The 52761-nt window shown below is 35.5% G+C and carries 48 protein-coding genes and 2 pseudogenes (1 of these 50 cut by a window edge); 26 read left to right on the top strand and 24 right to left on the bottom strand.

Going from position 1 to position 52761, the window contains the following annotated elements:
* On the bottom strand, positions 1–2008 hold the 5' portion of the coding sequence (locus ES724_RS09420; RefSeq protein ID WP_146932407.1) for a hybrid sensor histidine kinase/response regulator. It extends 413 nt beyond the left edge of the window; the window shows 2008 of its 2421 coding nt (coding positions 1–2008); it begins with the start codon at positions 2006–2008; its stop codon lies off the left edge, out of view.
* 332 nt (positions 2009–2340) lie between these two features.
* Between ES724_RS09420 and ES724_RS09425 the strand changes: the two genes are divergently transcribed.
* On the top strand, positions 2341–4521 hold the full coding sequence (locus tag ES724_RS09425) for a TonB-dependent receptor (RefSeq protein WP_146932409.1): 2181 nt from the start codon (positions 2341–2343) through the stop codon (positions 4519–4521).
* A 204-nt stretch (positions 4522–4725) separates the two neighbouring features.
* On the opposite strand, the gene ES724_RS09430 is transcribed toward ES724_RS09425, so the two are convergent.
* Positions 4726–5160 (bottom strand): hypothetical protein, encoded by a 435-nt coding sequence (locus tag ES724_RS09430; RefSeq protein WP_146932411.1) that lies wholly within the window; start codon positions 5158–5160, stop codon positions 4726–4728.
* Positions 5161–5424: 264 nt separating this feature from the next.
* Between ES724_RS09430 and greA the strand changes: the two genes are divergently transcribed.
* From greA to ES724_RS09445, 3 genes are all read left to right on the top strand, one after another.
* Positions 5425–5901, top strand: coding sequence for a transcription elongation factor GreA (gene greA / locus ES724_RS09435; RefSeq protein ID WP_146932413.1), 477 nt, complete (start codon positions 5425–5427; stop codon positions 5899–5901).
* A gap of 95 nt (positions 5902–5996) precedes the next feature.
* Positions 5997–6386, top strand: a complete 390-nt coding sequence (locus tag ES724_RS09440; RefSeq protein WP_146932415.1) for an HIT family protein — start codon at positions 5997–5999, stop codon at positions 6384–6386.
* Positions 6386–6796: an acyl-CoA thioesterase gene (locus tag ES724_RS09445; RefSeq protein ID WP_146932417.1), complete on the top strand. Its 411-nt coding sequence runs from the start codon at positions 6386–6388 to the stop codon at positions 6794–6796. The genes ES724_RS09440 and ES724_RS09445 overlap by 1 nt, the downstream gene beginning before the upstream one ends.
* On the opposite strand, the gene ES724_RS09450 is transcribed toward ES724_RS09445, so the two are convergent.
* Entirely contained in the window at positions 6790–7941 is a 1152-nt protein-coding gene (locus ES724_RS09450; RefSeq protein ID WP_146932419.1) for a sensor histidine kinase, read from the bottom strand. The two genes, ES724_RS09445 and ES724_RS09450, sit on opposite strands and share 7 nt — an antisense overlap.
* A gap of 109 nt (positions 7942–8050) precedes the next feature.
* On the opposite strand from ES724_RS09450, the gene ES724_RS09455 reads away from it, so the two are divergent.
* From ES724_RS09455 to aat, 3 genes are all read left to right on the top strand, one after another.
* Positions 8051–8929, top strand: coding sequence for a flavin reductase family protein (locus ES724_RS09455; protein WP_146932421.1), 879 nt, complete (start codon positions 8051–8053; stop codon positions 8927–8929).
* Position 8930: 1 nt separating this feature from the next.
* Positions 8931–9305, top strand: coding sequence for a DUF3127 domain-containing protein (locus ES724_RS09460; RefSeq protein WP_146932423.1), 375 nt, complete (start codon positions 8931–8933; stop codon positions 9303–9305).
* Positions 9306–9489: 184 nt separating this feature from the next.
* Positions 9490–10059 carry a leucyl/phenylalanyl-tRNA--protein transferase gene (gene aat / locus ES724_RS09465; protein ID WP_246136855.1) on the top strand — a complete coding sequence of 190 codons (570 nt, stop codon included), beginning with the start codon at positions 9490–9492 and terminating at the stop codon, positions 10057–10059.
* Positions 10060–10110: 51 nt separating this feature from the next.
* On the opposite strand, the gene ES724_RS09470 is transcribed toward aat, so the two are convergent.
* The 7 genes from ES724_RS09470 to ES724_RS09500 all read right to left on the bottom strand — a co-directional run bounded on the left by ES724_RS09470 (position 10111) and on the right by ES724_RS09500 (position 15147).
* Positions 10111–11052 carry an endonuclease/exonuclease/phosphatase family protein gene (locus tag ES724_RS09470; RefSeq protein ID WP_146932427.1) on the bottom strand — a complete coding sequence of 314 codons (942 nt, stop codon included), beginning with the start codon at positions 11050–11052 and terminating at the stop codon, positions 10111–10113.
* A 14-nt stretch (positions 11053–11066) separates the two neighbouring features.
* Positions 11067–11633 carry a DNA-3-methyladenine glycosylase I gene (locus ES724_RS09475; RefSeq protein ID WP_146932429.1) on the bottom strand — a complete coding sequence of 189 codons (567 nt, stop codon included), beginning with the start codon at positions 11631–11633 and terminating at the stop codon, positions 11067–11069.
* A gap of 5 nt (positions 11634–11638) precedes the next feature.
* A complete protein-coding gene (locus tag ES724_RS09480) occupies positions 11639–12355 on the bottom strand; it encodes an energy transducer TonB family protein (protein WP_146932430.1) in 717 nt (238 codons plus the stop codon).
* A gap of 37 nt (positions 12356–12392) precedes the next feature.
* Complete coding sequence (truB, locus tag ES724_RS09485; protein WP_146932431.1) at positions 12393–13094, bottom strand: tRNA pseudouridine(55) synthase TruB; 702 nt, start codon at positions 13092–13094, stop codon at positions 12393–12395.
* Complete coding sequence (locus ES724_RS09490; protein ID WP_146932432.1) at positions 13084–13878, bottom strand: undecaprenyl-diphosphate phosphatase; 795 nt, start codon at positions 13876–13878, stop codon at positions 13084–13086. The genes truB and ES724_RS09490 overlap by 11 nt, the downstream gene beginning before the upstream one ends.
* A gap of 6 nt (positions 13879–13884) precedes the next feature.
* Entirely contained in the window at positions 13885–14142 is a 258-nt protein-coding gene (locus ES724_RS09495) for a DUF3098 domain-containing protein (RefSeq protein ID WP_026836613.1), read from the bottom strand.
* Positions 14143–14268: 126 nt separating this feature from the next.
* Complete coding sequence (locus tag ES724_RS09500; protein WP_146932433.1) at positions 14269–15147, bottom strand: cell division protein FtsX; 879 nt, start codon at positions 15145–15147, stop codon at positions 14269–14271.
* A gap of 114 nt (positions 15148–15261) precedes the next feature.
* Here ES724_RS09500 and ES724_RS09505 point away from each other — a divergent pair, with 114 nt between their 5' ends.
* From ES724_RS09505 to ES724_RS09530, 6 genes are all read left to right on the top strand, one after another.
* Entirely contained in the window at positions 15262–16200 is a 939-nt protein-coding gene (locus ES724_RS09505) for a ketopantoate reductase family protein (RefSeq protein WP_146932434.1), read from the top strand.
* Between the two features lie 83 nt (positions 16201–16283).
* Complete coding sequence (leuS, locus tag ES724_RS09510; protein ID WP_146932435.1) at positions 16284–19541, top strand: leucine--tRNA ligase; 3258 nt, start codon at positions 16284–16286, stop codon at positions 19539–19541.
* A 159-nt stretch (positions 19542–19700) separates the two neighbouring features.
* Complete coding sequence (locus ES724_RS09515) at positions 19701–20315, top strand: DUF4230 domain-containing protein (protein WP_146932436.1); 615 nt, start codon at positions 19701–19703, stop codon at positions 20313–20315.
* A 670-nt stretch (positions 20316–20985) separates the two neighbouring features.
* Positions 20986–21345 carry an MmcQ/YjbR family DNA-binding protein gene (locus ES724_RS09520; protein WP_146932437.1) on the top strand — a complete coding sequence of 120 codons (360 nt, stop codon included), beginning with the start codon at positions 20986–20988 and terminating at the stop codon, positions 21343–21345.
* Between the two features lie 18 nt (positions 21346–21363).
* On the top strand, positions 21364–23133 hold the full coding sequence (locus tag ES724_RS09525) for a MutS-related protein (protein WP_146932438.1): 1770 nt from the start codon (positions 21364–21366) through the stop codon (positions 23131–23133).
* Positions 23134–23438: 305 nt separating this feature from the next.
* On the top strand, positions 23439–24818 hold the full coding sequence (locus ES724_RS09530; RefSeq protein ID WP_246136853.1) for a DUF2079 domain-containing protein: 1380 nt from the start codon (positions 23439–23441) through the stop codon (positions 24816–24818).
* Here the strand turns inward: ES724_RS09530 and ES724_RS09535 are convergent.
* From ES724_RS09535 to ES724_RS09570, 8 genes are all read right to left on the bottom strand, one after another.
* Entirely contained in the window at positions 24815–25429 is a 615-nt protein-coding gene (locus ES724_RS09535; RefSeq protein ID WP_146932439.1) for a lipid-A-disaccharide synthase N-terminal domain-containing protein, read from the bottom strand. The two genes, ES724_RS09530 and ES724_RS09535, sit on opposite strands and share 4 nt — an antisense overlap.
* Before the next feature lie 78 nt (positions 25430–25507).
* Complete coding sequence (locus tag ES724_RS09540; RefSeq protein WP_026836603.1) at positions 25508–26479, bottom strand: deoxyhypusine synthase family protein; 972 nt, start codon at positions 26477–26479, stop codon at positions 25508–25510.
* Entirely contained in the window at positions 26472–27350 is an 879-nt protein-coding gene (gene speB, locus ES724_RS09545; RefSeq protein ID WP_146932440.1) for an agmatinase, read from the bottom strand. The genes ES724_RS09540 and speB overlap by 8 nt, the downstream gene beginning before the upstream one ends.
* A gap of 81 nt (positions 27351–27431) precedes the next feature.
* Positions 27432–28835, bottom strand: a complete 1404-nt coding sequence (locus ES724_RS09550; RefSeq protein WP_146932441.1) for an arginine decarboxylase — start codon at positions 28833–28835, stop codon at positions 27432–27434.
* Between the two features lie 330 nt (positions 28836–29165).
* Positions 29166–30041: a pseudouridine synthase gene (locus ES724_RS09555; RefSeq protein WP_026836600.1), complete on the bottom strand. Its 876-nt coding sequence runs from the start codon at positions 30039–30041 to the stop codon at positions 29166–29168.
* Between the two features lie 71 nt (positions 30042–30112).
* Entirely contained in the window at positions 30113–31018 is a 906-nt protein-coding gene (locus tag ES724_RS09560; protein WP_146932443.1) for a geranylgeranylglycerol-phosphate geranylgeranyltransferase, read from the bottom strand.
* Positions 31019–31033: 15 nt separating this feature from the next.
* Positions 31034–31972 (bottom strand): mevalonate kinase family protein, encoded by a 939-nt coding sequence (locus tag ES724_RS09565; protein ID WP_146932445.1) that lies wholly within the window; start codon positions 31970–31972, stop codon positions 31034–31036.
* Positions 31973–32042: 70 nt separating this feature from the next.
* The gene (locus ES724_RS09570) at positions 32043–33134 is read right to left on the bottom strand and encodes a diphosphomevalonate/mevalonate 3,5-bisphosphate decarboxylase family protein (RefSeq protein WP_146932447.1); all 1092 of its coding nucleotides are present in this window, start codon (positions 33132–33134) and stop codon (positions 32043–32045) included.
* Between the two features lie 601 nt (positions 33135–33735).
* On the opposite strand from ES724_RS09570, the gene ES724_RS09575 reads away from it, so the two are divergent.
* Complete coding sequence (locus ES724_RS09575; RefSeq protein ID WP_146932449.1) at positions 33736–34215, top strand: TspO/MBR family protein; 480 nt, start codon at positions 33736–33738, stop codon at positions 34213–34215.
* A 7-nt stretch (positions 34216–34222) separates the two neighbouring features.
* On the opposite strand, the gene ES724_RS09580 is transcribed toward ES724_RS09575, so the two are convergent.
* On the bottom strand, positions 34223–35437 hold the full coding sequence (locus ES724_RS09580) for a BaiN/RdsA family NAD(P)/FAD-dependent oxidoreductase (protein WP_146932451.1): 1215 nt from the start codon (positions 35435–35437) through the stop codon (positions 34223–34225).
* Positions 35438–35484: 47 nt separating this feature from the next.
* Complete coding sequence (locus tag ES724_RS09585) at positions 35485–36171, bottom strand: glycerophosphodiester phosphodiesterase (RefSeq protein ID WP_146932453.1); 687 nt, start codon at positions 36169–36171, stop codon at positions 35485–35487.
* Positions 36172–36316: 145 nt separating this feature from the next.
* Between ES724_RS09585 and ES724_RS09590 the strand changes: the two genes are divergently transcribed.
* The 4 genes from ES724_RS09590 to ES724_RS09605 all read left to right on the top strand — a co-directional run bounded on the left by ES724_RS09590 (position 36317) and on the right by ES724_RS09605 (position 38911).
* Positions 36317–36838 carry a DUF421 domain-containing protein gene (locus ES724_RS09590; RefSeq protein WP_146932454.1) on the top strand — a complete coding sequence of 174 codons (522 nt, stop codon included), beginning with the start codon at positions 36317–36319 and terminating at the stop codon, positions 36836–36838.
* Positions 36839–37020: 182 nt separating this feature from the next.
* Positions 37021–37725, top strand: coding sequence for a guanitoxin biosynthesis heme-dependent pre-guanitoxin N-hydroxylase GntA (gene gntA, locus ES724_RS09595; protein ID WP_146932456.1), 705 nt, complete (start codon positions 37021–37023; stop codon positions 37723–37725).
* 3 nt (positions 37726–37728) lie between these two features.
* Positions 37729–38346: an FMN-binding negative transcriptional regulator gene (locus tag ES724_RS09600; protein WP_146932458.1), complete on the top strand. Its 618-nt coding sequence runs from the start codon at positions 37729–37731 to the stop codon at positions 38344–38346.
* The gene (locus ES724_RS09605; RefSeq protein WP_146932460.1) at positions 38333–38911 is read left to right on the top strand and encodes a DUF1989 domain-containing protein; all 579 of its coding nucleotides are present in this window, start codon (positions 38333–38335) and stop codon (positions 38909–38911) included. The genes ES724_RS09600 and ES724_RS09605 overlap by 14 nt, the downstream gene beginning before the upstream one ends.
* 247 nt (positions 38912–39158) lie before the next feature.
* Here ES724_RS09605 and ES724_RS09610 read toward each other — a convergent pair whose 3' ends face one another.
* From ES724_RS09610 to ES724_RS09625, 4 genes are all read right to left on the bottom strand, one after another.
* The gene (locus ES724_RS09610; protein WP_146932462.1) at positions 39159–39866 is read right to left on the bottom strand and encodes a TerC family protein; all 708 of its coding nucleotides are present in this window, start codon (positions 39864–39866) and stop codon (positions 39159–39161) included.
* Positions 39867–39968: 102 nt separating this feature from the next.
* Positions 39969–40463, bottom strand: a complete 495-nt coding sequence (locus ES724_RS09615; protein ID WP_146932464.1) for a nuclear transport factor 2 family protein — start codon at positions 40461–40463, stop codon at positions 39969–39971.
* Positions 40464–40723: 260 nt separating this feature from the next.
* The gene (locus tag ES724_RS09620; protein ID WP_146932466.1) at positions 40724–41212 is read right to left on the bottom strand and encodes a GyrI-like domain-containing protein; all 489 of its coding nucleotides are present in this window, start codon (positions 41210–41212) and stop codon (positions 40724–40726) included.
* A 5-nt stretch (positions 41213–41217) separates the two neighbouring features.
* Positions 41218–42141 (bottom strand): alkaline phosphatase, encoded by a 924-nt coding sequence (locus ES724_RS09625; RefSeq protein WP_146932468.1) that lies wholly within the window; start codon positions 42139–42141, stop codon positions 41218–41220.
* A gap of 874 nt (positions 42142–43015) precedes the next feature.
* Between ES724_RS09625 and ES724_RS09630 the strand changes: the two genes are divergently transcribed.
* From ES724_RS09630 to ES724_RS16765, 8 genes and pseudogenes are all read left to right on the top strand, one after another.
* Positions 43016–44110: a hypothetical protein gene (locus ES724_RS09630; RefSeq protein WP_146932470.1), complete on the top strand. Its 1095-nt coding sequence runs from the start codon at positions 43016–43018 to the stop codon at positions 44108–44110.
* 547 nt (positions 44111–44657) lie between these two features.
* The gene (locus ES724_RS09635) at positions 44658–45161 is read left to right on the top strand and encodes a hypothetical protein (protein WP_146932472.1); all 504 of its coding nucleotides are present in this window, start codon (positions 44658–44660) and stop codon (positions 45159–45161) included.
* A 4-nt stretch (positions 45162–45165) separates the two neighbouring features.
* Complete coding sequence (locus ES724_RS09640; protein WP_146932473.1) at positions 45166–45900, top strand: LVIVD repeat-containing protein; 735 nt, start codon at positions 45166–45168, stop codon at positions 45898–45900.
* A gap of 709 nt (positions 45901–46609) precedes the next feature.
* On the top strand, positions 46610–51088 hold the full coding sequence (locus ES724_RS09645) for a CheR family methyltransferase (RefSeq protein WP_246136854.1): 4479 nt from the start codon (positions 46610–46612) through the stop codon (positions 51086–51088).
* Between the two features lie 2 nt (positions 51089–51090).
* Positions 51091–51459, top strand: a complete 369-nt coding sequence (locus tag ES724_RS09650; RefSeq protein ID WP_146932475.1) for a response regulator — start codon at positions 51091–51093, stop codon at positions 51457–51459.
* A gap of 25 nt (positions 51460–51484) precedes the next feature.
* Positions 51485–51862, top strand: a complete 378-nt coding sequence (locus ES724_RS09655; protein WP_146932477.1) for a response regulator — start codon at positions 51485–51487, stop codon at positions 51860–51862.
* Positions 51863–52217: 355 nt separating this feature from the next.
* Positions 52218–52367 (top strand): annotated as a pseudogene (locus ES724_RS17030) (transposase DNA-binding-containing protein); the annotation flags it as partial.
* A gap of 147 nt (positions 52368–52514) precedes the next feature.
* Positions 52515–52761 (top strand): annotated as a pseudogene (locus ES724_RS16765) (hypothetical protein); the annotation flags it as partial.

A 52761-nucleotide genomic window follows, 5' to 3' on the forward strand; every position in this document is an offset into this window, starting at 1 on the left:
GTGGCTTATATGGTTTTAATAAATTCCCGGAGAAACCCGCATCTAAATAATCGTTGCTAGTAAGGGTAGTTCTACCCGAGGCCGCAATCACAGGAATGTGTTTTAACTTCTTTTTAGATTGAATTGCATTTAGTAATTCAAATCCATCCATGCTTGGCATTTGAATATCTGTAAGGACTAGATCGTATTTTTTTCTTCCTAATTTTTCCAGAGCCTCTTTCCCATCTTGTGCTATATCACAATGCATCCCAATAGATTTTATGAGTTCTCGGGAAAGTGCCAGTTGAGAGGATTCGTCATCTACCGCGAGAATATTTTTCCCGTATAAGTGGGTATTGCTAATTGGTGACTCAGCAATAATTTCTAAACTGTCTTTTAGTTTTATAACCGGAATTCTTACTGTAAATTCACTTCCTATTCCAGGGTTGCTTTCTAAGGAAAGTTTCCCTTTTAATAATTTAGTTATTCGTTTAGAAATAGCGAGACCAAGCCCGGTTCCTCCATATTTTTTTTCAATTTGACGATGTTCCTGAGAAAATTCTTCGAATATTTCTTTCTGTTTGTCTTTAGAAATCCCAAGACCTGTATCTTTTATTTTATAGGTTAAGATATAGCTGTCTTCTATTTGTTTTTCTAGGCTAACAGATACCGTTAAGCTTCCTTCTTCAGTAAATTTATAGGAGTTATTAATAAGGTTAGAGAGTATTTGTTTGATCCTAAAGGGATCACTTAACACATTTACATCTGCATTTTCTTCAGCTTCAACGATCAATTCTAGATTTTTAGGGTCGTCTTCAGGAATAATATTATAGAAAGTTTCTTCCAGTAATTTTTTGGCATTAAAAGGCAATTTTTCAATCTGCATTTTACCAGCCTCCAGTTTAGAGAGGTCCAAAAGATCATTAACTAAATGGAGAATGAATTCTGAACTTTTCCTAAGGTGTCCTAGATAATGTTCTTGCTTGTTGTTAAGAGGTGTTTTGCCAATTAATTCTGTATAGCCAAGCACCGTATTAAGAGGAGATCTTAGGTCGTGTGTTATAGTTGCCATGAATTGCTCCCGGCGGATCATTAAAGAATCTGTAAAGGCTTTAGCTTCCTCCAGTTGAATTCTATATCGCTGACTTCTGGAAACATCGCTAATTATTAGAAATAGAAAAAACAACACAATTAGCACACTTGTAACGCCTACAAAAAGGAGTATTCGGGAAATTTCGTTCAGCATTTCTTGAGACCTCTTAGCTCTATTAAATGTCGTAGCTCTTTCCTCTTGCTCTACAGATGCTAATAAATTTCTTAATTGGTCATTTAGGATGATATCATTGTCGAGTAATTCGTTTTCTTTCTTGTTGATTATAGCTCTGAATTTTTGATTTTCACGCTCTAATTCATTTAATACTTTTTTAACTGAGGTCACTAAAGAATCTGCACTAATACTGGAAAGTTGTTCTTGATTTTCTTCTTTGGAGAATTCTAACAATCTAATTAGAACCCTACGTTGGTGAGGTTCTAAATTTGAGAAGCGCTTATCGTAATTGTTATCTTTGAAGGATTCATCTACTTTTCCTAATTCCTGAATCACTTCAGTATAAAAACTTGTATTTCTATCTCTGGATCGCAGTTTCAATAATTCCTCCAAGTTTTGGCTCTTTCGGGATAATAAGTTGGAAATACTATCCAATTCAATTTTCATAATCGAATCTGCATAGGTTGTCTTAAGAACATTGATACTTTCTTGAATGCCATCTATTTGCCCGCTATATCTATTAAGATCTGTAGTGTCACCTGTTTGAATAAATTGGCGACCTGTACTTTCTGTTTCGTAAAGAGCGGTAGCAATTTCGCTTACCAGTATTAATTGCTGATTGTTTAGATCGTTGGACTGATTTATAGAAGAAAATTTAACCACCTGTTCATAGGTGAACCATACAGCCATAGCAGCAACGGCAGCTACCATTAGATACCCAATAATTACCTTAAAAGTTATGGAGCGCTTTGTGTTTTTCATTGGTGAATTATAGCTAAAATTACGCCAATTCTTTTATATTTTGGGATTGATGTAGGAATTCAAAAAAACCTTATTACATTTGCCGGACATCTCAAAGGGGTGCTATTATAAGATTTATTTCTGAAGAATAGCTGAGATTATACCCAACGAACCTGGGCAGGTAATGCTGCCAAGGGATACGGATACTCGAAAGAGTGTCAAGTTTGTATAGACACCCCCTTTATAGATCTTCAGGATAGATTTATTAAGGGTTTTTTTATACGCGAATTTTCGCACTAAATTTAAATCAAGAATAATCGCCCCTTTTATTCGTAACAACATTAATGTAACGAATGAAGCATTTATTTCTATTACCTACAGCTCTTTTAATAACCGTATTAGGTTATTCTCAACAAGAAAACGACACGCTAAGAAAACCCGTGGAAACACTGGATGAAGTCTTAGTACAAGCCATCAGGGTAGATGCAGATTCTCCTGTAACCCACTCAGATATTTCTAAAAAGGAACTTGAAAAGCGCAATTTAGGGCAGGATATTCCTTACCTGTTAAATTATTTACCTTCTGTGGTAACCACTTCAGATGCAGGTGCTGGAGTAGGATATACCTATATTAGAGTTAGGGGAAGCGATGCTTCTCGAGTAAATGTGACCCTCAACGGAATTCCATTTAACGATTCTGAAAGTCAGGGATCTTTTTGGGTTAATTTGCCAGATTTTGCATCTTCAGTCCAAAGCCTTCAATTGCAAAGAGGAGTAGGTACTTCTACCAATGGATCTGGAGCTTTTGGAGCGAGTTTAAATTTGCTTTCAGATGCTGTTTCTGAAGAAGCTTATGGAGAGATTTCTAATTCTGTTGGTTCTTTTGGGACCAGAAAACATAATGTAAAATTAAGCACAGGTTTGTTACAGGATCATGTAGAGATCTCCGGGAGATTATCTACAATAGTTTCAGATGGGTATGTAGATCGAGCTTCTTCAGATCTTAAATCTTACTTTTTACAAGCTGCTTATGTAGATGATAATACTTTAATAAAAGCCATCGCTTTTGGTGGGCATGAGGTGACATATCAATCTTGGTTTGGGATAAATAAAGATACTTTGAAGAGTAACCGAACTTTCAATCCTGCGGGCATGTATACAGATACCGAGGGAAATACTCAATTTTATGATAATGAAGTAGATAATTACAAGCAGGATCATTATCAGTTGCACTGGAATGAGCGGTTTAACAATTACTGGTCTACGAATCTTGGCTTAAATTATACCTACGGAAGAGGGTATTTCGAACAATATAAGGAAGATGAAGATTTTGAAGATTATAATTTTACACCCATAGAAATTGGTGGGGAAACCATTAATTCTACAAATCTTATAAGACGCAGATGGCTGGATAATGATTATTATGTGGTGAATGCAAATGCAACTTATAAGAACTCTAAATTGGAAGTAACTTCTGGAGCATTTTATAGTTTGTATGAAGGCGATCATTTTGGAGAGGTTATCTGGGCTAGATTTGCCAGTGATTCTGAAATAAGGGACAAGTATTATTTTAGTGATGCGACTAAAACTGAATTTACTGTATTCTCTAAAGCTACTTTTAAGCTAGATAATAGATGGCAACTTTTTATAGATCTTCAGGGGAGGTTTATAGATTACTCCACAGGTGGGATCACCTCAGACCTTGTAGGTATAGATGTTGATAAAAGCTTTGAATTTTTCAATCCAAAAGCGGGGATCACATATCAGTTAAATCCAAGCAATCAGTTTTATGCTTACTACGGAAGAGCAAACAGGGAACCTACCAGAAACGATTTTGAAGAAGGAATTAGTACCGCTGAAAAATTGAACGATTTTGAATTAGGCTGGAGATATGATAAACCTAATTTTAAGGTGAACTCGAATCTTTACTTGATGGATTATAAAGATCAGTTAGTGCTTTCAGGAGCCTTAAACGATGTGGGAGCTCCATTAAGAACTACCAGTGGGAACAGTTATAGATTAGGTTTAGAAATAGATGCCGACTGGCAAATATCTAGTAAATGGAGCTTGATGCCTAATATTGCTTTAAGCACAAATAAAAATCAAGATTTTGTCGCTTCTATAGATGGGGCTTTGGTAGATCTTGGAAATACCAATATTTCTTATTCCCCAGAAATTGTTGCCTCTAATATGTTCGTTTATTCACCTAAAGAGAATTTACAAATAGGCTTGCTATCTAAATTTGTAGGTGAGCAGTATTTAGGGAACATAGATAGCGAAGCTTCTAAGTTGGATAGTTTCTTTGTAAATGACCTAAATGTGGTGTATGAATTAAGAGACATTCCGGTTTTTAAATCCATCGTTTTTAATGCTTTGATAAATAATATTTTTGATGTTAAATATGTGTCTAATGGATATTTCTTTACCTATGATGACGATTTTTCTATTCCCGGAGAAATAACCACAATAGAGGGAGCAGGTTATTATCCGCAGGCTGGAATTAATTTCTTGGCTGGAGCCACCTTAAAATTTTAATCTCTCATTGAGAGATCAATTAGGTGAAACTTAACTCAAAAATTTTAAAAGTATTTTCATTCCGAAATATCGGGGCAAACCTAGAAGATTCTCATATAATAAAAAGAATTTTGTGCGGTAGGGATCAATTTTCAAGATTGATGCACAAAAAAAGTCGTCATTCTTAATTTAGAATGGCGACTTATATTTTTTATAAAAAATGCTTTAGTTAAATACCTCTAAAGTATTTCCATTTTTACTTATCCTATAGGGTTTCATGGTGTATTGGCCACTCCCGTTAGTAAGCTCCCCCGTTAGAATGTTATAACTGTTGCCATCATCACAATCACAATTAGCAATAACTCCCTCTACTCGCAAAGTTGAACATTCACTTAAAGGGTGGTTGGGATCGCTTAATTCAAAAGCAGTGAACTGAGAGTTATTAATGTTATAAACAACTACACCATTAATCCCGGTATTATAAGTAGAATAACTATTTCCGGGAAAATTTAAAGCGTTATATTCTGGTAAGTTTAAATCAAGATTCAATCTAAAACTCACATTTATTAAATTGGGATTATCTATTCTATCGTCAGCATTGGTACTGCAAGAGTTAAAGACGAATAGTAGCATTAATAAACTACAAATTTTTTGGATCATTTTAATTGGATTTTGGGCTTAAGAAATATATTGCTTTCAAAATTTAAATTTATTATATTTGTGTATATAAATCCCGTCTTATGTGGGATTTTTTGTATTTATTAGCAAGATTTTGAAATTTAAACGCATATAAAACAGGCCTAAATTAGGTTCTCCAAACCCTATTACTTTTGGAGTTTGGAATATATAAAATCACGATACAGTTATAGGTAATGAGGAGTGTGAGGTGAATTCCTGTAACTGCTATTGATAAACGAGAAAATTATGAGTAAAGTATCTTATTATACACTTGAAGGTTTAAAAAAGCTGAAAGATGAACTTAATCAATTAAGGGATGTCGAGCGTCCTAAAGCATCTGAAGCAATTGCTGAAGCTCGCGATAAGGGAGATTTGAGTGAGAATGCAGAATATGATGCAGCAAAAGAAGCACAGGGATTATTAGAAATGAGAATTGCTAAAATGGAAGAAGTGGCCTCTAATGCACGAGTTATAGATGAATCTCAGTTGGACATTTCAAAAGCTTTAGTTCACTCCTTGGTTAAAATTAAAAATAAAACCAACGGATCAGAAATGACCTATAAGTTGGTGGCTCAAAGTGAAGCCGATATTAAAACCGGTAAGATTTCTGTTGAATCACCAATTGGAAAAGGATTACTGGGAAAACAGGTGGGAGATACTGCAGAAATTAGTGTTCCTAATGGTACCATGGAATTTGAAGTACTTGAGATCTGGAGAGAATGATTTTAATTTTAAATAAAAAAACATATAACCTTTTCTGTGTCTTTTAAGAGATACCATGAAAAGGTTTTTCAATTTTAATATATACAACAATAGTTATGTCTACAATTTTTTCTAAAATCATCAGCGGGGAACTTCCCTCTTATAAGATTGCCGAAACCGATAAATTTCTTGCTTTCTTAGACATTAATCCTAATGCAAAAGGACACACTTTATGTATTCCAAAAGAGGAAGTTGATAAATTGTTTGAATTAGATGACGAAACCTATATGGAATTAATGAGTTTTTCCAAAAAGGTAGCAATGGCTCTAGAAGAAGCGGTTCCTTGTAAACGAGTGGGAATGGCAGTGATTGGGCTGGAAGTACCACATGTACATGTTCATTTAATTCCACTAAATAAAATGAAGGATATGGACTTCGGTAAAAAGTTGAATTTTTCACATGATCAATTATCGAGATTAGCAGAAGAGATCAAGGAGAATTTATAATGGATCATTCAGATTATAAACTTAGTATAGACTTAAGGATAGACTGGAGTGATCTGGACATGTATAAACATGTAAATAATCTGACATTTATCAGATTCATGCAAACAGGAAGAGCGCTTTTTTGGGAAGCAACTGGACTAACTGAAATTTATGAAGCTACGCATAGAGGGCCAATGGTGGTATCTACACATTGCGATTTTAAAAAATCTTTATATTATCCTGGAACTGCCATTGTAAAAACAAAACTGGCATTTATTAAGAATAGCAGTTTTGGTCTAGATCATATTATTTTGAATGAAGACATGGAAGTTTGTGCCGAGGGTCGTGATATTGCTGTTTGCTTCGATTTTAATTTGAATAAAACTTACACCATCCCGGATAATCTTAGGGCAATCATGAAGAATTATTGAATCTTTCTCAGGGCTATTTGGAAAGTTGATCCCTTATTAAGTTCACTTTCATAAACCTTGATCTTTCCATTATGATATTCTTCCACAATTCGTTTGGAAAGTGAAAGCCCAAGCCCCCAACCTCTCTTTTTTGTGGTAAATCCCGGATTAAAAATAGTATAGTACTTACTTTTTGGGATCCCCTTTCCGCTATCTTTTATGTAAATATAAACCCAATGTGGATCCTGCTTTATTTGTATATCAAGATTTCCTTTTCCTTTCATAGCATCAATAGCATTCCTTACCAGGTTCTCTATGGTCCAACTAAATAGAGATTCATTTAAATTTACATAAATAGGGCTGTGCGGTGTAGAAAGTTTAAAGTTGATGAGTCGGGAACTTCGGGTAAAAAGATAATTATAACTCTCCTTAATCGCAATAACAATATCGGTTTCAGAGAGTATAGGAGTAGAACCAATTTTAGAGAACCTATCGGTAATGGTTCGTAATCTTTCTATATCCTTTTCAATTTCAGAAATATAGGACTTGTTAACATTTTCTTCTTTCAGAATTTCTGTCCATCCAATTAAAGATGATAATGGTGTACCTATTTGGTGCGCGGTTTCTTTTGCCATTCCCGCCCATAATTTATTTTGCTCGCTAGATTTTGTGGTGGTGTAAAAGAAATAGACAACCCCTATAAACAGAAATATAATAAGTAATAATCCAATAGGATAATATTTGATCTTTGTGAGCAGCGGCGAATCTCCATAGTAGATCTTATGAACTTGATTTTTCCCCAAAACCATTTCTATAGGCTCATTTTCCGACTTTAATTCGCTGAAATATTCATCCAGTTTCTTTTGATTTCCCCTTGTTTCTATAGGAATATTTAATCCGTCTACAATTTCCCCCTTTTCATTTATCCAAATGGTAGGGATAGTAGTGTTGGTATTAAGAATTCTCAAAGTGAGATCGATATCAGTGTCCCCGGTGGCTTTATCTAGAAATGCCTGTGCTGCAGTCCATAATTCCATTTTATCTCGCTCATCCTGTTTTAAGCGTTCAAAAAAAATGGAGGTGTTCCATAAAATAAGCGCTACAATGAGTAGGGAGGAGATAATAATGAACCAACGTGCAAAGTTTCGTTCGTTTGTAAAATTCATGAAGCCTTATTTAGAAGGATTTAAATATAACCGTTTTCTGTTGATATTATTGTTGAAATACGGTTTTTCATTCCTAAGGCTATTCGTTACCTTTGTGAAAAATCGCTGAATGCTATCTATAGATCCTAATGAAATTAGTACAGGTAAAAGACATCAATATTTGCTGGGAGCAATAGGTCCAAGACCCATTGCATTTGCAAGTACATTGGACGAAAATGGTAAGCCAAACTTGTCACCATTCAGTTTTTTTAATGTGTTTAGTGCTAACCCGCCAATCTTGATCTTCTCTCCTGCGAGAAGGGGTCGCGATAATACTGTTAAGCATACTTATTTGAATGCAAAAGCAACCAAGGAAGTGGTGATTAATATTGTAGATTATAAGATCGTACAACAAATGTCACTTTCCAGCACAGAATACCCTGAAGGGGTTAATGAGTTTGAAAAAGCTGGTTTTACTATGCTGAAATCTGATATGGTAAAACCTTTTAGAGTTGCAGAGTCTCCTGCCCAGTTCGAGTGTAAGATCCTAGAAGTAAAGGAGCTTGGGGAAGAAGGTGGAGCAGGAAATTTAGTGATTTGTGAAGTAGTAAAAATGCATTTTGATGAAGCTATTTTAGATGCTGAAGGTTTTATAGATCAGCATAAAATAGATCAGGTAGCGAGAATGGGAGGAAATTGGTATACCAGAGCCAATATGGGTCTTTTTGAAGTGCCTAAACCATTGTCTTCTCTCGGGATAGGTGTAGATCAAATTCCGCAGGAAATTAGAAATAGTAAATTTCTAACAGGGAATGATCTTGGTAAACTTGGGAATGTAGAAGTTTTACCTTCCGCAGAAGAAATAAATGCATTTATAAATGAGGATAGTAATGCCTCGAGTTTGGTGAAATCTGGGGATCTTAAAAAGATCCATATGCAAGCACAAGAATATTTAGAGAAAGAAGATCCGGCAAAAGCCTGGAAAATATTATTAGCAAAATCAAATTAAAATGGAAGTAGAAGGAAAAATAAAAATGATTGGTGAAACCCAAACATTTGGAAGTAATGGATTTAGAAAAAGAGAGCTTGTTGTGACAACTGAAGAGCAGTATCCACAACATATCATGGTGGAGTTTGTACAAGATAAAACAGACCTATTGAATAACTACCAGGTTGGACAACCAGTAAAAATTGGAGTCAACCTAAGAGGTCGGGAATGGGTGAATCCTCAGGGAGAAACTAAATATTTTAATTCTATTCAAGGTTGGAGAATAGAGAATTTGCAAGCTGGTAGTGCTGCTCCAGGTCAAACTCCTCCACCTGCAGATCAATTTGAGCCTGCTCAAGATCTTAAAGATGAAGATTACGACGATTTACCTTTCTAAGGTCTAAGACCTCAAGAATATCATATGTTTAAAGCTTAGCATCTTAAATTAAGAAGCTAAGCTTTTCTTTTTATTTGCTAAATTGAATTAATCCAATTATTAGTACCCTAGAATTTTGAGTTCTTCAATTCCATATCAAAAATTTCCACCCGTGGAATTTGCAAACCCAGACGGGCTTCTCGCAATGGGAGGAGACCTTTCAGTGGAACGGCTTTTAGATGCATATAATCACGGTATCTTTCCCTGGTATGATTCCTCGGAGCCTATTCTTTGGTGGAGCCCAGACCCTAGAATGGTGTTGTTTCCTGAAAATTTAAAAGTTTCCAAGAGTATGCGACAGCTGATCAAAAAGGAAGCGTTTCAGGTTACCTATAATCAGGATTTTATGGCCGTAATAGAAAACTGTGCTGTAATTAAACGTGATGGGCAGAATGGGACCTGGATCACGCAGCAGATCAAAGATGCCTATTTGAAGCTTCATCATTTGGGAATAGTTCAATCTGTTGAGGTCTGGCAAAATGATGAATTGGTTGGCGGACTGTATGGTATTTACCTGAAAGAGAAAAAAGTCTTCTGCGGAGAAAGTATGTTCGCTAAAGTTAGCAATGCCTCCAAATACGGATTTATCAGGTATGTAAGAAAATTGAAAGCTGAAGGAGTTTCCCTTATAGATTGCCAGATCTATACGGAACATTTAAATAGTTTGGGAGCTACTGAAATTCCTAGGAAAGAGTTTTTGGATTATTTGAAATAAGATCTTTCAAAAAAATCAAGAACCTCGGGAATTTAAACCCCCAATGAGGAATTAAATTCCAATTTTTAAGAAAATAGGTAAATGATCTGACCCAATATTTTTTGCTGTTTCTCTTTCTAAAACCTTAAGTTCTCCCCCAATTAAACAATGATCTAAGGTGGTTCTTAATGGGTAAAAATCGGCTGGCCATGTGGTAGCTACTCCGAATCCATTTCTAGAATCTACTAGATTCGCATTAGTAAGAAGGTCTCTAAAATGCGATGAAAAAGAAGAAGTGTTTAGATCTCCTATCAGGATAAAATTCTCTGAAAAGCTATCCCGTTTTCTACCAATATCTTGTAATTGACTATTTCTTGAATCAAAAGTTCTTGGACTAATAGGAGGAACAGGATGAGTGGCTAATATGCTGAGTGGTTTATCACCAAAAACTAAATCTGCTTTGATAGATGATTTAGAGCTGTTTTCAAAATAAATAACAGAAGAACTCATTTTTATTTTGCTAAATAAAGCAATTCCAAAATTATCATTTCTTTGTTTTACTTCGTGAAATGGATAGGATTTAAAAACTTCATTTAATTGATTTTCCCAATGAGGTGTCAATTCCATTAAAACCAAAATATCAGGATCTTTCTCTTCAATTAACTCTAAAACTTCAGTGGAATTAGTGTTTGAGGATAAAAGATTTATGGAAAGAATTGTTAATTCTTGTTCAGTATTTTCAGAAACAATCGCAGGAGAAATATATAAAGGAACTACATAGATTGCATTCCAAATGAAAAGGAGAACTAGAATTATTAAGGGTGTTTTATTTCTTTGAAGCCCCACCAATACCATAAAAAGCAAAATCAATACTAATACAACTAAGTACTGAACCCGGAAATGAGACATTAGATCTATCCACCAAATATTAGGGAACAATGTTGGCAGTATAGTGAAGATCGCAACACACAAGGACAGGAAGAAAAGTAAATTTCTAACAAATTTGGTTTTCATCTAGAATTCTCTGTTTAAACTTCGTTATATCTAAAACAATCCACTTCATGGTCGTTTATCATCCCCGTAGCTTGCATGTGGGCATAAATCACTGTGGAACCCACAAATTTGAATCCTCGTTTTTTTAGATCTTTGCTTAGGGCATCACTTATTGGGGTAGTAGGAGGTGCTTTTTTATAATCTACCACAGCATTTTGAATAGGATTTCCATCTACAAATCCCCATATATAGTTGCTAAAGCTGCCAAACTCTTCCTGAATTTTTATAAATAACTGCGCATTGGTAACTGTGCTTCTAACTTTTAGCTTATTCCGAATAATTCCAGCATCTTGCAAAAGCTCCTGAATTTTTTCTTCAGAATAATTCGCAATCTTTTTATAGTTGAAATCATCAAAGGCTTTTCTGAAATTTTCTCTTTTCCGAAGAATAGTGATCCAACTTAAGCCTGCCTGAAAAGTTTCTAAAACCAAGAATTCAAAAATAGTTGCATCATCATAAACCGGAACACCCCATTCTTCGTCGTGATAGGCTTCATATAATGGATCGCCCATGCACCAACCACAACGTTTCTTGTCGCTCATACTACTTAAGGCTTAAAATTATAGGTAATTGTTCCCAATTGGGAAGAACGTCCCGGCATCGAGCTAAAATATGCCTGATTCGCGTATTCCTCAGCCTGATCTGTCAAACATTCATTATTAGTAGAAGAACTTCCTTTGTTGACACTTGTGGAAATAACCCGCCCATCTTGATTAACAGTGATATTAATCACCACTTTTCCAGATCTGTCGCAGGTGTAAATAGGATTTGGAATCTCTATAGCTGTACGACCTCTTAGGGAATATGAAATAGAACTATTATCTATTCCGCCTTTCTGAACAGATTTAATTTCTGAAGAATTATTCCCATCAGATTGTTTTTTTGGTTCTTTCTTCTTTGCTGAAGCGAGATTATAACTACCAACAGTGTTGGACGCATTCTCATCTGAAGATTCTAATTCGGCAGCGCTGTTTTTCTGAAAGATCTCGTTTAATTGATCGTTAAAATTAGCATCTCTTGCTTCTTGATTTTGGTTGAAGGCTTGATGGGTTTCAACATTCTCCCGAGCTTTCGTGGGCACCAATTCTTCTGGTTCCTTTTCTTCTTCTAAAGCTTCTTCAATTTTAAAACTATCGAGATCCACTAATAGCTCTCGTTCTTTTTGAATATTATTGGAGAGATTTAAATTAAATAAGCTCAAAAATAATACAGCAAAAAACAAAAGAGTGATGATCAAGGCTTTATGTCTGTCAAAAAAATCCATAGAGTTTAAACTTCGAAAACTTATAATTATTCTGGGATTAAGGTAGCAATTTTTCAAAAGATGCAATATCTAAAGAATCATCTACATTAAAAGTGCCAATCTTAGTTCTTCTTAAGGTGGAAAGATGTGCTCCGGAATTAAAGGCTTTTCCAAAATCATGCGCAAGGCTTCTAATATAGGTTCCTTTACTACAAGCTACTCTAAACTCGACTTTTGGCATTTCAACATTTGTGATCTCAAATGCTGAAATAGTTACTTTTCTGGATGGAATTTCCACATCTTCTCCATTTCTGGCATATTCATAAAGACGTTTTCCATTCTTTTTTAAGGCTGAAAATACTGGTGGAACTTGTGAGATCTCCCCAAGGAAGCCTTTTGTTGCCTCATTAATATCTTCTTCGGAAATATGATCGATCTCAAAAGTTTGATCAATCTCTGTTTCCAGATCATAGGATGGCGTTGTGCCTCCTAAAGTAAAGGTACCGGTGTATTCTTTTTCTTGGCCTTGAAATTCTTCTATTCGTTTGGTGAATTTCCCCGTGCAAATTATAAGTAGACCAGAAGCTAAAGGATCTAAAGTGCCTGCATGGCCAACTTTAATTTTTTTTATTTTGCAGCTTTGGCGAATAAGCCAACGCACCTTGTTTACTAATTGAAAAGAAGTCCAACCTAATGGTTTGTCAAACAACAGAATTTGTCCTTCTTTAAATTCTTCTGGAGTGAAGGGTTTAGTTTGCATATCCAAATCCTATAGCGATTATTCCAACGATCAAACAATAGATAGCAAAGTAAGAAAGCTTGCTGTTCTTTACTAATTTTATCATCCAGGTACATGCAACCAATCCTGCTAAGAAAGCAGCTATAAAGCCTATAATTAGAATTGAGGGTTCTGTAGAGCTTTCAGAGAGATCTCCACTAAGAACATCTTTTGCAATTTTTCCTAAGATCAATGGCACTACCATTAAAAAAGAAAATCTCGCTGCTTTTGCTTTGTCGTTTCCTAATAAGACCGAAGTAGAGATTGTTGCTCCAGACCTCGAAATACCTGGTAAAATTGCAATAGCTTGAGAAATTCCTATTACAAATGCATTTCTAAAGCTCACAGGTTTTTCTGTATTTTTAGCTTTATCTGCCAGCCATAATAATAGTGCAGTTATAATAAGCATAAAACCTACCAGAAGTATATTTCCTCCAAAGAGCACTTCCATTTCTTCTTCAAAAAGAAGTCCCACTACTGCTGCCGGGATCATGGAAAGGATTATTTTTAATGAAAACTGAGTTTGCTCGTTCCATTTAAATTGAAAAAGACCTTTGAAAATTTCTAAAATATCTTTTCTAAAAACCACAATGGTACTAAGAGCAGTAGCGGCATGTAATACCACTGTAAAAAGTAAAGATTCGCTAGGAATACTGTCGTCTCCAAGAATGGCTTTTCCAATTTCTAAGTGCCCACTTGAAGAAACAGGCAAAAATTCGGTAAGTCCTTGAATGATTCCAAGGATTACGGCGTCAAATTCGTTCAAAGTAAATTATTTTTTGTTGGGATTTAATAAGATGGCGTAAACTTCTATTCCAAAACCAATTAAAACTAATGCAGGTGCTAAGCGGATTCTCCGGAAGTTATAAATCTCTGGATTAAATACATTTGGATCTGTACTACCGCCGCCAGACATTAAGATAAAACCAAGGGCAATTACCGCTAAACCAATAAACATGAAGGTGTAATTCTTTTTCCCGAAAACAAAGTTGAGGTCCTGCTTATGAAATGGTTTTTTGATCTTGCTCATGTGTAATGTTTTAATTATCTAAACTTGGCCACGAATGCACTAATGTTTTATAAGTCGATTCGCTTATGCATTAATTTATCTGCTTCAAAATTAGCTAAAATCACCAACTTATTTCCAGAGATCTATTTAATAATACAGTTCGTCTGTTTTAAGATTCAAGAATCTAGAGGTTGCAAAAAAGGTACTTAACCATGAGATAAGCGATCCCATTAGAAAAATGCCAACAAACAATGCTATTAATATTTTTTTATCACTTAACAATTCCAGTTCAGGGAAGCTGTCATTCAAATAATAAAGTACTGCAGCCATACCCATTAAGGCTAAAACGGCTCCAATAATTCCCAATTTCACACTTTGTAAAATAAAAGGCCTGCGAATAAAACTTTTGGTAGCTCCAACCATTTGCATGGTCTTAATAATAAATCGCTTAGAATAAACAGCCAATCTGATAGAACTATTGATCAACAGAACAGCGATAAAAGTGAAGATTCCACTTATCACTAAAATCCAGAAACTTATTTTTTTAACGTTGTCATTTAAAAGCGAAATCAAAGGTTTATCGTAAACAACTTCATCTACATATCCCTTAGAGGTCAAGTCTTCAGCAATTTTGTCTATTTGATCTGAAGAGACATAATCTGCTTTCATATGGATATCTATGGAATTTTGTAAAGGGTTATAGCCCAAGAATTCCATGAAATTCTCACCTATTTCCTTGCTATGTTCTTCTGCAGCCTCTTCTTTAGAAACAAACACGCTAGATTTAGTGTATTCTGCCAATGCCAAGCTCTTCTTTAGCTGTTCGATCTCTACATCTTTGGCGGTGTCTTTAAGATATACTGTAAGTGCTATCTGTTCCTTGAAATGGTCGGCTACTTTCTTGGTATTAAGCACCAAAAGACCTAAAAGGCCCAATAAAAATAGCACTAACGAAATACTTATAACTACAGAAAAATAAGACGAGATCAATCGGCGTTTTTGATACCTTTCAAAAGATGTACTCATAGTGTAATTATAGATTTTGGTGTAAAAATAAGAAAGTTAACCATTCACTTTCTTTAAAACGTTCAAACTTTCTAAATTATTCTTATTAGATTAATTTAGTCGAAAATTACTACTATGAGAATATTGATATATGGTGCAGGTGGGGTAGGTGGATATTTTGGTGGAAGATTAGCGAAGGCAGGTAATTTGGTTAGTATTATAGCCCGAGGAAAACATCTGGAAGCAATCAAAAAGAATGGTTTAGAGGTAGAAAGTATCAATGGGAATTTTAAAATTATTCTAAGCAAAGTCACAGATGATTTAACTGAAGTAGAAGCGCCCGAATTAATAATCTTAGGACTGAAATCTTGGCAGATTCCTGAAGCAGCTAAAGAGTTGAAATCCATTATCAATCCAAACACGATGGTACTGCCTCTTCAAAACGGAGCAAGCAATGTGGAAAATTTGATGAAAGTGCTTCCTAAAGAAAATATTCTGGGCGGGCTCTGCCATATTGTAAGTTTTGTATCGGCTCCAGGAAGAATAAAACATGTAAGTTTCGAGCCAAAAATCACTTTTGGGGAGTTAGATAACTCTAATTCTGTAAGAGTTCAAAAATTAGAAAAAGTATTTTCAGATGCCAAGATTACTAATATAGTTTCAGAAGATATAGATCTTGAAATTTGGAAGAAGTTCTTGTTCATAACAACGATAAGCGCTTTGGGCGGACTTACAAGAGTTAGTCTTGGAGAAATGAGAGAGAGTTCTTATTTGATGGATCTTATGAGAAAGACTGCCGGTGAGATTAAAAATGTAGCCAACGCTAAAGGAATTGCCTTAAATGAAGATCATATTAAAGTGGTATTTGAAGTTATAAATAAGTTAGATCCAAAAACCACTGCTTCAACACAGCGTGATATCATGGAAGGGAAACCATCAGAATTGGAGAATTTTAATGGTTATATAGTTAAAGAAGGGAACCGATTAAATATCCCGACTCCAGTGAATCAATTTATCTATGAATGTTTGCTGCCAATGGAAAATCAAGCAAGAATGCAGGCAGAATCAAAATAAAATAGAACAGGTAAAGAAGTATAAAATTGTAAATTTGCGCACATTACAGTGAAGTATTACTGCGTAATCAGAAAAAATATAGAATGAGTTACCATTTCAATGAGATTGAGGCCAAGTGGCAAAAATATTGGGCAGAGAACCAAACTTTTAAAGCAAAGAACAAAAGCGATCTGCCAAAATTCTATGTGCTGGATATGTTTCCTTATCCTTCTGGAGCAGGCTTGCACGTTGGGCATCCTCTAGGTTATATCGCAAGTGATATCTATGCAAGATTCAAGCGCCATAAAGGCTTTAATGTATTGCATCCTCAGGGTTACGATAGTTTTGGATTACCGGCAGAGCAATATGCCATTCAAACTGGTCAGCACCCTGCTATCACTACAGAAGATAATATCAAAAGATACCGCCAGCAGCTAGATCAAATTGGGTTTTCATTCGATTGGAGCAGAGAAGTGCGCACCAGCGAACCAGATTATTACCGTTGGACGCAATGGATCTTTATTCAACTTTTTGAATCTTGGTACGATAAAAATGAAGATAAAGCTCGCAACATTTCAGACTTAAAAACTCTTTTTTCTTCGGAAGGGAATGCAACTGTAAATGCAGTTTGTGATGAGGATGTGGAAACTTTTACCGCAAATGAATGGAATGGCTATTCTTCTGAAGAAAAACAACAGATCCTTTTAAAATACAGACTTACTTATTTAGCTAAAACTGAAGTGAACTGGTGTCCGGAACTAGGAACTGTTCTGGCGAATGATGAAATTGTGAATGGGGTTTCTGAACGTGGAGGATTTCCTGTAGTTCGAAAAAAGATGACACAATGGAGCATGCGTATTTCAGCATATGCTCAACGATTATTGGATGATTCTGAAACTTTAGATTGGCCACAACCGCTTAAAGATTCTCAAACCAACTGGATTGGAAGATCTAAGGGGGCATTGGTTAAGTTCCAGATCTTAGACTCATCCCATCCCCAGCCCTTCCCAAAGGGAAGGGAGCCAAAGCCCGGATATCTCACCGGGGGAAATAACTCTCATTTGTTGCTTGAAAAAGCAAAGAAAATGAGAGATAATCCAACAGATGCTGAAAAATTTCTTTGGCAGGAATTAAAAACTAAGAAGGTAGGTTTTAAATTTAGACAGCAACATTTAATTGGAGACTTCATTGTAGACTTTGTATGTTTAACAAAGAAACTTGTTATAGAAGTTGATGGCAAAATTCATCTTCCTAAAGGAGAGCAAGATCAAGAAAGAAGTAAAATTTTAAATGATCTTGGATTTAAAGTTATTCGTTTTTCAAATGAAGAAGTAATAGGAAATATTGATTCAGTTTTAAAAGAAATTGAAAAAGAATTGATTAATTACCAAGTTCCCCCTCCGGGGGTTAGGGGGATTGATGTTTTCACAACCAGACCCGATACTATTTTTGGAGTTAGCTTCATGACGCTTGCACCCGAACATGAATTGGTTCAGGAAATAACAACATCAGAACAAAAAGAGGCGGTTAATGCCTATATAGAAAAATCGGCTAAACGAAGCGAACGTGAGCGAATGGCAGATGTAAAGACCATAAGCGGGGTGTTTACTGGAGCTTATGCACTTCACCCATTGAGCGGGGAGAAAATCCCTGTTTGGATTGGAGATTACGTGTTGGCAGGTTATGGAACCGGGGCAGTAATGTCGGTTCCTTGTGGAGATCAGCGTGATTATGATTTCGCGAAGCATTTCGGATTGCCAATCCCAAACATCTTTGAGGGAATAGATATTTCTGAGGAGGCTTACGCAGAAAAAAATGGAACCATCATTGCAAACAGTGATTTCCTTAGCGGATTAAGTTATAAGGAGGCAACTCAAAAAGCAATTGAAGCCTTGGAAGCAGTGAATGCAGGAAAAGGAAAGATCAATTACAGATTGAGAGATGCAGTATTTTCCAGACAACGCTATTGGGGTGAGCCATTTCCTGTGTATTATGTAAATGGAATGCCGCAAATGATCGAAGATGAACATTTGCCTTTAAAATTACCAGAAGTAGAAAAATATCTGCCAACCGAAGAAGGGGAGCCTCCATTAGGTCGCGCCAAAGATTGGTATTGGAATACAAAGCTAAATAAGGTGGTTTCCCCTCCTTTGGAGGGGTCCGGGGAGGATGTTTATCCTTTAGAATTGAACACGATGCCAGGTTGGGCGGGGAGTTCATGGTATTTCTTTAGATATATGGATGCCAACAATGAAGAAAGATTTACTTCTGAAGAAGCTCAAAACTATTGGGAGAATGTAGATCTATATATAGGTGGTAGCGAGCATGCTACGGGACACTTATTATATTCCAGATTTTGGACGAAATTTTTATATGACCGCGGAATGGTTTCAGTAAAAGAGCCATTTAAGAAGTTGATCAATCAAGGTATGATCCTTGGAATGAGCGCCATGGTGTATAGAATGGAAGGAGAGAACACCTTCGTTTCCAAAGGACTGATAGAGGGTAAATCGGTACAACCTATCCATGCAGATGTGGCTATGATCAACTCTTCAGATGAATTGGATATAGAAGCTTTCAAAAACTGGCGACCAGAGTTTGCAGATGCTGAATTTATCTTAGAGAACGGAAAATATATTGTTGGTAGAGAGGTAGAAAAAATGTCTAAGTCCAAATACAATGTAGTGAGTCCAGATGAGATCTGTTCTCAATATGGTGCAGATACTTTGCGTATGTATGAGATGTTCTTGGGGCCATTAGAGCAAGCAAAACCTTGGAACACAGCTGGAATCACTGGAGTTCATAGTTTCTTAAAGAAAATGTGGAAGCTGTATCATTCCTCCCCCAACCCCTCAAAAGGAGAGGAGTTTTCGTTTTATATTTCAGAAGAAAAAGCTTCAGCCGATTCTATGAAAACTCTTCATAAAACCATCAAAAAGGTCACAGAAGATATAGAAGAATTCAGCTTTAATACTTCGGTATCTACTTTTATGATCTGTGTGAATGAATTAACGGTTCAGAAATGTAATCAGCGTGAGGTGTTAGAACCTTTAGCCATATTAATTGCACCTTATGCGCCACATATTGCAGAAGAGCTTTGGAGTAAATTAGGTCATGATTCTTCTATTACAACTGCAGAATACCCTGTTTATGAGGAAAGCTATTTAGTAGAAAGCACCAAGGATTATCCTATTTCCTTTAATGGAAAAATGAGGTTCACTATGGAGTTGCCTTTAGACATGGGGAAAGATGAAATTGAGAAAACGGTGATGGCAGATGAGCGTACCCAGAAGCAATTGGACGGAAGAGCTCCTAAAAAGGTGATCGTTGTTCCAGGAAAGATCGTGAACATTGTGGGCTAAATTTAAGAGTAAAAAACCAAGAACCTCGGCGCAATCCTATGAGGTACGTCCCAAGGTTTCGGGAGAAAAACACTTTTAAAGATTCGAGGCATCCCGAGCCGAAGGGACGGGGAATTAAACCCGCATGAGGATTAAATGGCATTTAATTATATTTGATATATGGAGTATCTTTTAATTGGATTGGGAGCAGGAGCTATTTTAGCATATTTTATTTTTGCCAGGCTCAATAAAAATAAAAATAGATCGCGGGCAGATGAGCAATCTGTGATCTTGATGGATAAAATTAAGAGCGTCTGTAAGTTTATCTCTGTTGAAGGAGATTTTTCTGAGATCTATCACTATGAAAACCTTAAAGAGAAGTATGTAAGCTTGCTTTTGGGAAAGAAAAAAGCGATCATTCTTATCACCGCAAAAGCACATGTAGGTTTCGATTTAAGTAAAGTGCGGATGGAGAGCGATATTGAAAATAAGAAAATCATACTTACCAATTTCCCGAAACCAGAACTACTCACTGTAGAAACCGATTTTAAATATTACGATAAGCGCGAAGGTTGGGCGAATCCTTTTACTACTTCAGATCTTACCGATATTAGCAGAGATTCAAAAAAACACATTGTAGATAAGATCCCGCAAAGCGGATTGCTGGAAAAGGCAGCAAAGGAAGCTTTGGGGACTATTCTCTTGATGGAAAAGATAGTGGAGACCATAGGTTGGAAATTAGATTATACCGCTTTGGAAATAGCTTCAGAAGAGCCAGCGAAGATTTCAAAATAATTTTGTCACACTGAGATCGAAGTGTGCTTTGTAATTAGTAAGAGTCTTCGACATGCTACCATTGACTTGTTGCATAATTTGCTGATTTATAGATAATTAATACATCTAATTCTTTGCGTATTTTTAATACGCTTTTTGTTATCATTAAGGTGATTTCAAGAATTTGGAAAACGCTCCCTCTAGTCGGTAATGATTTGTTTTATATTTGAGATTGTTCATTTTTTTGCGTGTCCAAAAAAACGAACCAAAAAAAGGACACTTTTTTGTAGGTGTTTCTAATTATGCTACCGCATAATTAGAACCGTACTTCCCCAGCTAAATTTTCTCCAAGGCTTCGAAAATTTTACGCCGTGGAAGCACTACACTTGCAAAAAAGAAGTTTTTAATAAGATAAATCAGCTAGAAACAATCATACGTCAAAAACTTACGCTAGATAATTTTTTATCACAGGTCTCAGACTGACAATCAAATTCAATTGTATGTCATTCCGACGAAGGAGGAATCTCCTTGATGGTATTTTGTCTTTCTAATAGAGATCCCTCCTCCCGTCGGGATGACAATTGAAAATATAATTCATTTCATGCGGAGTCGAGAGATCTCTTGGAGATTGAATACCAATCATCCTTCAAACTTCGACAAGTTGAACTGAAAAATTATAATTGAAGAGCTTATGGACATCGAAACTTATAGAGATTATTGTCTTTCTAAAAAAGGAGTGACCGAGGGTTTGCCTTTTGGGCCGGATAGTCTTGTTCTTAAGTTAATGGGTAAGATCTTTACTATTGCCTCCTTAGATGAGGTTCCTTTAAGAGTTAATCTAAAATGCGACCCGGAAAGGGCTATTAGTCTTCGGGAAGAACATCCAGAAACTATTCTGCCAGGATATCACATGAATAAAAAGCACTGGAATACTATGGTCTTAGATGGCAGTCTTCAAAAAACACTTATCTTCGAGCTTGTAGATCACTCCTATAATTTGATACGTGCAGGTTTAACCAAGAAACTGAAAGAGGAGCTGGATTTACTATAATTATAGCTATTAAATTTCATGACAGCATTCGATTTTTATACCCAAGAAAAAGCAACCCAAAATAAGCGTTTAAAAGAGGCCAACAAGCAACTCAACTTGTCTAGTATGCTGCGCCTAATCCTTTTTATAGGAACTGCTTTTGGCATCTATTACTTTTATCCAGATTGGAAGATTGCTGCTTTAATTGGAGTAGTTGGATTCGGCATATTCTTATTCTTGGTTTCTCGCCATTCAGACTTGAAGTACAAGCGCAATAAAATTGATGAACTTGTAAAGCTGAATGAAACTGAGCTGGAAGTTTTGAATAGAAATTTTTCTCATTTAGCAACCGGAAAGGAATTCGAAGATCACGATCATCCTTTTAGTCAGGATATAGATCTGTTTGGAAATGGATCTTTTTTCCAGTATTTGAATAGAACTTCTTTAAAAGATGGGAAACGAAAGTTAGCCAAAATCTTAACAGAGAACACTATTCTACAAATTCCTGAAAAGCAGGAAGCTATCAAGGAATTGGCAGAAAAGGCAACATGGAGACAGGAATTCTCTGCTGTAGCAAAGTTGGTAAAAACAGAAAACAGTTCTAGCAATGTGCTAAAATGGTTAACCAATTATAAAACTTTTGTTCCGAAATTCATGTTTTGGCTTAGCTGGGTCTTCACGGCAATTTCTATATTATTAATAGCTGCATATTACATGCAAAGCATCAATGGATGGTTTGTTTTTGGATGGTTTTTAGTGGGCTGGGGGATTACCGCGATATATGTAAAGAAAATAAATGTTCTTGCGGGTAATGTTGGGAAAGTGCAGGATACCTTCCATCAATACTATCAGTTATTGGGAATGATCGAGACTGTGAGCTTTCAATCTGATATCTTAAAGGAGCAGCAATCCAATGTGACATCTGAAGAAAAAAAGGCGTCAAAAATATTGAAATCTTTTTCTAAAGCTATCGATGCTTTGGATCAGCGGAATAACGGTATATTCATAGCTATAGGGAATGGGTTTCTTTTATGGGATCTAAGACAATCATTACGTCTTGAGAAATGGATTTCGGCACATTATGAAAATGTGAAGAACTGGTTCGAGGTGATCGAATTTATAGATGCGTATAACAGCCTTGGGAATTTTGCATTTAATCATGCCCACTATAGCTTCCCAGAGATCCATAAAGATAAGTCGATTATCAAGGCACAAAAACTGGGGCATCCTTTGCTAAATCCTGAAAAGAGAGTAGATAACGATATTTATATAGAGAATGAACATTTCATGATCATTACCGGAGCTAATATGGCAGGGAAAAGCACGTTTTTGAGAACTGTATCCCTGCACATTGTGATGGCTAATATTGGTCTTCCTGTTTGTGCCGATAAAAGTGAGTATACGCCAATCAAACTTATTACGAGTATGAGAACTACAGACTCGCTTAGTGATGATGAGTCTTATTTCTTTTCTGAACTGAAGCGTTTGCAGTATATCGTAAATGAAATTCAGGAAGATAAATACTTTATAATATTAGATGAAATTTTGAAGGGAACAAACAGTACCGATAAAGCGATAGGCTCTAAAAAGTTCATTCAGAAATTGGTAAAATCCAAGTCGACAGGAATTATTGCTACACATGATCTAAGCTTGTGCGAAGTTTCAGATGAATTGAAACAGGTGGAGAATCATTATTTTGATGCAGAGATCGTAAACGATGAGTTGTTTTTCGACTATAAATTTAAAGAAGGAATCTGCCAGAATATGAATGCTTCTTTCTTATTGAAAAAAATGAACATCGTAGACTAGCGCCTCATTGAGGCTTTTATAATGTATTGAAAATGATGTTTTGGGTTGTCATATCGAGCGGAGTCGAGATATCGAAGCATCTCGACTCCGCTCGATGTGACGGTTTGTTTTATAACTGAAATAGCTGTCTTCGACAAGCTCAGACTGACAGTGTTATTTATAAGTTTTATAATCGAAATGTCATGCTGAGTCTATCGAAGCATCTCGACTCCGCTCGATGTGACATATAAAATCCAAAACACGTCATTCTGAACTTGTTTCAGAAACTAAATTTTCCGTTTCTTTAAAGAACTACAATTCCTTAAATGAAGAACTTTTTTCAACTGCATAAAATGTCGCTGTTACTTATAGTATCTAGCGCAGCATTTTATGTTGCCTTTGCATACGACTTGGAACGCTCTGATCTTATAAAACTCATCGGACTTTATTCAGGAGTATTCTATTTGAGTTGGAAGCTTTATAAAATTGAAAAAGTCAACTTTTGGTTTTTAGCAGGAGTGGCATTGCTATTTAGGCTTTTATTTATTGGTGCAATTCCCAATCTGTCTCAAGATTTCTACAGATTTATATGGGATGGCAGAATGATTGCCGCTGGATTTAACCCTTATTTATATTTGCCAGAGAATTTAATCGAGTTGGGAACTGCCCCCATTGCTCAAGCCAAAGAATTGTTTGACGGGATGGGAGCGCTTAGTGCCAGCCATTTTACCAATTATCCTCCGTTAAATCAGTTGTTGTTTGCCATTGCAGGAATCCTTTCTGGAAAGAGTATTATTGGTGCCGTAGTCATTTTGAGGATGATCATCATCTTAGCCGATATTGGAGTATTATACTTCGGAAGAAAATTACTAATAAATCTTAAGTTACCTGAATCCAGAATATTTCTTTATCTGTTGAATCCATTTATTATTATTGAAGTCACCGGAAATCTTCATTTTGAAGGCGTGATGGTTTTTTTCTTAGTTTGGAGTTTGTACTTACTTCAGCAAAAAAAATGGATCGGTAGTGCGATCATCTTTGCGTGTTCTGTGCTACTAAAGTTAGTTCCACTAATGTTCTTGCCAGTTTTCTTCGGGTATTTTATCTATAAAAGAGAGAATATTAATGATGCAGAAAATGAGTCGAAATTAGGCTTCGCTAAATTATTAGGATTCTATTTAATTATTGGTATTACAGTTGTAATGGGTTTTTTACCCATTTTATCTTCAGTATTTATCGAAAATTTTATGACAAGCATTAGCCTTTGGTTTCAGAAATTTGAGTTCAACGCTAGTTTCTATTATATAGTGCGTTGGGTTGGGTTTCAGTCAAGGGGTTATAATATTATAGAAACAGCAGGAAAAGCCCTCCCATTGGTCACCATTGGGATATTGGCAGGCTTATCGTTCTTCAGAAAGAATAATTCATTTGAAAAACTTGTTACAGCCATGCTTTTTGGTTTCACCGCATACTTGTTTCTTTCCACAACTGTTCATCCATGGTATTTGGCAATACCCTTAATGCTATCCTTATTTACTACTTATAAATATCTAATGGTTTGGAGTTTTGTGGTGATATTAAGTTATGCTGCGTATACATCCGATGGATTTCAAGAAAATTTATGGTTGGTGGCTTTAGAATATATAATTGTAATTGGTGTTTTTATTAAAGAACTCTTCGGAAGAAAGACTCTTTTGCAGCTCTAATCATTTTTTAGAAAAAGATTTCTGATATAAACGATTGCTCCAAAAAAATGAGCAGCAAGTAAAACGGGATCGCTTCTAAAAATAGCATAGGTGAAAAGAATAGCAGAGCCAGTAATACTTATAATCCAAAAGACTTTCGGGAGTGAAGATTCTTCGTGCCTTTCAGAATATATCCACTGGTAGATAAATCTTGAAGTATAAACTACCTGTCCAATAATTCCGACAATTATTAACCAAAGCGGAATATTTTCATTTTCTACTAGCGATTTCCAGGTTAGTTCACTAAAAAATAGTAGATATGCAGCAATCAAGAAAGGTGTAAGTAGCACTGTGATCTTGAAAAGCAGGTTGGTTTTTTTCCATTCCTGCTGTAACTTGAGATTTCTGAAATAAATGGTATAGATAAAAGCCTGACCTAGCATGATGGGAAGATCACCTCTAAGATATCCGTAAATAAATAGCAAGAGCGCCGCAAGTAAACTTAATTTCCAATACAGAGTTGGGGTTATTACTTTTTCAGCCTTTTCAGATAAGAACCATTGAGAAATAAGTCTGATCGAGAAGAGTAATTGTGCTAGAAATCCTATGCTGTATATTATCCAATCATTCATAATTTAAAAACAACTTTAAAAATAAAAAGCTGCCTTTCAGAAGAGATTGGCAGCTTTTAAAATATTTTTTATCTAGATCTACATATCTAATAAGTATGCAAAAATAAGTGGCGCAACAATAGTAGCATCACTCTCTATGATAAATTTAGGAGTATTGATATCTAATTTTCCCCATGTGATCTTCTCATTTGGAACCGCTCCGGAATAAGATCCGTAGCTGGTTGTAGAATCAGAGATCTGGCAGAAATAGTTCCAAAAAGGAGTATCTGTACGTTCCATATCTTGGTATAACATTGGCACCACGCATATTGGGAAATCTCCCGCAATACCTCCACCAATCTGGAAGAAGCCAATTCCTTCTTTAGAATTTTCTGTATACCAATCTGCTAGGAAAGTCATATACTCAATCCCAGATTTCATAGTGCTTGCCTTTAATTCACCTTTTAATACATAAGATGCAAAAATGTTCCCCATGGTACTATCTTCCCATCCCGGAACGACCATTGGAAGATTTGCTTTTGCCGCAGCGTACATCCAAGAATCCTTAATATCTATTTCATAGTACTCTTCTAAAACTCCGGAAAGTAAAAGTTTGTACATGTATTCATGCGGGAAATAACGTTCTCCGGCAGCTTCAGCATCTTTCCAGATTTTCACGATATGCTCCTGAATTCTTCTAAATGCTTCCTCTTCTGGAATACAAGTATCTGTAACTCTGTTCAATCCTTTTTCTAAAAGATCCCATTCATCCTGAGGGGTAAGATCTCTATAGTTTGGCACTCTTTTGTAGTGAGAATGCGCAACTAGATTCATTACATCTTCCTCTAAATTGGCACCAGTACAAGAAATTATTTGCAATTTGTCCTGACGGATCATCTCTGCAAATATTTTTCCTATTTCTGCAGTACTCATGGCACCTGCAAGAGAAACCAACATTTTAGAACCTTGTGCTAATTGCTTTTCATAAGCTTCAGCAGCGTCTACAAGAGCAGCGGCATTAAAATGTAAATAGTATTTTTTAATAAATTCTGAAATCGCTCCTTTACTCATCTTCGTCTTCGTCTGGGTTATGATTCAAATATTTGAACTTATAGCTCAACATTTTATAATATAATTTGGCTGCAAGGAAATCGGAAGATTTATCCACATCATTTGGACAAAGCTCTACAATATCAAATCCTACTACATTTTTCTTTTTGAATATCATTTTCAGGAATTCCAAAGTTTCATACCATAGTAATCCTCCCGGTTCTGGTGTTCCTGTAGATGGCATAATAGAAGGATCAAAAGCATCCAGATCTATCGTGATAAACACATTAGGTGTCATTTGACCAATAGCATCTTCCGTCCAATTTTCGTAAAGGTCATCCCCAAAGTATACCTGATTTTCGTCCATATACTCTAATTCTGAGACATCCATAGATCGAATTCCTACCTGAACTAGGTTGGTGGTTTTTCTAGCTTCATGAAGCGCACAAGCATGGTTAAATTTAGAACCTTCATATTCTGGTCTCAAATCTGCATGAGCATCTAATTGAACAACGGTAAGATCTGGAAATGCTTCATTAAAAGCACGAATGGTTCCAATACTTACAGAATGTTCACCTCCAAAAATGGTTACAAATTTTTCCTGATTTATGTAATTTTTGGTAGTTTTCTGAACTGCTTCAACCATTTTCTCTGGTGAAGAATTTTCAGTTACTGGCGGAGCCAGGTAAATACCTTTTCTGTAAACTTCTGAACGCGTTTCAATGTCGAAAAGTTCCATGTTCTCTGAAGCTTCTAAAAAAGCATCTGGTCCTTTATCTGCGCCTTTTTGCCAGGAGCTTGTTCCATCATAAGGAACAGGGATTAATACCACTTGTGCATCGTCTAAACGTGCATATTTTTCTGGTATCCCGGCGTAATTCTTTTTGCTCATTGCTTGATTTTAAAAGTTTTAAGTTGACTCCCTCATTAAGGGTTTAAATTGTAATGGTTAAAGTTATAAATTTTTTTAAATCTATTTGTTTCTATCGTATCCCAAGATATGTAATAGATCTTCGGCATTCTGTTGCTCACTAAATACTTTAGTTGTCAATGTGCCATCTTTTTCCTTGTCTATTAGGATGTGTTTTGGTTGTGGAATCAAGCAGTGTTGTAATCCGCCAAAACCACCAATGCTTTCTTGATAGGCTCCTGTATTAAAGAAACCTATAAAAAGCGGCTTTTCCTTTTTATACTTCGGAAGATAAATTGCGTTAGTATTTTGTTCAGAGTTATAATAATCGTCGCTATCACAAGTAAGTCCACCTAATAAAATACGCTCATATTCATCATTCCATCTATTTATAGGCAACATCACAAATTTCTTGCTAATAGCCCAGGTATCTGGAAGTGTGGTGATGAAAGATGAGTTTATCATGTTCCACTTCTCACGATCATTTTGTTGTTTTTGGTAAAGGATCTCATAAATAGCTCCTCCGCTCTCTCCAACTGTGAACGATCCAAATTCAGTAAAGATATTTGGCACTTCTACTTCATATTCTTCACAAGTAAGTTTGATCTGGTTGACGATCTCTGACACCATATATTGGTAATCATATTCAAAAGCTAGAGAATTCTTTATTGGAAATCCGCCACCAATATTGAGACTGTCTAAACTTGGACAAACCTTTTTAAGGTCGATATATACCTTTAAACACTTATTAAGCTCATTCCAATAATAGGCAGTATCGCGAATTCCGGTATTTATAAAAAAGTGAAGCATTTTAAGCTCTACCTGTGGGTTGTCTTTTACCTTTTTATTGAAAAAAGGAACAATATTTTTGTATCCAATTCCTAATCTGGAAGTATAGAATTCGAATTTTGGCTCTTCTTCAGAAGCTATTCTAATTCCAATTTTATAAGGATCGTCGATCTGTTCAGAAAGAAGATCGATCTCTTCATAATTATCTATTATAGGAATACAATTCTTATGACCCTCATTTAAAAGATCTGCAATATTGCTTATGTATTGGTCTCTTTTAAAACCATTGCATATAACATATGCGTCTTTATGGAGTTTCCCCGATTTTTTTAATTTCTGAACGATGTTAATATCAAACGCAGATGAAGTTTCAATATGAATATCATTATTTAAAGCTTCGTTTAAAACGTGTTCGAAATGAGAGCTTTTGGTACAGTAACAGTAATTATACTTTCCTTTATAATCGTGTTCCTTAATTGCATTCTTAAACCATTCTTTTGCTCGATTTATATTCTCAGATATCTTTGGGAGATAGGTGAATTTAAGAGGTGCACCATATTGCTCTACCAATTTCATAAGATCTATACCATGAAATTGCAGCTCGTTATCTTCTAGTTTAAATTCTTCCTGAGGAAAATAAAAAGTTTGCTCTATTAAATCGCGATATTTTGTGTTCAATGCTTTGTTTTAATTGTTGGTTAAAAATTAGGGATTAAATTATACTGTCAAAAGGATTGACTCGTAAATTATTGTTAAGATAAATTGAAGGGAAGTCGCTAATTGTAAGCGCGCTAAGATTTGTCGAACCTAGGGCTGAATTAAAAACTTGAAGCTCAATGGCTTCACTTGAAAATAACATCAACGTTATCAATTGAGTTTATTTAATTCTAAATCTGAAAATTTCTACTTTACTTGTTGCTAAAAATGAATATTTAAAAAGCAATTCACTTATTAGTCAAGCAAATGTATAAAAAATGTTAGTTGAAATTACATTTTTTGACCTAAGGCTTAAAGCATTTTTATATTTATGATCTCTTGCTTGGTAAGAGTTCTGTAATTCCCTCTTGGAAGATCCTTTTTCGTTAGTCCGCCAAAGGTTACTCTGTCTAGTTTTTCCACCTCAAAACCTAAGCTTTTAAATAGACGTTGTATCACGTGTGGCTTTATACTATTGGTCTCTATTCCCAATTCATTTTTAGGTCTATTGTCTATATAACTTACCTCTTGAACTTTTACTTTTCCATCTTCTAGGGTAACTCCGTCTTCTATTCTTTTTAATTCTTCAAAAGAAATAGGCTTATTAAGTTCTAAATGATAGATCTGTCTAATTCCGTTCTTTGGTTTTCCTAGTTGTTTTTCCAAAGTCCCGTCATTGGTAAATAAAAGAAGTCCAGTAGCTTGACGGTCCAGTTTTCCAACAGGCGCTACTTTGGATTTTGTTGCATTAGCTATTAGATCCATTACCGTTCTGGAACCTTTTTCTAAACTTCCAGTGGTAAAGAAACCTTTAGGCTTGTTCAATAGAATATATTCTGGTTTCTCTGGAATAACACGTCTACCATCAAATTTCACTTCTTCGGTAGGTTTTACACGGTATCCCATTTCGGTAACTATCTTGTCGTTCACAGTTACATTTCCTGCGCCAATATAGATATCTGCATCTCTACGAGAACAAGCGCCAGAATTTGCGATATACTTATTTAGTCTTATTCCTTCAGGCTTAGGACCAGTTTTCGCGGCTGGTTTAACGGCACCTTTAGGAGCGCTTTTTGGAGCAGAATCTTTCTTAATAGGAGCATTTCCTCTAGCCATAGATTTTTTCTTTGGCCCACCACCTTGTCTTCCACTAAACTTTTTCCCTGAAGAATTATCATTCCTGCTCATAACGCTAATTTTTTGCAAAGATACTAGATATATCTTTCTCTTTATATTTTAACACTTAAAGATTTTTATTCTTAAAAAACTCTACTAAAAACTTCTTTGTAATCTATAAGTAGGATACTAAAAACCCCCGCAACTATAATTAGCTTAAGTATATTATGCAGTATTAAATATTGCCACTTAGCATTACTGAAATAAAGAAAAAGTAAAAAGAAAATAAGTAGGAGCAAAGAGGTGTAAAAATAGTAATCCATTAGACCTGTGTCGAACCTTGTTGTTAAAAGCAAGATGGGAATAACAGCGAGAACAGTGAGCACAGATAGAAAAAATTTACTCCAATTTTCACCATAGACCACTGGTATCGTTTTATAATTCTGAATAAGATCTCCTTTTAAATTCTCCAAATCCTTTACCAGTTCCCGCATCGCGATCATAATGAATAGAAAAGTGGCGTGGATAAAAATAACGGTTTCAAAATTTTTATAATAGATGAATACTACAAAAAATGGGGTTATGGCTAAGATACTTGCCATAATATTACCAAGAAAAAGGATTTTTTTGATCCTGTGTGAGTATAACCAGATAGTGAAAATATAGATAGAAAAGAAAACCACTGCTCTAAAAGACACATAACTGGCAAAGAAGATCGCAGCAAAATTCAGAATAAAATATACCGAAAGTTTGGTACGCTGACTAATAAGCCTGTCCAGCATTGTTTTTTTAGGCCTGTTTATAAGGTCTTTCTCGCTATCATAAAAATTATTGATAATATATCCCGAAGCTATAACGGTGGCAGAAGAAAGTATAAGGAAAAAGAGATTTGGATCGAAAAACACATCTCTCAACTCTAAGCCAGGCGCAAGAATGAATGCTGCAGTAAGATATTGTGCAATTATAAGAATGAGAATATTATAACCTCGCACTACCGAAAACAAACTCAACATCTTAAGCATTAAAAGTTTGTTCTTAGCTGGCGCCATGTAATTCGGTAGGTTTTAGAAGTTGTAAACCACTTCTAAATTATAATCTTTTAAAGATTTTTTAGCCTTTTCTATATCCTCGGTGAAACCTAAAATGTATCCACCACCACCAGAACCACAAAGTTTCAAGTAATAATCATTAGAGTCTATTCCTTGTTTCCACAACTTATGGAATTGAGTAGGGATCATTGGTTTAAAGTTGTCCAAGACAACATGAGAAAGTTTTTTAATATTTCCGAACAAAGATTTGATATCTCCTTGTAAAAAATCATCTACACAAGCATCTGTATGTTTGATAAACTGATCTTTAACCATTATTCTAAAAGGTTCCTGTTTCATGTTTTCCATAAAAATCTGCACCATCGGCGCAGTCTCACCCATAGAACCACTGTCTAATAAAAAGACAGCACCTTTTCCGTTTTCAGTTTGAGATGGAATTCCGGCAGGCTCAATATTATCTTTAGAATTAATTAAAATAGGAATGCTTAAATAACTATTTAAAGGATCTAGACCAGAAGATTTACCATGGAAGAAAGATTCCATTTCCCCGAAGATCTTTTTCAGTTTTAATAACTTTTCTCTTGTTAGATTTTCTAAGACCGTGATCTTACCTGTAGCATATTCATCATAAATTGCTGCAACCAAGGCACCACTGCTCCCAACTCCATATCCCTGAGGGATAGTAGAATCAAAATACATCCCATTTGAGATATCTTTATTTAATTCATCTAAATTAAAATGTACTAAAGAAGGATTAGAAATTTCTAATTCGCCTAAATGTTTAGCAAAAGCTTGAAGGCTTTTATTAGATTCTATAGCTTCTTCAGAAGGGTTTTCATCCACCTTTAAAGCACCATTATAAAAATTGTATGGTATAGATAAACCTTTGGAATCCTTGATGATCCCGTATTCTCCGAAAAGCAAGATCTTAGAATAAAATAATGGTCCTTTCATAAGCTTGTAATATTCTGAATTGAATAGAATTCTAAACGATAGATTTCGAGGCAAATATAATCAATTAAAACTACAATTTTTTTGAACCTAAACCTATACTGTCAGATATAAATTGATTTTTTTCACAATACCCAAGTAATTTATCCTCAATGAATTGAAAAACTTCAGTCTTATTTTTTTCTGGATACAATACATGAACATTTGCGCCCGCATCTAATGTAAAACAAACAGGTAGTCCGGTTGCTTCTCTAAAAGCCCATATTTTATTAATGATTTCCAATGTGTTAGGCTTCATTAAGATGAAATAAGGCTTGCTGCTCATCATCATTGCGTGCAATGTTAAAGCCTCACTCTCTACTATTTCAATAAAATCATTTAAGTTTCCTGATTTAAATATGTCCTTTAGAGTAGCTAAATTTTTATGTGCTTGCTTAAAACGCTCTTCCGAAAAAGGATGGTCGTGCATTAAGTTGTGTCCCACACTGCTGCTCACTTTTTTCTCCCCTTTATCTACCAATAAAATAGTATCCTGATAATTTTCAAAAACTTCATGAACCTTGTTTGGGTAATCTACACCATAGAGATTTGAACTTCCATTAATGTTAGCGTGCTCACCCCAAACAACTATTTTCCCCTGCACGCTTCTGCATGCACTTCCTGAACCTAAGCGCGCAAGAAAAGAAGCTTTTTTATAAAAATAATCTTCAGAAATATTCGGAAAAAGTTGCTTCTCTAAACTCATAACACATAAAGCCAGCGCACTCATTCCACTAGCAGAAGAGGCAATCCCGCTACTGTGAGGAAAGGAATTTTCAGAATTTATAATAAGTTTATAGTCCAATAGATAAGGACAATATTCTTCTATTCTTTCAAAAAAAGTATAAATTTTAGGCTTAAAATCTTCTTTCTTTTGACCCTCAAAATAAAATTCGAAATCAAAAAGGTCTCCCTTCTGTTCAGAATCTTTTTTACGAGTAAACTCTAAACTGGTTATTGTTTTACAATTATTCAACGTAAAACTGATAGAAGGATTTGCAGGAATTTGATTCTCTTTTTTACCCCAATATTTTACCAAAGCAATGTTGCTAGGCGATTGCCAAGTAACTTTACCGGTAACAATTGTCTCTAGATTAGATTGTGGTATAAAATCTTTTGCTTTCATCCTCCTTAAATTTTAGACAAATATACTTTTTTAGTTAAGAGATGATAACCTAGGATTTTATATCCCTTTTTTATCATAAAAGTATTTCGTCACCCTGAGACCCGTAATAAAAAAAATTATCTAGCTTAGGTTTTTGACGTATAATTGTTTCTAGCTGATTTATCTTCTTAAGAACTTCTTTTTTGCAAGTGTAGTAGTTCCACGGCGTAAAATTTTCGAAGCCTTGGAGAAAATTTAGCCGTTGAAGTACGGTTCTAATTATGCGGTAGCATAATTGGAAACACCTACAAAAAAGTGTCCTTTTTTTGGTTCGTTTAGATTGCTTCCGACGAGTGAAGCGAGAGGAAAGCATAACAAAAAAATGAACAATCTTAGAAATTAAACAGATCTTTACCGACCAGAGGGAGAGTATTCCAGATTCTTGAATTACGTCAATGGTAATTTATTTCAGGGTCTCCATTTATCCTATTCCTTTATAGTTTTATGAGATTCTGAAACGAGTTCAGAATGACGTCCTAGTTCAGTTTATGATACTTTACAAACAATCAAACTCATGATTTCAAATAATTTCCTATTTTAGGTTGCCAAACCAACTAAAAAAATGACTTCTAAATTCTTCATACGGGTTTCCTTAGCTCTAGGTATTTGCCTATTTATTGGTTTTTTGGGATCTCTTGCTACTCAAACAAGTATTGGAGGTTGGTATTTACAGCTTAATAAACCTAGTTTCAATCCGCCAAACTGGATCTTCGGACCTGTTTGGACGGTATTATATATATTAATGGGAATTGCAGCGGGAATAGTTTGGAATAAAGGTTTTTATCACAAATGGGTGCAAATAGCCTTATATCATTTTGGGTTTCAACTTTTGCTAAATGCTTCCTGGTCCTTGCTTTTCTTTGGGTTGATGGAACCCTTTTGGGCATTATTGGATATAATAGCGCTTTTTATAGTCCTTCTTTTGACCATTAAATGGTTTAAAATTGTAAATAAAACTGCGGCATATTTACTTATTCCTTATGCTATTTGGGTAGCTTTTGCAGCGGTCTTGAATTTTGAGATCTGGAGACTGAACTTGTAATATTTTATTAATCTAGACTAGTCATTGCCTTGGCAGCTAAGTAGCCACCAGTCCATGCATTTTGAAAATTAAACCCGCCTGTAATGGCATCTATATTCAGAACTTCTCCTGCGAAATATAAATTTTTCTGAAGCTTACTTTCAAAGGTTTTAAAGTTTACTTCATTAAGTTTAATTCCCCCGGCAGTTACAAACTCTTCCTTAAAAGTGCTTTTTCCATCTACAGAAAACTCCGATTTTGTAAGTTGCTCACTAAGTGTGACTAATTGTTTTTTATTAATATCTGCCCAAATATCGGTTTCTGATATCCCCGAAGCTAGAACCAAACTTTTCCATAAACGTTTTGGTAAGTCAAATTGAGCGTATTTGGTAAGTTGCTGTTTAGCATGTTTCAATTTGAGCTCTAACAATTGCTCTAGAATTTCTTCTGAATTTTGATGCGCAAGCCAATTTACCTGGATCTTAAATTTATAACTAAGCTCATTCAACTCTCGGGCACCCCAAGCAGAAAGTTTTAAGATTGCCGGGCCACTTAATCCCCAGTGAGTAATTAAAAGAGGACCTTCATCTTCCATATTTATTTCTGGAATTTTCACGCTAGCAAAAGTGGCAACTCCCGGAAGTTCTTTAATTCTCTCATCTTTTATATTGAATGTAAATAATGAAGGCACTGCGGTTTCCATTTGATGCCCTAAACCTTCCAATAATTTCCAGATCTTCGGATTACTTCCTGTGGCTACAAGAAGTTTTTCAGCAGAAAAATCTCCATTATTAGTATTTATAAGCCATTGCTCATTTTCTGAAGTTATATTCTGAACAGAATGATTTTTAAGGATCTCAATACCTAATCGCTGAGTTTCAGAAAGAAAACAATCTATAATAGTTTCCGAAGAGTCTGAAACAGGGAACATTCGCCCGTCTTCTTCAATTTTCAATTCAATTCCGCGTTCTTCAAACCAGGCAATTGTATCTCCCGTCATAAAGGAATGAAAAGGACCGCGCAGCTCTTTTTCTCCTCTAGGATATTTTTTTATTAGTTCGCTTGGAGTAAATTCAGCATGAGTAACATTACATCTTCCACCTCCCGAAATACGCACTTTAGTAAGCACTTCTTTTCCTCTTTCCAAAATTAAAATTTTGGCATTTGGATCTAATTCGGCAGCGTTGATAGCAGCAAAGAATCCTGCAGCACCCCCCCCAATAATAATAATATCATACTTCATTCAGAAAAAATTGAAAGCGCAAAGTTAGCGGTTTTCAGAGTAGCATTTTAGCCAAGTCTGTCTGGGTAATCTGAAATTATTCCATCTACGCCAAAATCGATCATTCTGGCAATATCTTCTGGCTCATTCACCGTCCATACATTTACATTAAATCCTTCATTATGGGCATCTATAACACTTTGTCTGGTAATAATTCCAAGGGAAGGGTGAATTGCGGTGGCGTTTAATACCTTAGCCCATTCTATTGCTTCCTCTACACTTGCTTTACTAAGTATTGCAATAAGAATATTACTATTTATTTTTTTTACTTCTAGTAATTCATTTTCTTGAAAGGAAGAAACTAAAATGCTCGAGTATTCCCAGCCTTTATCTATATAATTAGAAATAGTGGCGCAAGTGCCTTTTGCGGTATGCAAACCTTTAAGTTCTATATTAATAGAACATTTGCCTTCAATAAGATCTAAAACCTCGGTTAGCAAAGGGATTTTGTAACCTCCTTTAAGAGTTAATTGCTGAAGTTGCTCATAAGTCTTAGTAGTAACTTCTCCAATACCATCACTCAATCGGTCTAGAGTGAAATCGTGAAAAACCACCAGTTCTCCCGAAGCGCATAAGTGGACATCTATTTCTATTCCGTCTATTCCCATTCCCAATGCGAGTTTGATACTTTCCAGAGTGTTTTCGGTACAATGTCCTTTCGCCCCGCGATGACCAATTTTATAGATTGGATTCATAATTTATAGTTATTTTATTGACAGTAATTTTTAAATTGCAATTACACTTGGTAAATTACTGATATTCAAATTTAATTGTGCTACTCGATCAATAATTTGTAATACAAGAGTTGAAAAAAAGAAGAAATAATTTAAAGAACTAGATATGGAAAAGTGGTTTGAAGCATCCTGGACATCTGTTATAGCAATCTGTATCACGACAATTGGAATTTATCTGGCAGTAATAATCTTTACAAGATTGGCAGGTAAGCGTAGTTTTTCTAAAATGTCTAGTTTTGATTTTGCAATGACTGTAGCAATAGGATCTATCATTGCGACTACAGTTCTTTCAAAATCTGTAAGTCTTACAGATGGTGTTGTTGGACTTGCAATGGTTTACATACTTCAACTCACTGTTGCTACCTTAAGACGATCTTCAAATATAGAAAAACTTGTTGATAACACTCCGTTGATGTTGATGGATGGAACCAAGATATTGCACGAAAACCTCAAGAAAGCTAGAGTAACAGAGTCAGATTTAAGATCGAAATTAAGAGAAACCAATGTTTTAGAACTCTCCCAAGTTAGAGCGGTGGTTTTTGAAGCAACAGGAGACATTTCGGTTTTGCATACTAAAGATGAAAATGTAGAATTGGAAGATTGGTTAATGCAGGGGGTTAGGAAATAAAGCTTTTGTGTCTTTTTCAAGAAAATAAACTACAGTATTTATTTCCCTTTTAATGTTATTAGTTCAGCATCTTAACCCATTTCAAATCATGGTGTTAAAGAGTTTTATTTTTATCAGAAGATGGTCTTAAATCTCTTTTGGTTGAATTAAGTCCTGTATACTTTTATAGAAACTACCAGAAAATGATTCCTGAACCAGAAATAAATCCGATTAAACGCAAGTCGGAAATCCAGATTGAAGATGAGAAGATAAAGGAAAAATTCATCGATTTTATCATAGAGCAAGATCATCCATGCGTAATGGCGCAAACTGTTTTTAGTATGGATAAAGTCGATTTTCATACTTACGAGAATTTCGGCTCTAAAAATACCGCAAGGAAAATTTTGAAAGATTTGAAAAAGTATATCTCCAATTATGATTTCGAATCTAATGATTTTTTGACTTTTATGGCAGTATTTAAAGGAAGAAAAACCTTTACCGAGCAGCAATTCGAGGATATTCTATGGAAACAGCTGGATTTCTTACATGAAGAAGATACAGATGCTTGGGACCCTTCGGTGAGCAGCGATCCTTCAAATAAAGATTTCAGTTTCAGTTTAGGCGGGAAAGCTTTCTATATCGTTGGTTTGCATCCAAACAGTTCTAGAATGTCTAGGCAATCTCCTTTCCCTACTATTGCTTTTAATTTGCACTGGCAATTTGAAAAGTTACGAGAAATGGGAACCTATGAGGTTGTAAGGGATAAAATTCGGGAGAGAGATACAGAACTGCAGGGAGATATAAACCCAGTACTTCAGGATTTTGGTGAGAATAGTGAAGCCAGACAATACAGCGGAAGAAAAGTTGGAGATGAATGGAAATGTCCGTTTCTTTCTGGGAAAATCTAATACATGTATCAGCCAAAGAAATATAAGAAGCAAGACCCTGAATATTTATTTGAATTTATTAAAAAACATCCTTTCGCGAGTTTTATTCTGAAAGGGGAACGTCTTTTGGCCACACATATTCCTGTCCTCGTTGAGGGAAATCCTCAAAAATTTAGATTGTATTCCCATATCGCCAACAATAATGAACAACTCCAATATCTAAAAAATGATGCAGAGGCTTTAATGATATTTCAAGGGGCACATGGATATGTTTCTTCCTCTTGGTATCAGGAAAAGGACATAAGCACATGGGATTATTCTGCAGTGCATGTAAATGTTAAATTAAAATTACAATCCCGAGAAGAGCTAGAAACGTCTTTAGAGAATTTGGTTCATAGATTTGAAAAAAATCAGACGAAGCCATTATATTATAAAGATCTACCTAAGCAAATGTTAGAAGATCACCTTCCATTAATAACGGGGTTTTGGGCAGAGCCGGTTAAAATTGAAGGAGTGGCAAAATTGCATCAGACTTATAAAAAGGAGGATGTAGAATCTGTAGTGGATCATTTAAGTGAGGGAGATGCGTTGAGTAGGGAATTGAGCAAAAACATTAAAAAAGAAAATAATGGAAGTCATTAAAAAACAAACTGGAGCTGCTTTTACTATAAAGAAAGGACAGAAATTGAAAGTTTTGGATCCCCTAGGAGAACAGGTGAGTGATATGGTTCTTTTTAATGCAGAAGATACCCGAGAGAAAATTTCTTCAGGAAAAACTTTAGATTTTGAGGAAAGTGTACTTATTACAAAAGGGAATTTTCTATGGAGTAATCGCAGTAGAAAAATGATGGAGATCTTGGAAGACACCAATGGAAGAAATGATTTTCTTTTAGCTCCTTGCAGTCCGGAGACTTTCCAAATTATGTATGACAATCCAGAATACCACCCGAGTTGTTTTGAAAATTTATATACTAATCTCAAAAAGTTCAACATCCAGCCAGATGAGGTGCCAACCGCTTTCAATATTTTTATGAACGTGCAGTTTGCTGCAGATGGTAAGTTAAGTGTGGACCCGCCATTAAGCAAAGCCGGAGATTATTTACTATTTCAAGCTCAAATGGATCTTATTGTTGCCTTAACCGCATGTTCTGCAGAAGACAGTAATAACGGCAGCTTTAAGCCAATTCATTATGAAATTTTAGATTGATCTTCACTGTCGTCCGACAAAAGATATAAGATCGCTGAGCTGCTAGATTCAAGACTTAAGACTTCATTTCAACTAATTGAAAATCAATATTTTAATCTGTATGAATTTTTCAAAAATGAAAAATAATTCTGTGTTCCAATAGCAAGCTCCTAAACATTGAAAACAGTCTTAACCACGTTACTTCTAGCCTCACCGAAATCCTGATTTTTTACTGGACAATACTAATTGAATTTAATAGTTCTCTACTTTAAGTATTCTTCTTTCTAAACCTCATATTCAGCATTTCAATAGATAAAGAGAAGAAAACTGCAAAATAGATGTAGCCTTTTGGTACATGATAATGAGCTCCTTCAATAATTAGCATTACTCCTATTAAAATTAAAAAGGAAAGAGCAAGAATTTGAATTGTAGGATGCTTGTCCACGAAATCTCCCACGGGTCTCGCAAAAATCATCATAACAATTATGGAAATTACCACTGCGATGATCATTAATATAAGTTGGTCGGTAAGACCAATAGCTGTCAAAATAGAATCGAAAGAAAATATAATATCCAAGAGCATGATTTGTAGAATTGCATACCCAAAGGAACTTACTTTTTTTACTGATTGTTCCGTATGCTGCCCTTCAACTTTATGATGAATTTCTAGAGTACTTTTTACCAGTAAAAATACTCCCCCTCCAATTAATATGATGTCTCTCCAACTTAGTTCGAAGCTTCCAAAAGTAAGTACAGGTTCTGTAAGTCCTATGATCCAAGTGATACTCAAAAGCAGTAAAACCCTCATGATTAATGCGGCAGAAAGTCCACCTAGGCGTGCCTTTTTTTGCTGATGTTTAGGCAGTTTTGCTGCAACTAAAGAAATAAAAATAATATTATCTATTCCTAATACAATTTCCATAAAGGTTAATGTAAGTAGGGCAATCCAAGTATCTGCTTGTAAAAATATTTCCATGAAAGTGGTGTTGGCAGTTATTACGGCGGAAAATTACTAAAATTATAGGGAGTTTTGAAAAGAGATTTTGATAAATAATAAATCCCTTTTTGCCTTTATGAGCTAATGCACACTAACAACCTTAGTGATAAACCATTTCGATTCTTTTTTCTCCCAAAAGATCACAAATTTCCCAATTTGAGAAGGAATGTCTGCACTTTCCTGGTTGTTTTTGAATGTATGTTTGCCAAATTCTATGGCTCCAAAATCCTTTATGGGGTAGACTTCTATACTACCCGGAACTAAATGCCTTTTGACTTTTCCGCAGATATTTTTTTCTGTTGCATCCAAAATTCCTTTTTTGGAAGTCATTAATCCGCCTTGATCGTGAATGAATTCTATATCCTCAGCATATATGGATTTCTGCATTTCTAAGTTGCAACTGTTATAAGCATCAAAAAACTGAGTGTCCATATTTACAATTTCTTCGTATAATTTAGGATCGTCTGGGATATACTTATCTCCTACTGTTTTTTCTATTTTCTTGCTCGAAGTGCATGAAGAAATTAAAATTAAAGGAAATAGTAGGAAGAGGATTTTATGCATTTTGCTATTCATAGTTTGCTTTTGAAAATGAACATTAATTTAGTTATATAAAGGTCGGTAGTTAAATGCGTACAATTTCATAGTCCTGACTAATTGATTGTTAATAATATAAAATAGATTTTTAGTCTGTTCGAGCGCAGTCGAGAACTATTAATATGCAAAAATCAGGTATCGACTTTAGCCTGTATCAAGTGAAGTCGAAATGCTCAACCTTACATCCGAAGCACCCATAAATATTTGAACATGAAATTGCTTACTGACTCTATAATTATTTATTTTGCTTTTATTGGAAACCATAATTCTTCTTCGGAAGTGGGATCTTCATTTTTATACTTTTCGCCCATCACTGCAAAATGCGGACGATGATCCAATTTATATTCTGAAGTTGGAAACCAATCTTGGATTATATTTCTATAAGCTTCTGAAGCCTCACTACCTCTTCCTATATACTTGAAAACAGCATATTTCCCGGAAGGAATAATTAAAATCTCCAATTCTGAAGGGATAGTATCGAAATCAGAGACCTCAACTGCAGCCCATTTTTCAAATTCTAGTCTAGGATCAAAATCTTCGAAAAAGTTCGCAGTATTGTATACTTCTACTGAAAAGAGCTTGTTTTCCAAGACATTCGCTATTTGTTTCCTTCGGGGCATAAAACTTTTCCAAAGGTTTTGAGTTTGGAGATTGGAAAAAGTCATATTCATTCGCTTCCCGATTAATTTTATTTTAGAAATATTTTCGATCCTTGGGATTAAATACATTTTTGTTATTTATCGAGAATATTTTTTACCGGTTTCCCTCTCCAGAATTCAGGTATTTCGAGTCCTAATAAGAACGCAATCGTAGCTGCGGTATCGTAAGTTACTATGGTAGTGCTCATTTCTCCTTGGCTTGATATTCCTTTGCCGTAGGCGATCCAGGGAATTTCAACTTCTTTTAAGGTTTTACCACCATGGCTTTTCCTGTTGCCACCATGATCTGAAGTTAAAATGATGATGGTTTCTTTCATTAAATTTTTATCTTCAAGGCTAGTGATCATCTTTCCAATAAGGACATCAATTGCTTCAATATCCATATAATATTCAGGGGAATCAAAGCCGATTTTATGTCCTGTATGATCGGCGTCATCTAAATGTATAAAAGTGAAAACCGGTTTTTCTTTGATTATAAATTTTGTAGCTTTTTCAAGCGTTAATGTATCATTTTCAGCATTATAATCCAAATCCACAAGATCTCTTTCAAAAAGATTTCTAATTCCACCCCAGGTATAAATAGCTCCTTTTTTTGCTTTTGGCAATTGTGTGTCTACTAGACTAAAAATAGTTGGATAGATTTCGCTTTTACCAAGATTTGCTGAAGGTAATTCAGGTTCTCTGCTATCCCATTCGGTAAATCCGTGCAATTCGGGACCTGAGCCCATAAGCATGGAAGCCCAATTCACAGCACTGGAAGATGGGAGCACAGCTCTGGCTTTTAGGGAATAACTTCCATTTTTCATCATTTCTCGAATGTTTGGAATTTTAGCTTTTTCGAAAGCGTAGCCTCCAAAACCGTCCACCCCAATTAGGATTACGTGTTTCGCAACCTGTTTATTTTGTTCTTGGGAAATGGCTTTTTGTGTACTTGCGCAGAAAACTAAACTTATAATTATGCTAAGTAATTTGAATCGCTTCAATAGAATTTGGAACATCAATATATTTTAAGTGTTTAAATGAGTGCTAATTTAGCCAATTTGTATTTAACTTAAATTGAGAAACTTCCTTGCTTTAATGGCTTCAAATCAAAATTAAGTTTAACAATATCTGTATATCCGTAAAGTGTCATAAATTGATTAAGTACGTCATTCTGAACTTGTTTCAGAATCTTAGAGCACTAATAATCAGCATAATAAATTGAGACCCTGAAATAAATTACCATTGACGTATTGCATAAGTAGTTGATTTATAGGTAATTAACATACTTAATTCCTTACAAGTTTTTAATACGCTTTTTGTTCTCATTTAGGTAATTCCAAGAATTTGTAAAACACTCCCTCTAGTCGATAATGATTTGTTTAATATTTACGATTGTTCATTTTTTTGCCATGCTTTCCTCTCGCTTCACTCGTCGGAAGCAACCAAAACGAACCAAAAAAAGGAAACTTTTTTGTAGGTGTTTCCAATTATGCTACCGCATAATTGGATCCGTACTTCCCCAGCTAAATTTTCTCCAAGGCTTCGAAAATTTTACGCTGTGGAAGCACTACACTGCAAAAAAGAAGTTCTTAAAAAGATAAATCTGCTGAGAACCATCATAAGTCAATTTCCTACACTAGATAAATTTTTTTATCACTGGTCTCAGGGTGACGAAAGAACTATAAGACTAAAAGCGGATATACAATAACAAAATAAGAATTTCTAATTTTTTATATAGGCTAGATTTTTTTAATTCAATTTTAAGCAAAGATTTCCATCTAATCCCTTGAAACGCCTTTGTTTTAATGAAAAATTATATTTTTAAGAATTTAAAAACGAATGATTTTTATAAGTATGTTTATACTATAAAACACTAACGTTTAAATAACTATGAAATCAGGTAAAATTATTTTCTTTTTATTCATATCAATAATTTCCTTTAAAGGAATTTGTCAGAATGATGCTCATTTGGTTATGCTTCAACCAAAAGAAAAACTGGAGGTTTCCAACTTTTATATTTCCGAAGTAATAGATAACCGGGTATCAAAAGAAGGTATTGGGGTTATACAAAAAGGAGCATTTAATAAGCAAGTAGCTGCAAATTTTAGTGAGCCTTTTGAGAAACACTTGCAAAACACTTTTAATATATTGCTTCCGCCGGCAGAAAATAAAGAAAGTATTACTGCACTTATCCATAAGCTTTATATTTCTGAAAGAACTACCACTACTTACGAATTGGGAACTTGTGAAGTAGAAATTGAATTTTTGAATTCTGTAGATGGTATTAAATATAGTTTGGGGACCTACTCTGCAACAGTAGAGAAAAAGGGTTTGGATGTTACAAATAAACACGACGAAAGAATTTTAGAATCACTTACACAGATTATTAATGAAGCTTCTTTGAAAGGTGTAGAAAAGGACCCGAATGACTTGCCAGTGGCGAATAATGACAGGACAAATAAAAAAATAGATTTTTCGGAAGGTTTAAAGAAAGGATTGTATTATAATTTTAATAATCTGTTAAGTAATTCGCCAGTAGATACCTTAGATTATAATACCAAATTAATTGCAGAAACTAAAAAGCTTCAGCATTACTTGGTGCATTACCCTAATTCCAGAAAAAGAATTAAAAACCTTTTTGGATATTCAGATGGTGAAAACATATACCTAAATGCTACTAATTACACCCAAGAAGAATACTTTATAAAATCGAAATTTCTAGGTAAGTATGTGTATTTTGAAGATCAATATGACAATAAATACGTTACCGCAGCTTTTGGGATGATAGGAAGCTTGGCTTCAACTAAATTACACGGAATTGTTTTGGACACCCAAACAGGAATTGTAACCGTGCTTACAGAGAATAAAATAGAAAAATTGCTAGAGCAACAACCACAGCTGTTAGCAGAATATAATCGCGGAGCACAAAAGATAGAGGATATTAGGAGTATTATAAAAAAGCTTAATGATACATTGGAAGAGTAAGTATTTCAGTTATGTGGGTTAACATTAAAAGATCGCTCTGCTGAAAGAAACAAGACTTGAGACTTGATATTAACTGACTGATAAACATTATAAATTTCAATATTTATCGATATCTTTTTAACCATAAATTTCTGAAAGCAGGGTCTAAAATGAATAGTTAGCACTGAACTTTTGTAAATTATGAGCTAACATAGTTCTTTAGAAGTTTTATTGGATACCAACATAATTTTTTAAAGCTTATAAATCGACCTCATTTTTTTAAATGATTTTTTGAAAATAAGGTCTAATTTATATATGGTATGTTATGCTTAAGTTTGAAATGTATTAATGCTTAGGCTATACCGTTAGTTTGCTTTGAATTTAAACTGTAGCTATATTCAGGCTGATTTTGAAAATGGAGTAGCAGCAAGACTTTAAACGAATCGCCAGTATTTATGAGTTTTCCGAAGCCATAGTTTATAAAAATTTAATTATATTTATCAAATCTTTGTTTTTTCCCGCAGAAATTTTGGAAAGATTCATTTTTATGAATTATAAGAGTCGCTTTATGAAAAAACTTCTATTCTGTTTCTCAATATTATTAATATTGCAATCCTGTTGGCCTGGAACTGGAAGCGATGACGATCTTAACAGGAGTAGTTTTAAACCCATAACCCAATCCCGTCAGGATTTTGAAAAGAGCATTGTTATTATGGGAGAACGTCCGGTAATTAATTCTGGAAAAATATATGTTAAAGACGATCTTATTTATTTAAATGAGGTAGGTGAAGGCTTTCATATTATAGATAATACCGATCCTATTAATCCTAATCCTGTTGCCTTCATAAAAATTCCATTAGCTACAGATCTGGCTATTCGAAACAATATTTTATATGTGCATCATGCGGTAGATCTTGTTGCTTTCACCTATTCCCTAAATTCTAACTCATTAAATATTGTGCACCGGGAGCGTAACGTTTTTCCTGAACTGCGTTCTCCTGAAGGACTAGAGCCCTCATTTTATAATGTTCCCGAAAATGAAATTGTAATAGGCTATCAACAAATAAACTAAGAAGATGAAAAAAGTTATACTACTCTGTCTTTCCATAATGTTGTTTGGTTGTAGCGCCGATGGTGATAATTCCCCGGCATCATCTGTAGATGGTATTGGAGGCTCGCTTGCACGATTTTCTTTAGTAGGCGATTTTTTATACACCGTAGATGATCAATCTCTGCGGATCTTCGATATTTCAAATCCTGCGCTACCAACTTTTGTAGGCACTAAACAAATAGGTTTCGATATAGAAACCCTTTATTCTTTAGATGAATATTTGTTTGTAGGTAGCCGTCTTGGAATGTTTATTTTTGATATTTCCGATCCTAAATTTCCACTGCAGCTCTCTAAAGTAGAACATGTGCGTAGTTGTGATCCGGTGGTTTCTTCTGGTGATTTTACCTATGTAACGCTTCATACCAATGCGGTATGTATTGGAAATATAAATCAGCTGGAAGTTTATAATACTCAAGACCTCTTGAGACCAGAATTGATTACAACCATAACTCTGGATCGTCCCATTGGACTTGGTCTCTACGGAAATCATTTATTGGTTACCGATAAAGATGTGGTACGTATTTTTGATGTTACCAACCCGGCACAACCAGATCTTGTTGGAGGTATTGAAGAAGATGCCTTCGATATTATTATCCGCAATAACGATTTGTTTGTTATTGGAGAAAAATCACTAAGCCAATATCAGCTAAATCCTGAGGATATAGAAGATATAGTTTTTAAAAGTTCAATAGATTTTTAAAAGAGGTGCGGCAATGATGCTGCTTAGAGATCCTTCGACAGGCTACCATTGACGTAATTCCAAGAATCTGGAATACACTCCCTTTGGTCGGTAATGATTTGTTTAATATTTGAGATTGTTCATTTTTTTGCCTGTCCAAAAAAACGAACCAAAAAAAGGACACTTTTTTGTAGGTGTTTCAAATTATGCTACCGCATAATTTGAACCGTACTTCCCCAGCTAAATTTTCTCCAAGGCTTCGAAAATTTTACGCTGGGAAAGCACTACACTGCAAAAAAGAAGTTCTTAAAACAATAAATCTGCTGAGAACCATCATACGTCAATTTCCTCCGTTAGATAATTTTTTTATCACGGGTCTCAGGATGACACTTTTTTCTGATTTGTCATTCCGACGGAGGAGGAATCTCTTTTAAACTTTACTCCTGCTTCATTGAGATTCTACACGTTGTTCAGGATGACACTTTTTGATAATTTGTAAAGCGGAACTTGCCGTATGAAAAAACTCAAGAAAACACTTACAAAACTACAGTTCTAAAAAAATGAAATGGATTTTAGTCAAATTCAATGCCGAGCATTTAAATAAAGGTGTGTTTGTAGGCTATGAGCTATGTTTAAATTTTGGAATCCCCCTTATTTTACTGCAGTTTAGTTAAAATGCTTGTAAAACCTTCCTTTTTATTTGAAAACCCGATAAGTTAAATTATATTTCTTGACCGAAACTCCAAAAGAAGCCAAAAAATTGAAAAAAGATAAACTTATTAAATCAAAGAATGAATTTCCCGTTGTGGGAATTGGTGCTTCTGCGGGAGGCTTAAAAGCCTTTAAAAGTTTTATAAAAAATATTCCTGAAAAATCCGGCATTGCCTACGTTTTGGTGCAGCACCTCGATCCCGACCATAAAAGCCTTCTATCCGAAATTTTACAAAAGGTTACCAAAATACAGATTTTGGAAATTACAGATGATATTGACGTGGAACCTGATAAAATCTATATTCTACCGGCCAATAAAATGCTCATGGCAAACGATGGCATATTAAAACTTGAACCACGTCCAAAACCAGAAAAAGGTACCACTAATCTACCAATAAACCTCTTTTTTGATTCCCTTGCAAATGTACATCAATCTCATTCTATTGGGGTTATCCTATCGGGATCTGGATCTGATGGAACGGAAGGTTTTAAAGCTATTAAAAACAAAGGCGGGACTACTTTTGCCCAGGATGAAGCTTCTGCCGAGTGGGACGACATGCCTAGACATGCTGCGGAGGCTGGAGTTGTAGATTTTGTTTTGCCACCAGAAAGGATCCCAGAAAAAATTGTAGAGTTAATAGGTGAACGCAATACGGATAAGGGAGAGGAACAAAATAATTCAGAAGATAATTCAGAAGATAATTCTAAAGCGATTCAGCAAATACTGGATCTATTGCAAGAGCGCCGGGGGACAGACTTTACCTATTATAAAAAAACTACGATAGGCAGAAGAATAGATCGCAGGATAACGATTAATAAATGCAAAAACATTGATGCTTACCTCCATTTTATTAAAAACAATAACGAGGAAAAAGATCTATTATATCAGGATCTATTGATTCCCGTAACCGATTTTTTTAGGGATCCAAAAATATTCGATCATCTATGTCAGACGGTTTTACCTAATATATTAAACAATAGGAAAAGTGGTGATGCAATAAGAATATGGGTAGCTGGATGTAGCACGGGGCAGGAAGCCTATACGTTCGCCATTTGCCTAAGGGAGCAAATGGAAGCCAATCTTAATCCTTGGGAGAAAGTACAAGTCTTTGCAACCGACATTAGTGAACCGGCCATTGCAAAGGCTCGTAAAGGCGTGTATAAAAAGGATGAACTTGCGAGTCTTAGTTCGGAGCGCATTAGTAAATTCTTTACGAAGTCCCATGGAAAATATAGGATTAATAAAGAGGTGCGGGAAATGTGTGTATTTGCAGAGCAAAATTTTTTGAAGGATCCTCCATTCGGGAATATGGATTTAATTAGCTGCCGAAATGTATTGATATATATGGAACCTTATTTGCAAAAAAAGGCGCTCACCACTTTTTATTATGGACTAAAACCAAAAGGCTTTTTATTGCTGGGAAAATCTGAAACTGGCAGTACGATGAGTGAGTTATTTGCTAGTGAAAATAAGGCCAGTAAATTATATATCCGTAAAGAAGTACCTGGTCAATTGATACTCCCTCCCATACAGGTTGGTAAGAAAGTCGGTCGTGAACGGGGCGATCGTGCTGCTCAAACCGAAGAAAAAGGCACCAATTTTGAAAAAGCGGCAAATACCCTTCTACTTAATGAATATACCCCGGCAGGGGTGGTGGTGAATGGGGTTTTGGATATTGTGCATTTTAAGGGCGATACGGGAAACTACCTGCAACAACAAACCGGCAGGCCTAGCTATAACTTGGTTAAAATTGCAAGGCCTGGGCTGGCTTTCGAGCTGCGTAGCTTACTTCAAAAAGCAAAAAAGAACAAGGATCGGGTACAAAAGGAAAATATCCCCATCAAGGTGGCAAATACCACCTTAGTTGTGTCTTTGGAGGTTGTTCAACTACCCAATATGGCCGAACCTTATTTTATGGTGCTTTTTCATGCCAAGGCATTAGAAGCTAACACAGTGGAGATTACTGCGGAAGAAAAGGGAAAGAAAAGTGAGCTAGATCCTAAGGATCAGCTAATAGCACAACTACAGAAAGAACTCCAACAGACCCGTGAAGACATTCTGGAAATCACGGAAGACCAAGAGACTGCTAACGAAGAACTTCAAAGTTCCAATGAAGAGCTGTTAAGTAGTAGTGAAGAGTTACAAAGCCTGAATGAAGAATTGGAAACCAGCAAAGAAGAACTACAAAGCACTAATGAAGAGCTTACATCTGTAAACCAGGAGCTTATTAGCCTGAATGAACAAGTGACAGAAGAGCGCAATTTTGCCGAAGTGGTAGTCGAGACTGTGCGTGAACCTTTGGTGGTGCTGGACAAAGATCTTAAGGTAATAAGCGCAAACAGTTCTTTTTATTTAACCTTTCACGAAAAAGAATCTGAGACCATAGGAAAATTATTCTATGAACTTGGAGATAAACAGTGGGACATCCCTGAATTGCAGGACCGGCTTGAATCCGTATTACCGAGAAAGGAAAGTTTTTTGGATTTTGAGATCACCCAAACCTTTAAATCCATTGGGGAGCGTACCATGCTCTTAAATGCCCGGGAGATAAAAGGAGAAAATAAGTCCAGAAAAATGGTGCTATTGGCCATCGAGGATATTACAGAAAAAAAGCATCTTCGTCAAAAAGAAAAGGTGCGTTTGGCAAAATTTAAAAACCTCGTGTTGCAAGCGCCAGTGGCAATTATGTTTTTAAAAGGGGAAGATTATAAGGTAGAACTAGCCAACGATTTTTACCTGCAGTTGGTAGAACAAGAAAAAGACTTTATTGATAGGCCCATTTTTGAATCACTGCCAGAGTTGAAAGATCAAGGATTCAAAGAGCTTTTTGATAAAGTAGTAAAAAGTGGTGAACCTTATCACGGCAAAGAGCTGGAAGTGAAAATTAACAGGAACAACAAAAGCAAACGTGGCTTTTATAACTTTGTTTACCAACCTATACGGGACTGGGAAGGCACAGCTACAGGAGTCATGGTAATAGCCGTTGAGGTGACCGAGCAGGTGCTTGCCCGGAGAAAAGTGGAGGAAGGTGCGCAAAAGTACAATGAAATAATCCATTCTTCTCCTTCCATGGTCGCTGTCCTCGAGGGTGAAGATTTTATACTTACGGTAGCAAACGATTCCATTTTAGATCACCTGGGGAAAGGGGATGGGATTATCGGCAAACCATATTTGGTCTCGGTGCCAGAACTGGAAGAGCAAGGCTTAGGCGATCTTTTACGGAAGGTCTATAAAACCGGAGAACCCTATCACGCCCATGAAATGCCCGTAAACTTGGTACGGGACGGAGAAAAGAAACTCTCTTACTATAATTTTGTGTACCAGCCACAACGGGATGTTCAAGGAAAGATCATAGGGGTGACGATTATTGCCAATGAGGTCACGGCACAAGCAGAACTAAATAAAGAAATAAAGGAAAGTGAAGCCCGGTATCACCAAATGACCGACCTGGTGCCGGACATGATAATCAATGCGACAGTGGATGGGGAGGTATTTTATTACAACAAACGCTGGACAGATTTTACGGGATGGAGTTTGAAAAAAATAAAAAAAGAGGGCTGGGTGAAATTGATACACCCAGAAGATTTGCGAGACGCAATAAATAACTGGCAACAGGCGATAAATACGGGAGACAATTATGAGATGGAATTGAGAATTCTTGATAAAAACGGGGATTTCAAATGGCACCTCAGCCGCGCCGTCCCCGTAAAAGATGAAACGGGAAAAATCATTATGTGGTTAGGTGCAAATGCCCAAATACAGAAATTAAAAGAAGAGGAAAAACGCAAAGAGGATTTTCTTAAAATGGTAAGCCATGAGCTCAAGACCCCTATTACTTCCATAAAGGGATACACACAACTCCTGTTAAGTTTGATGGAAGACGATAAGGAAATTCAATGGGATTCCCTGCCTATAAAATCGTCCTTGCAACGCATTGATAAACAAATAACCAGATTAACAAGATTGATCTCTGAAATGTTAGATGTTGATAGGATAAAAGACAGTCAACTCTTATTGCAAAGTGAAACATTTGATTTGAATGAACTTGTAAAGGACACCATTGATGATATTAAATATGCCTATGAACAAACCCATATTAGCTTACAGACAGAAAGTAGTTGCCTGGTTAATGCAGATAGGGACAGAATAGGGCAAGTGCTTATCAATTTTATTACCAATGCCATCAAGTACTCACCAGATGACCAGAATATTGAGATCAAGGTTTATCAGACGAAGGATAATTCGGTTTCTGTAAGTGTAAAAGATCATGGGATTGGTATTGAAAAGAAGGATCAACAAAATATTTTTAAACGTTTTTACCGCGTAAGCGGAAAGGATGAGGAAACCTTTTCTGGTTTTGGGATTGGGTTGTATTTAGCCAAGGAGATCATAGAACGGCACAATGGCCAGGTAAAGGTGAAAAGCAAAAAAGGAGAGGGCTCAGAATTTATTTTTACCCTTCCCGTAACTACCAAATTGGATGTGAAAAAGGAATAAAGATGGATAAGATATTGGTGGTCGATGATGACCCTATCATAGGAGAAATGCTAAAATTTGTGCTAGACTCTAAGGGCTATTTGGCATTCATTTCTAACAAACCCGAGCAAACAGTACATAACATTCTCCAGAATTCTATTGATTTGATTATGTTAGATCAGTTTATATTTGGGGTGAGTGGTATAGAGGTTTGTAAGAAAATACAGGAAAATGAGACTACCGCTAACGTACCTATACTAATGATGTCTGCTCATAGTAAAGTGAAAAAAAAATGTTTGGCGGCCGGGGCTACAGATTTTATATTTAAGCCATTTGAGATGAAGACCCTCTTTTTAAAGATTGAGACTATTTTAAAGCAAACGAAGGTATAATTAGCTACATTTAAAAAAAATAAGAATGAATAAAATTTTACTGGTTGAGGATGATCATAACCTGGGAATTATGATCTGTGACCTGCTCGAATTAAATGGATATGAAGTGAGTCTTTTAAGGATGCCCGATAAAACGATCAAAAATCTTCTGGAAGATAAATTCGACTTGGTATTGATGGATAAATTATTGAGCGGGATGGACGGGACGGATATCTGCGCTGAAATCAGAAAAACCGATACTATTTCACATACACCCATCCTTATGATGTCTGCGCTCAATGGCGCCAAGGAAATTTGCATAGAGGCTGGAGCCACTAATTTTATAGCAAAACCCTTTGAAATAAAGGACTTATTCACGATTGTTAAGGACACAATAAATAAGGGAAAGGTTTTAAATGACTAAAGAGTTCAGTTTTTCCAGTTGGATCTATTAATACCTCTAAGCCTAAAATTATCAAAGTACGTCATTCTGAATTTATTTCAGAATCTTTTGCTTGGGGATCTCTAATTCCTATAGAACCTGAAACCTTCCCGAACGGTAGGGTCGGGCAAGTTCAGGTTGACGTTAGCTTAAAGACAATCATTCTCTCCCATTTCTTTAATTCCAACAGTTAAAAGGATGTCATTCTGAATTCATTTCAGAATCTTTCGCTTGGGCAATTTCTAATTCTTTTAGAACCTGAAACTCCCGATGGTTCCTATCGTGTGGACACAATTTTTTAATATTTTAGCTGACTAATAATAGTTTTGCTAATAAAATGAAAAGGGGATTCACAGACCTAGAGGATAAACGTTTAGTTTATAGAGGCAATAAGATTTTATCGGATTTATTCAGTAAAAGCGTCCATTCAATCCGTCAGATTAGCAGGAATGAATCAGAGGCAAAAGCGGTTTACCGTTTTTTACAGAACGACAGGGTCAGTGAAAAAGATATTATAGAAAACCTGATTCATAATTGCCGTACGGCATGTGCCGGCAGATTCGTTGTCTGTATCCAAGATACCACAGAAATCAACTTAAGCAGCCATGGTAAAAGGATCAACAAAGATAGCTTTGTGGGCACTACCAATGCAAAGGGCTTTCAAGGATTGGGATTCTTTATTCATCCAAGTTTGGTCTTGGATGCCGTGACTGGTACCCCCTACGGCTATTCTGATATTAAAGTTTGGAACAGACCCTTAGAGTTCAAATCAAAGCATGAAAGACAGTACGGTAAACTGCCCATAGAAGAAAAAGAATCCTATAAATGGATAGAGGTGTCCAAAAACACACAGGCCTCACTACGGGATGTGGTAGAGGGAA

Source organism: Gillisia hiemivivida (assembly GCF_007997295.1).
Taxonomy (GTDB): Bacteria; Bacteroidota; Bacteroidia; order Flavobacteriales; family Flavobacteriaceae; genus Gillisia; species Gillisia hiemivivida.

What these genes read in the sequence shown, in the direction of transcription:
- ES724_RS09425 (WP_146932409.1), top strand. Translation starts at nt 2,341, where the DNA reads ATGAAGCATTTATTTCTATTACCTACAGCTCTTTTAATAACCGTATTA.
- ES724_RS09430 (WP_146932411.1), bottom strand. Translation starts at nt 5,160, where the DNA reads ATGATCCAAAAAATTTGTAGTTTATTAATGCTACTATTCGTCTTTAAC.
- greA (WP_146932413.1), top strand. Translation starts at nt 5,425, where the DNA reads ATGAGTAAAGTATCTTATTATACACTTGAAGGTTTAAAAAAGCTGAAA.
- ES724_RS09440 (WP_146932415.1), top strand. Translation starts at nt 5,997, where the DNA reads ATGTCTACAATTTTTTCTAAAATCATCAGCGGGGAACTTCCCTCTTAT.
- ES724_RS09445 (WP_146932417.1), top strand. Translation starts at nt 6,386, where the DNA reads ATGGATCATTCAGATTATAAACTTAGTATAGACTTAAGGATAGACTGG.
- ES724_RS09450 (WP_146932419.1), bottom strand. Translation starts at nt 7,941, where the DNA reads ATGAATTTTACAAACGAACGAAACTTTGCACGTTGGTTCATTATTATC.
- ES724_RS09455 (WP_146932421.1), top strand. Translation starts at nt 8,051, where the DNA reads ATGCTATCTATAGATCCTAATGAAATTAGTACAGGTAAAAGACATCAA.
- ES724_RS09460 (WP_146932423.1), top strand. Translation starts at nt 8,931, where the DNA reads ATGGAAGTAGAAGGAAAAATAAAAATGATTGGTGAAACCCAAACATTT.
- aat (WP_246136855.1), top strand. Translation starts at nt 9,490, where the DNA reads ATGGGAGGAGACCTTTCAGTGGAACGGCTTTTAGATGCATATAATCAC.
- ES724_RS09470 (WP_146932427.1), bottom strand. Translation starts at nt 11,052, where the DNA reads ATGAAAACCAAATTTGTTAGAAATTTACTTTTCTTCCTGTCCTTGTGT.
- ES724_RS09475 (WP_146932429.1), bottom strand. Translation starts at nt 11,633, where the DNA reads ATGAGCGACAAGAAACGTTGTGGTTGGTGCATGGGCGATCCATTATAT.
- ES724_RS09480 (WP_146932430.1), bottom strand. Translation starts at nt 12,355, where the DNA reads ATGGATTTTTTTGACAGACATAAAGCCTTGATCATCACTCTTTTGTTT.
- truB (WP_146932431.1), bottom strand. Translation starts at nt 13,094, where the DNA reads ATGCAAACTAAACCCTTCACTCCAGAAGAATTTAAAGAAGGACAAATT.
- ES724_RS09495 (WP_026836613.1), bottom strand. Translation starts at nt 14,142, where the DNA reads ATGAGCAAGATCAAAAAACCATTTCATAAGCAGGACCTCAACTTTGTT.
- ES724_RS09500 (WP_146932433.1), bottom strand. Translation starts at nt 15,147, where the DNA reads ATGAGTACATCTTTTGAAAGGTATCAAAAACGCCGATTGATCTCGTCT.
- ES724_RS09505 (WP_146932434.1), top strand. Translation starts at nt 15,262, where the DNA reads ATGAGAATATTGATATATGGTGCAGGTGGGGTAGGTGGATATTTTGGT.
- leuS (WP_146932435.1), top strand. Translation starts at nt 16,284, where the DNA reads ATGAGTTACCATTTCAATGAGATTGAGGCCAAGTGGCAAAAATATTGG.
- ES724_RS09515 (WP_146932436.1), top strand. Translation starts at nt 19,701, where the DNA reads ATGGAGTATCTTTTAATTGGATTGGGAGCAGGAGCTATTTTAGCATAT.
- ES724_RS09520 (WP_146932437.1), top strand. Translation starts at nt 20,986, where the DNA reads ATGGACATCGAAACTTATAGAGATTATTGTCTTTCTAAAAAAGGAGTG.
- ES724_RS09525 (WP_146932438.1), top strand. Translation starts at nt 21,364, where the DNA reads ATGACAGCATTCGATTTTTATACCCAAGAAAAAGCAACCCAAAATAAG.
- ES724_RS09530 (WP_246136853.1), top strand. Translation starts at nt 23,439, where the DNA reads ATGAAGAACTTTTTTCAACTGCATAAAATGTCGCTGTTACTTATAGTA.
- ES724_RS09535 (WP_146932439.1), bottom strand. Translation starts at nt 25,429, where the DNA reads ATGAATGATTGGATAATATACAGCATAGGATTTCTAGCACAATTACTC.
- ES724_RS09540 (WP_026836603.1), bottom strand. Translation starts at nt 26,479, where the DNA reads ATGAGTAAAGGAGCGATTTCAGAATTTATTAAAAAATACTATTTACAT.
- speB (WP_146932440.1), bottom strand. Translation starts at nt 27,350, where the DNA reads ATGAGCAAAAAGAATTACGCCGGGATACCAGAAAAATATGCACGTTTA.
- ES724_RS09555 (WP_026836600.1), bottom strand. Translation starts at nt 30,041, where the DNA reads ATGAGCAGGAATGATAATTCTTCAGGGAAAAAGTTTAGTGGAAGACAA.
- ES724_RS09560 (WP_146932443.1), bottom strand. Translation starts at nt 31,018, where the DNA reads ATGGCGCCAGCTAAGAACAAACTTTTAATGCTTAAGATGTTGAGTTTG.
- ES724_RS09565 (WP_146932445.1), bottom strand. Translation starts at nt 31,972, where the DNA reads ATGAAAGGACCATTATTTTATTCTAAGATCTTGCTTTTCGGAGAATAC.
- ES724_RS09570 (WP_146932447.1), bottom strand. Translation starts at nt 33,134, where the DNA reads ATGAAAGCAAAAGATTTTATACCACAATCTAATCTAGAGACAATTGTT.
- ES724_RS09575 (WP_146932449.1), top strand. Translation starts at nt 33,736, where the DNA reads ATGACTTCTAAATTCTTCATACGGGTTTCCTTAGCTCTAGGTATTTGC.
- ES724_RS09580 (WP_146932451.1), bottom strand. Translation starts at nt 35,437, where the DNA reads ATGAAGTATGATATTATTATTATTGGGGGGGGTGCTGCAGGATTCTTT.
- ES724_RS09585 (WP_146932453.1), bottom strand. Translation starts at nt 36,171, where the DNA reads ATGAATCCAATCTATAAAATTGGTCATCGCGGGGCGAAAGGACATTGT.
- ES724_RS09590 (WP_146932454.1), top strand. Translation starts at nt 36,317, where the DNA reads ATGGAAAAGTGGTTTGAAGCATCCTGGACATCTGTTATAGCAATCTGT.
- gntA (WP_146932456.1), top strand. Translation starts at nt 37,021, where the DNA reads ATGATTCCTGAACCAGAAATAAATCCGATTAAACGCAAGTCGGAAATC.
- ES724_RS09600 (WP_146932458.1), top strand. Translation starts at nt 37,729, where the DNA reads ATGTATCAGCCAAAGAAATATAAGAAGCAAGACCCTGAATATTTATTT.
- ES724_RS09605 (WP_146932460.1), top strand. Translation starts at nt 38,333, where the DNA reads ATGGAAGTCATTAAAAAACAAACTGGAGCTGCTTTTACTATAAAGAAA.
- ES724_RS09610 (WP_146932462.1), bottom strand. Translation starts at nt 39,866, where the DNA reads ATGGAAATATTTTTACAAGCAGATACTTGGATTGCCCTACTTACATTA.
- ES724_RS09615 (WP_146932464.1), bottom strand. Translation starts at nt 40,463, where the DNA reads ATGAATAGCAAAATGCATAAAATCCTCTTCCTACTATTTCCTTTAATT.
- ES724_RS09620 (WP_146932466.1), bottom strand. Translation starts at nt 41,212, where the DNA reads ATGTATTTAATCCCAAGGATCGAAAATATTTCTAAAATAAAATTAATC.
- ES724_RS09625 (WP_146932468.1), bottom strand. Translation starts at nt 42,141, where the DNA reads ATGTTCCAAATTCTATTGAAGCGATTCAAATTACTTAGCATAATTATA.
- ES724_RS09630 (WP_146932470.1), top strand. Translation starts at nt 43,016, where the DNA reads ATGAAATCAGGTAAAATTATTTTCTTTTTATTCATATCAATAATTTCC.
- ES724_RS09635 (WP_146932472.1), top strand. Translation starts at nt 44,658, where the DNA reads ATGAAAAAACTTCTATTCTGTTTCTCAATATTATTAATATTGCAATCC.
- ES724_RS09640 (WP_146932473.1), top strand. Translation starts at nt 45,166, where the DNA reads ATGAAAAAAGTTATACTACTCTGTCTTTCCATAATGTTGTTTGGTTGT.
- ES724_RS09650 (WP_146932475.1), top strand. Translation starts at nt 51,091, where the DNA reads ATGGATAAGATATTGGTGGTCGATGATGACCCTATCATAGGAGAAATG.
- ES724_RS09655 (WP_146932477.1), top strand. Translation starts at nt 51,485, where the DNA reads ATGAATAAAATTTTACTGGTTGAGGATGATCATAACCTGGGAATTATG.